Source organism: Blastococcus sp. SYSU DS0617 (genome assembly GCF_054051075.1).
Window position 1 is genome coordinate 171,114 of the sequence record NZ_JBJHAO010000005.1, and the last position, 55,320, is coordinate 226,433.

Genomic DNA, 55,320 nt, shown 5'->3' on the forward strand with positions numbered 1-55,320 from the left:
AGATGGTCTGCTCCGTCATGCCGTAGAGCAGCTGCAGCGTCGCCGACATGGCGCTCTGCTCGTCGACCTGCGCCCCGGTCAGCGGGCGCTTGATGCCCTTGGGCCGGCCGGTGGTGCCCGACGAGTAGAGCATCGTGTCGCCACGCGGCTGGTCGCCCAGCGGCTCGTCCGACGCCGCGTCCCGCACCGCCTCGTAGCTCTCGTAGCCGGGCACCGGCCCGCCGAAGGCCAGCCGGTGCTGCACCGACGGCGCCTGCAGCTTCGTCGCGAGATCGGCCAGGTTCGCCGACACGAAGAGCACCCGGGCGCCGGAGTTCTCGATGATGTAGTCGGCCTCCGGCGCAGCCAGGTGGCTGTTGGCGAAGGTCACGTACAGCCCGATGCGCACGCCGGCCCAGTACAGCTCCAGCGTCTCGGGCACGTTGTCGCTGAGCACCACGACGGAGTCGCCGGGCACCAGCCCTACGGTGTCCCGCAGGAAGTGGGCAGTCCGGCGACTGTTGTCGTCGAGCTGCCGGTAGGTGAGCGACCGGCCGGAGCCGGCCATCACGATCGCGGTCTTGTCCGGCGCCGTCTGCGCCCAGGTCCCGGGATACATGGCGGTCAGACCCCGAGCTTCGTGGCGACGCGGTCCTGCTGGGCCGCCGGACCGCCCAGGAGCACGTTGCCGGTGATGGCGTTGCGGTAGTACAGGTGCGCGTCGTGCTCCCAGGTGAAGCCGATGCCGCCGTGCAGCAGCATCGTCATCTTCGCGGCCTCGACGTACCCGCTGGAGGCCAGGAGCCGGGCCGACGCGGCGTCCAGCGAGGCCGTGGGGCTGCCGAGGGCCAGCGACTCCGACGCCTTGCGGACGGCGGCGTCGGTCAGCGCCCAGTCGGTGTAGATGTCGGCGAGCGGGTGCTTGACGCCCTGGTAGATGCCGATCGGCTGGCCGAAGCTGTAGCGGATCTTGGCGTACTCGGTCGTCATGTCCAGGCACGCCTTGGTCGCCGCAGCCTGCTCGCTGGCCAGGGCCAGGTCCGCCAGGACGGCCACCGTGTCGATGGCGGCGGCCGCGTCCCCGGCGAGCAGGCGCCCGGGGGTCTTGTCGAGGGTGACCGTCGCGATGCCGCGGGTCAGGTCCAGCGAGTCGACGGGGGTGACGGTGAGACCGGGTGCGTCCTTCTCCACGAGGAAGATGCCCTCGGCGGTGGGAACCAGCAGGACGTCGGCCTCCGCGGCGTTGAGCACCGAGGTCTTCGTGCCGCTGATCGTGCCGTCGGCCACGGTGCAGGCGGAGTCGCTCACCGCCCACTCGCGACGCGGGCCCTCGCTGACCGCCAGCGTGCCGACGGCGGTGCCGTCGGCGAAGCGCGGCAGCCACTCGCGCCGGGCGTCCTCGTCGTCCAGGGCGAGCAGCGTGCCGGTCGCCAGGACGCTGGTCGCCAGCACCGGCGTCGGCACCAGGCCGGCGCCGAGCTCGCGCAGGGCGACGACGAGGTCGGACCACGAGGCGCCGGCGCCGCCGTACTCCTCGGGGATCGCCAGGCCCGCGACGCCGAGCTCCTGGCTCAGCCGCCGCCAGACCTCCGGGTCGAAGGCCTGCTTCGCGTCGATGGTCTTCCGGACGGCGGACATCGGCGCCTGACCGGAGACGAAACGCCGGACACTGCTCGCCAGATCGCGCTGGTCGTCGGTGTCGATGAGGGTCACGAGGTCGCTCCTTGGGCGGACGCGGCGGTCACTTGGACAGCTTGAGCTGGTTGAAGGGCACGTTCTTGTCCACGCCGGCGTCCTTGGGCAGGCCCAGCACGCGCTCGGCGATGATGTTGCGCTGGATCTCGTTGGAGCCACCGGCGGTCGCACCACCGGGGGCGGCCAGGATCGACCGGGCAAGGGGCAGCGTGTCCGGGGTCTGCAGCGCGATCTCCTCGCCGAAGATCTCCTGGACGACGTCGGAGACCCACAGCGGGAAGGTGGCGCCGGCGAGCTTGGCCGCCGATCCCCGTGCGCCGATGGGAAGGCCGGCGCGGGCCTCCTGGTGCAGGACCGCGCTGTAGGACCGCATGGCGCTCTCCCGGGCGGCGACCTGCGCGAGCTTGCGGCGCACGGACGCGTCGCCGTCGAGACCCCGCGCGCGGACCAGCTCGACCAGCGCGTCGTAGCCCAGGGGGTTGGAGCGGGCCCGCACACCGGTGCCGATGGTCACCCGCTCGTACCGCAGCATCGCCACGGCCACGGTCCAGCCGTTGTTCACCTCGCCGATCACCGCGTCCTCGGGGACGTGGACGTCGTCGAAGAACACCTCGTTGAACGGCGCGTCGCCGGTGGCGACCACCAGGGGCCGGACCGTGACGCCCGGGTGGTGCAGGTCGACGATGAACATCGTGATGCCCTGGTGCTTGGGCCGCGACGGGTCGGTGCGGGCCAGCACGGCGCCGAAGTCGCTGAACTGCGCGCCGGAGGTCCACACCTTCTGGCCGTTGATCAGCCAGCCGGTCTCGGTGCGCACCGCGGAGGTCTGCAGGCTGGCGACGTCGGAGCCGCCGCTGGGCTCGGAGAACAGCTGGCTCCAGATCTCGTCGCCGCGGAGCATCGGCGGGATGTAGCGCTTCTTCTGCTCCTCGGTGCCGAACTCCAGGAGCGTCGGCGCGGGCATGCCCAGGCCGATGACGAAGGGGCCGACCGGCATCCGGAAGTCGGCCGCCACCTCGTTGAAGGCGAGCTGCTCGGCGGTGCCCAGGCCCTGGCCGCCGTACTCCTTGGGCCAGGTGATGCCGGCGAGACCCGCCTCCCACAGCCCCTTCTGGAACGCCTTGGACTCCTCGAGCGTCGCGGAGGCGCCCTGGGACTCCTGGTCGAAGGGCTTGGCGTTCTGCTGGAGCCAGGCCAGGGCCTTGGCCCTGAACTCGTCGGTCGACATGGTGGTGAGCCCTTCCTGCGGGGGACGGCGGAGCGGTGGTCGAGCGCCTCGGAATCAGGCAGAACACGCTCTACTTACGCGGCGCGATCATCGTAGCCGGAGGAACGGGGATGAGGCGAGGGTCACGTCCGCAGGTTCTGCGGGGGCGGCACGAGGGCGCTCAGCCCAGCAGCTTCTCGGCCGCCAGGCGGATGCGCTGCTCGGCCGCGCCGGCGGTCAGCCGGCCGTTGAGCCAGTCCACGGTGCAGCCGATCCACAGCGACTCGACCATGTGCAGCGCCAGGTACTCCGCCGCCGTCACCTCGTGGTCGGCGCCCCACGCCGCCGCGGCGGCGATGTCGACGAACGTGTTGTCGTGCCCGACCGGTGGCGTGCGCTTCTCGTGGGCCCCGAAGGGCACCGGTGACTGGCGCACCGACAGCGCGGCGTGGGCGAACCCGGGGTCCTTGACCATCGCGTGGAACGCGCGGGCGAAGACCTCGCCCGCCCGTGCCTCGGGCGTCCGCCCGCGGGGTCGGCGCGCGTCCACGTCGTGGCTGAGCTTGGCCATCTCAGACTGGACGGCGGCGAGCAGCAGCTGCTTCTTGGACGGGTAGTAGCGGTAGAACGTCGCCAGCGCGACCTTGGCCCTGGCCGCCACCTCGCGCACCTGGACGGCCTCGTAACCGCCCTGCCCGGCGAGCTCGATGGCCGCGCGGATCATCCGCTGGGTGCGGGCGGCCCGCGCCTCCGAGGAACGCCCGGACAGGCGCTCCTCGGCCAGGTCGTCGTCCGTCGCCTCGACCGCGTCCGGCGTCGTCATGATCGGTGGTTCGACAGGACGAGGCTGCCGGCCGCGGCGAAGAACATGCCGACGCCCTGGACGAAGCTCGTGCGGACGTCGGGCACCTGCGCGAAGGCCTCGCCCCGCAGCTGGCGCACCGCCTCCTGGATGGCGAACATGCCGTACATGCCGGTGTGCGTGTAGGACAGGCCGCCGCCGTTGGTGTTCATCGGCAGGCGGCCGCCCCTGCCCGTGTGCCCCTCGGCGATGAAGTCGCGCGACTCGCCCCGCCCGACGAAGCCGAGGTCCTCCAGCATGTAGAGCGGGAGGTGCGCGAAGGCGTCGTAGGCCATGAGGTGGTCGACGTCGGCGTGCGAGATCCCGGCCGTCGCCATGGCCTCCGCACTCGCCCGGCGGAAGGCCTGGAAGGACCCCGGGTCGGCCATCTGCGAGACCATCGGGGCCTCGGCGGACTCGCCCGAGCCCAGCAGGTAGACCGCCCGGTCGCCCGCGGGCAGGTCGGCGGCCCGCTCCGACGAGGTGAGCACGAGCGCCCCGCCGCCGTCGGTGACGACACAGCACATGTCCTTGGTGAACGGCCAGGCGACCGGCGGCTGGTCGAGCACCGCCTCCACGGTCGTCGGCTTCTGGCGGGAGGCGCGCGGGTTGCCGACCGCCCACTCCCGCTGGGCGACGACGACCTGCGCCAGGGCCTCGCGCTCCATGCCCCGCTCCTGCAGGAAGTGCAGGGCCGGCACCGTGAAGGTCGAGTACGGGGTCTGCGCGCCGTAGACGGCCTCGAACTGGCCCTGAGCGGAGGCCGGGTTGGGGCCCCGGCCGCCCATGCCCACGCGCGACCGGCCCGACTCGCCATGGGTCACCAGGACGACGTCGGCGGCTCCGGCGGCGATGGCCGCCGCTGCGTGACGGACGTGCAGCATGAAGCTGCAGCCACCCACCATCGTGCCGTCCAGCCAGCGCGGGGTGATGCCGAGGTGGTGGGAGACCTCGTGCGCCAGCGGGCCGGCGGTCGCGATCCCGTCCACGTCCTTCGCCGTGAGGCCGGCGTCGGCCAGCGCGTTGCGCGCCGCGTCCGCGTGCAGGTTGATCATGGAGATGCCCGGCAGGCTGCCGATCTCCGTGGTCTCCGCGGCCCCGACGATCGCGATGTCGCCGCCGTGCATGGATGTCGTGGTCATCGGGCCGCCTCCGCCGGGGTGAACACCGGGATCGCGTACTCGCCGCGCTCCTCGAACGTCACGCGGAGCGGCATCCCGAGCGGCAGCTGCTCCGGCGTCGGCTCGACCCCGACGACGTTGGACATCATCCGGGGGCCCTCCTCGAGCTGGACCAGGGCGATGACCAGCGGACCGTCCGACGGCGGCAGGGGGCGGTGGTTGATGACGTAGGAGACGAGGGTGGCGCGCCCGCTCGTGACCGTCCACGCGACGTCGCCCGACCCGCACCGGGGGCAGAAGGGCCGCGGGTAGAAGTAGTGCTCGGTGCAGCTGGTGCACTGCTGGACGCGCAGCTCGCCGGCCGCCGCCCCCTCCCAGTACGGGGCTGTCTCCGGTGTGGGGAGCGGGGTCGGTCCGGGCATCGGCCGTCCTTTCGACGTGGGCTGCTGCTGACCAGCGGGGCGCCCTTGCGGGTCGGCTCAGCAGCGTAGTAGAACGTGCTCTCACAACGAGTAGAACGCGCTCTCGCACGTCAGGCCCAGGTCCGGCGGGGAGGCGGCCCCATCTCCCGAGAGGCATTCCATGAGCGGCACGCTCGACGGCCGGGTCGTCATCGTCACCGGCGCCGGCCGGGGGATCGGGGCCTCGGTCAGCCGGCTCTTCGCCGAGCAGGGCGCCAAGCTCGTGGTCAACGACCTCGGCGCCGGGCCGGACGGCACCGGCGGCGACGAGGGCCCGGCCCGGGACATCGCCGAGGAGATCGTCGGGGCCGGGGGAGAGGCGGTCAGCGACGGCGGCGACATCGCCGACACGGCCACGGGCAGGCGGCTGGTCGACCTGGCCGTGGACACGTTCGGCAAGCTCGACGTCGTCGTGAACGTCGCCGGCATCCTCCGCGACAAGATGATCTTCAACCTCGACGACGAGGACTGGGACGCGGTCATCCGCGTCCACCTGCGCGGGCACTTCAGCACCATCAAGCCGGCCGCCGCCTACTGGCGCGAGCAGCGTAACCCCGACGGCCACTTCCGGATCATCAACTTCACCTCGGACTCGGCACTCCAGGGCTCCCCGGGGCAGCCGAACTACGCCGCGGCCAAGATGGGCATCATCGGCCTGACCGCGTCGCTGGCCAACGCGCTGGGCCGCTACGGAGTGACCGCCAACGCCATCGCGCCGGGAGCCGCGACGCGGCTGACCGCCACGATCCCGCAGGACAAGCAGCTGGGCAGCGGGGAGCGGCCGGCCGGGGACGACTCGAGGTCGCCGGACAACATCGCGCCGCTCGTGACCTACCTGGCCTCCGAGGCCTCGGACTGGATCTCCGGGCGCACCCTCGGCGCGGCCGGTTACGGCGTGACGCTCTGGAACAACCCCGAGGTGCGGGCCTCGATCTCCTCGGACGGTCCCTGGGACCTCGACGACCTGGCGCGTCGGATGGAGGAGGAGTTCCGACCCCTGGCCGACGGGCTCCACCCGTCGATCTTCATGCGTCAGATCCCGAAGTAAGCCGGAGGAGGAACCGATGCGCATTGGGTACGGGCTGCGGGGCGCGGCCGCCGAGATCCCGGCCGAGGCGAGCCGGGCGAGAGACCTGGGGTTCGACGCGCTCTCCACGTCGGAGGTCGCCCACGACCCCTTCCTGCCGCTCGCCGTCGCGGCCGGCTCCTCGGGGGAGATGCGGCTGGAGACGCACATCGCCGTCGCCTTCGCCCGCAGTCCGATGGTGACCGCGAACGCCGCGCACTACCTCCACCAGCTCTCCGGCGGCCGCGCCGTCCTCGGGCTGGGCACCCAGATCAAGCCGCACATCACCCGCCGGTTCGACATGCCCTGGAGCAGCCGTCCGGCGGCGCAGATGCGCGACTACATCGGTGCCCTGCGCGCCATCTGGCGCGACTGGAATGCCGGGGAGCAGCTCGCCTTCCGCAGCGAGCACTACAACCACACGCTGATGACCGACATGTTCCGGCCGGAGCGGTTGCCGACCGCCCCGGAGGTCCACCTCGCCGCGGTGGGACCGGTCATGACGCGGCTGGCCGGCGAGCTCGCCGACGGGCTCATCCCGCACGCCTTCAGCACCCCGGAGTTCTTCTCCGAGGTCACGCTGCCCGCGCTGCACGAGGGGCTGGAGCGTTCCGGCCGGGAGCGCTCGGACGTCGTCGTGCACTGCCCGGGCTTCGTCGTCGTCACGGGGGAGGCCGGGGCGAGCGAGGCCGAGAAGCTCGCCGTGCGCCGGCAGATCGCGTTCTACGGGTCCACTCCGGCCTACGGCGATGTCCTCCGCCGGGCCGGGCGGGGCGAGCTGCACGACCGGCTGCACGCGCTGTCGGTCGGCAGCGACCCGGAGCGCTGGGCCCGGATGGGCGACCTCGTGGACGACGAGCTGCTGGCCGCGTTCTCGGTCATCGGGCCGATCGCGCAGGTGGCCGACGAGCTCGCCCGGCGCTATGGGGGAGAGATCGACCAGGTGCACGTCGTCCCCCCGGCCGGGACCGGCCCGGAGGACCTCGCCGACTTCCGGCGCTGCCTGGCCTGACCTGCGCCGGCACGCCGCAGGTCGCCCGGCCGGTGAGCGATGAGAACCCGGCGGCCGGACGGTCTGATGGGCATGGAGAGCAGCAGCGAGGCAGTCACATCCGGACCGGAGCTGGTGCCCGTGGTGGCGGCGCAGACCGCCGTCGTGCGCGGCGAGGTGCCGACGGCGCAGCTGCCGGCCTTCTTCGACGACGCGTTCTCCCGGCTGCCCCGGGCGCTGGGCGAGCAGGGGCTGGCACCGCTGGGTGCGGCGTTCGCGCGCTACTCCCGGCCGCCGGCGCAGACCGCCGACCTGGAGGTCGGGTTCGTCGTCGACGGCAGGGTGCGTCCGGACGGCGGCGTGCAGCCCGGCGAGCTGCCCGGCGGCCGGGTCGCCCGGCTGGTGCACGCCGGCAGCTTCGACGGGCTCGGCGACTCGTGGGAACGGCTCTTCGCCTGGGTGCAGCAGCAGGGACTGACACCGGGGGAGGGCTTCTGGGAGGTCTACCTCACCGAACCCGCACCGGACATGGACCCGGTGGAGCTGCGCTCGGAGCTGAACGTGCCCATCCGGGACTGACCCCGCCCGGCTCGCACCTACGGCGGCAACGGCACGGTCGGCCTGCGGCACGGCGTCCTCCCTGGCGCGCCCCGTGTGCGGACCGGACCAGATCTCGGGGCGATCAGCCCCAGGCGCTGGGGTCGCCCGGGGCCGGCGGTGCGATGCGGGGCTTCATCCGGACGGTCGGCAACGGCGGCGCGGGCAACCGCTGAACATCTCCCCGGTAACCCTCGACCCGCCCGAACCGCGGCGAGCCGGCCTCCCACTCCTCGCGGTAGCCGGCGGTCTCCTCGTGGGTGCGCCCGATGAAGTTCCACCACATCACGACGGGGTCCGGGAACGGCTCCCCGCCGAGCAGCATGACCCGGGCAGGGTCGTCCCCCGGGTTGGCCAGCGTCAGCTGCCGTCGGCCGGGGGACGTGTAGCCCAGCTCGGCCCGGCCCAGTTCCACGCCGTCGAGGACGACCGGTCCCTGGTCCACCAGCACGCCGTGCTCGAACGCCGGTGCCACGTCGAGGGTCAGCTCCGGTCCCGGGTCGAGCACGACCTCGGCGCCCAGCAGGGGGGTATGGGTGGGGACCGGGGACGTCGAGCCGGCCAGCGTCCCGAGCAGCACGCGGGCCGTGGCGCCGTCCAGGTGCAGCACCTCGGGGACGTGGTGCACGAAGGACCGGGGGAGGTGCCGGGCGGCGTCCGGGAGCGCCGTCCACAGCTGGACGCCGTGCAGCGCGCCGGAGTCCGGCGTGGACACCTCCGAGTGCGCGACGCCGGACCCGCCGGTCATCAGGTTCAGCTCGCCGGGCCGGACGATCGCGTGCGCACCCGTGGTGTCCCGGTGCTCGATCTCGCCGCTGAACAGCCAGCTGACCGTCTGCAGGCCGGTGTGCGGATGGGGCGGGACGTCCATGCCGCCGGTGCGCGCGACGTCGTCGGGCCCGTAGTGGTCGGCGAAGCACCAGGCTCCGACGAGGGACCGGGCGCGCTGGGGCAGGGTGCGGCGCACCGTCATCGCGCGCGGCCCGCCCAGCGGGACCTCCCGACTGGTGACCACCTGGACGTCGCTCACCCGCACCAGCCTGGCACAGCGCCGGCCGTGGTCAGCCGGCGAACTCGCGCACCGGCAGGCCGCGCACGCCGACGTCGGCCCGGAACAGGGAGCCGGCCAGGGGGTCGGCGCCCGGTGGCAGGTTCTCTCGCGAGGTGGTGATGAACAGCTGGTCGAGCCCGGCTCCGCCGAACGTGCAGGCGGTGACCATGCCGACGGGCACCTCCACCACCCCGTCGTGCACGCCGTCGGCGGTGAAGTGCCACACCTCGCCCCGGTCGGCGAGCGCCACCCAGATCCCGCCGTGCTCGTCGACCGTGAGCCCGTCGGGCAGGCCGCCGTCCGGGATCTCGGCGAACGGACGCCGTCCGTGCAGGCCGCGCTCGTCGTCGTAGTCGAAGATGTCGACCCGGTGGGTGGCGGTGTCGTCGTAGTACGCGCGCGCGCCGTCGGGGCTCCACGCCAGCCCGTTGGAGACGGTGACGCCCTCGAGGACGACGGTGGTGCCGCCGTCGGGGTCCAGCCGGTGGAGCGCCGCGGCACCCGGGCGCTGGTCGTAGGCCATGGAGCCGCAGTAGAAGCGCCCGTGCGGGTCGCAGCCGCCCTCGTTCATCCGCAGCCCCTCGTCCTCCCACAGCGGCGGGAGGCGGGTGAGGGTGCCGTCGGCGTCCTCCAGGGCGAAGCCGCGCTCGATGCCGAGAACAGCGCCTCCGCTCCTGCGAGGGCGCACCGCCGCGACGATCTCGCTGACGTGGCGGCGGCCCACCGAGCCGTCCTCGGCCAGGGACAGCACGTCGCCGGCCAGCATGTCCACCCAGCGCAGCCCACCCCAGGAGGGGGACCACACCGGCCCCTCCCCGTGGTAGGCCACCGGGTCGGTCACCTGTTCCGCATGCACCCCGGCTCCTTGCCCCCGCCGGGGACCCGGTGAAACCGCGCGGCAGACTCGTGGCGTGCTCCGCCGCCGACCCCGTCGTGTGCTCGTGCTCGGTGGAGCACGTTCGGGCAAGTCCTCGTACGCCGAACGGCTGCTGGCCCGCGAGCGGGCCGTCGACTACGTCGCCTGCGGCGCGATCCCCGGCTCCGACGACACCGAGTGGGCCGATCGCATCGCGCTGCACCGCGAGCGCCGGCCGGCGTCCTGGCGGACGGTCGAGACCCTGGACCTCGCCGGCGTGCTGAGCCGCCCCGGTCCGCCGGTGCTCGTCGACTGCCTGACCACCTGGCTCGCCGGGACGATGGACGAGTGCGGCGTCTGGACCGACCGGCCGGGTGCCGACGGACGCCTGACCGCCGCCGTCGACGACCTGTTGTCGGCGTGGACGACCACCCGCCGGCGGGTGATCGCGGTCAGCAACGAGGTGGGCAGCGGCATCGTCCCCGCCACCGCGTCGGGACGGCGGTTCCGCGACGAGACCGGGATCCTCAACGCCCGGGTGGCGGCCTCCTCGCACCGCGTGTGGCTGGTGACCGCGGGACTGCCTCAGCGCTTGCGGTGACCACCCGTTTCGGGCGGCGGGCGCACGGGCAGATGCGGACCGGTAGCGCCCGTCCGGTTCCCGGAGGGCTCGGAGTCGCCCGCTGCGCGGGCGCCGAGGCAAGGGGTCCTCAGTGCGAGCGATGGTCTATCGCGGTCCGTACAAGATCCGGGTCGAGGACAAGCCGATGCCGGCCCTCGAGCATCCGAACGACGCGATCATCCGGGTGACCCTGGCGGCGATCTGCGGATCGGACCTGCACCTCTACCACGGGCTCATGCCGGACACCCGGATCGGGCACACCTTCGGCCACGAGTTCATCGGCGTCGTCGAGCAGGTCGGCTCCTCGGTCGAGAACCTGCAGGTCGGCGACCGGGTGATGGTGCCGTTCAACATCTTCTGCGGCTCCTGCTGGTACTGCGCCCGGGGGCTGTACAGCAACTGCCACAACGTCAACCCGAACGCGACGGCCGTCGGGGGGATCTACGGCTACTCGCACACCACCGGCGGATACGACGGTGGGCAGGCGGAGTTCGTCCGGGTGCCGTTCGCCGACGTCGGCCCGGTGCGGATCCCGGACTGGATGAGCGACGAGGACGCCGTGCTGCTCACCGACGCCGCCGCCACCGGCTACTTCGGCGCCCAGCTCGGTGAGATCGCCGAGGGGGACACCGTCGTGGTCCTGGGAGCCGGGCCCGTGGGGCTGGTCGCCGCGCAGTCCTCCTGGCTCATGGGGGCCGGCCGCGTCATCGTCGTGGACCACCTCGCCGAGCGGCTGGAGAAGGCCCGCACGATGGCCCACGCCGAGACGCTGGACTACGACGAGTACGACGACGTCGTGGTCGAGCTGAAGAAGCAGACCGACTACCTGGGCGCCGACGTGGTGATCGAGGCGGTGGGCGCCGAGGCCGACGGGAACCTCACCCAGCAGCTCACCGGCCCGAAGCTCAAGCTGCAGGGCGGCTCGGCCACCGCGCTGAACTGGGCGATCGACGGCGCCCGCAAGGGCGGCACCATCTCGGTCGTCGGCGCCTACGGGCCGATCCCCAACGCGGTCAAGTTCGGCGACGCGCTGAACAAGGGGCTGACCCTGCGGATGAACCAGACCCCCGTGAAGCGGCAGTGGCCGCGGATGTTCGAGCACGTGCGCAACGGCTTCCTCACGCCGCGGGACATGATCACCCACCGGTTCCCGCTCGAGGAGATCCCCGAGGCCTACCACGTGTTCTCCAGCAAGCTCGACGGCTGCATCAAGCCGCTGATCGTGCCCGGCGCAGCCTGAGCGAGGAGCCGAGATGACCGACAGCACCGGGGCACGGGGAGACATCCCCAGCGCCTACGTCCGGGACAAGCGGATCCCGACGCCCAGCCGCGAGGAGCTGCGGGCCAGGATCCCCGGCTGGGGCGTCGACCTGAACCCGGCCGACCGGCCCGCGTACCCGAAGCTCCAGTACCCGGCCGACACCGGTGCGCACTGGGACTTCCCGGAGCGCCAGCCGGAGACGTGGCCCCGTGAGCGGTCGATCGAGCACGCCTTCGTCACCCCCGTCTTCGGCACCGCGCAGCCGCCGAAGGGCCTGTCGGGCGTCGTCCGGAAGTACGCCTACGCCCGGTTCAGCGAGGGCCGCCTGGCGCACTGGATGCTGCTGGTCGTCGGCGACCGGATCGACGCCGCGGAGCACCGGCTGCGCTCGTTCGCCTCCACCCGGCCCGACGTGCCGGCCACCGGCCTGCGCAGCGAACTCACCCGGGGCGGGCTGCGCTCCCGCCGCGGCCGCTCCGACGCCCGGCACCACGTGCTCGATCCGGTGGTCGTCGCCGGGCCCTGGCTGGCCGGCGCCGGCGCGGCCGTCCTCGGGGCGAGGAAGGTGGCGCGCGCCCTGCGCCGCTGACCCCGCTCAGTCCTCCGCCGGGAACAGGGCGCCCAGGCCGAAGCGGGTGGGCCGCTGGAAGGGCTGCCAGTCGTGCCGGGGCTGGGCGAGCCGGTCGGCGATGACCCAGAGCACGGCCGGGTCGTGCCCCATGCCCAGGTGGCTGGCGTGCACGGCGACGTTCTCGCTGCGCGGGCCGGGCTGCTGGCGGCAGGCACGCCAGTCGACGACGCCGTCCCACCGGGAGTACACCGCGGTGCTCGGCACCGGGAGGGGTGCGGCCAGCGAGCCGCGGGCCGGGGAGGGGCGCCGGGTGCTGTGCTGGGAGGAGTAGCGCCGGTACAGCCTGGCTGCGGGGCTGTCGTCGACGTCGCCGTGGCCGAACGGGGAGCCGAGCGAGATCACCTGGCGGACCTGGCGCGGCGCCCGGCGCGCCATGGTGCGGGCGAAGATCCCGCCCAGGCTCTGCCCGACGATGCTCACCGCCGTCCCGTGCTCGGCCGCCAGCCGGTCGAGCAGGCGGGGGAGCGCATCGACGATCTCCTGCGTCGGCCCTCGGTTGCGACCCAGCGCCCAGCCCACGACGGGGTAGCCCAGCCGGCGCAGCCACACCCGCAGCGCCCGGGTGGAGACGTCCGACGCCATCAGGCCGGGCAGCACCAGCACCGGGTGGGATTCGCCGCGCGGAGCGAGCTGCAGGAGGGGCAGTCCGGCGGCGAAGGCGCCCGCGCTGGCCAGCGCGCGGACGGGCTCGGTGACGCCGAGCAGCCCGGTGCGCCGGCGCCCGGGTGGCTGGGCGGGGTGTCCGGCCACGGCGTCAGTCGGCCGTCGGGGGCAGCAGCCGGGGCGCGAAGACCTCGTCGATGGGACGGGGGCCCACGTACTGCCGGCAGGTGCAGGGCACCCAGCTGTGCCCCGACCACCGGCCGCGCTTGTCGTAGGTGTCGCGCCTGAGCTCGGCGTAGCAGGTGGAGGTGTCCCGGTCGTGCTGGCTCAGCGCGTGCCCGCAGCCGCACACCGGGGTGACCGGCGGGGGAGGGGCGGGCCGACGCCGGCCGAGCCGGCCGGCGAGGAAACCCGACGCGAGCAGGGCGCCGCCCACGAGCAGACTCACCGGATCCATGCGCGCACTCCCCACACTCGGCGGCGATCCGACGGTAGCGCGGCTGCGCCACTGCGCGCGTGCGGTCCCAGCCCGGCCCCTGGGGGGGCGCTCCGGGCGCATTCGCCCGAACGGGCGTGGTTGACCGACTGTGGAACCGGGCACACAAGGTTTCGTGGACACGTACGCCGTAGGGTTCGCCCGGCCGGACCGCTGGTCCAGCGGCGAGCCGGCCGAGCAGACACACCCCTGGCACGCGGTCGAGGTGCACCGCCCGCCGGCGGAGCTGGACGGCGAGATCGAACTGGCCGTGTGCGGCGCGATCGTCCAGATCTGGGGCTCGCAGAAGTGGACGCGGGTCGGTGCCGGGCGCACCGCTTGCCCCCAGTGCGCGAAGGTGACCGCCGTCGGGAAGACGCTCACCTCCGCCCGCTGACGACCGGCAGCGCCGGCCCCGGCGATCAGCCCCGGGTCGGCTTGCGCCCGCTGATCGCCGACATGCCGGTGATCTCCCGGCCCACGATGAGCGCCTGCACCGAGTCGGTGCCCTCGAACGTGAAGATCGCCTCCATGTCGGCGTGATGCCGGGCCACGTGGTGCTCGAGCAGGATGCCGTCGCCGCCGAGGATGTCCCGCGCGTCGGCGACGATGGCCCGGGCCTTGGCCGCGTGGTTCATCTTGGCCAGTGACGCCATCGCCGCCGTCATCCGGCCGGCGTCGGCGAGCTTGGACAGCCGCCAGCACATCAGCTGCATCGAGGTGATCTCGGCCAGCATCCGCGCCAGCTTGTCCTGCACCAGCTGGAACCCGGCGATCGGCTGCCCGAACTGCTCCCGCCGCAGGGCGTGGGCCAGGGCCAGCTCGTAGGAGGCCATCGCCAGCCCGAGGGCCCGCCAGGCGACGGTGTACCGGGTGCGGTCGAGCATCCGGGAGACGTCCTTGAACGAGTGGCACTCGGCGAGCTTGTTCTCCGCGGGGACCCGGACGTCGGTCAGCGTGATCTCGGCCTGCCACACCGCCCGGAGCGCGGTCTTGCCGGTCATGACCGTCGCCTCGTAGCCGGGGGTCCCCTTCTCCACGACGTAACCGCCGACGGCGCCGTCCTCGCCGCGGGCCCAGATGATCACGTAGTCGGCGATCGAGCCGTTGCCGATCCACTTCTTCTGGCCGTTGAGCACGAAGGAGTCGCCGTCCCGGCGGGCGGAGGTCTCCAGGCCGACGGCGTCGGAGCCGTGTGCGGGCTCGGTGAGGCCGAAGGCGCCGATCTTCTCCAGCCGTGCCATCTCGGGCAGCCAGCGCTCCCGCTGCTCCTCCGAGCCGAGCACCGCGATCGACTGCATGGCCAGGAAGCTGTGCACCCCGTTGAACGTCCCGATGCTGCCGTCGGAGCGGGCGAGCTCGGCGGCCACCAGGCCGGCGGAGACGTTGCTCATCCCCGGACAGCCGTAGCCCTCGATGGTGCCGCCGACGACGCCGAGACCCGCGAGCTTCGGCACGATTTCGAAGGGGAACTCGGCGCGGTCCCAGTACTCGTTGATCGTGGGGTCGATCTCCTTCGCGCAGAAGGCGCGGACCCGGTCGCGGATGGCGATGTCCTCGGGCTCGAGGAGTTCGTCCATGACGTAGAAGTCGGGGCTGGGAGCAGTCACCTGCCGGACGCTACGACTCCTGGGGCCATGCTGCTCGTCGTCGCCCCTACGAGGGGTGCGCGCCGCCGACGGCCTCGTCGGTCGTGCCCTCGGGCTCGCTCTGCGCCTCGAGGTCGGCGGCCTGCTCGGGGGTCTCCTGCTCGAGGGCGATGTCGCGGGGCTGCGGCTCGGGTGTCGTCATGACCACAGCCTGGCCCAGGACGCCGCGCTCAGCACGGCGAACCTGCTCCGGGGCGTCAGCTCCGCCGGCTGATGACCGCGAACGCCACCGCGCCGACCCCGATCTCGGCGAACAGCAGCAGCGCCAGGCACATGTCCACCGAGGCGCCGAAGGCGATGGCGATCGCGGCGGTCGCGGTCAGCGGGAAGGCGGCCAGGCCGAGGACGGCCAGGGCCCGGGTGAGGACGGCGTCGTCCCGTTCGTCGCCGGTCTGCGTCCAGGCGCGCTCGAAGGTGGTGAGCCGCTCGGGCCGCCGGAGCACGCGCCACCCCACCACCGCGGTGGCCAGCAGACCGACCGCGGCTCCCTGGAGCATCCCGGTGCCCACGTTGCCCGGACCGTGCTCGCGCAGCAGCAGGCCGACGGTCAGCAGCACCGCGAGGGCGACGCCGAAGGTGACGAGGAACTGGGCGATCTGCTTTCCGGTGAAGCGGTCAGTCGACATGGAAGATCTCCTCGACGGTGCGGGCGAAGTGCCGGGCGATGGCGATGGCCAGGGGCAGCGAGGGGTCGTAGCGGCCAGTCTCGATGGAGTTCACGGTCTGCCGGGAGACGTCGAGCGCCTCCGCGAGCTCGCGTTGCGACAGGCCGGCGGCCACGCGCAGTTCCTTGACGTCGTTCCTCATGGCTCCTCGTCTGGTCAAGCGACCTTGACATGACAAGCGTGCTTGACGCCACGGTGGATGTCAAGGGAGCTTGACCAGAGGCGGGCGGGGATGGTGGCCACCTCCGCCTCTGGGCGCTAACATCGCCGAATGACGATGAACGACGTGTCGCTGGGCCGGCCGGCGGTGGACGAGGCGGCGGCGTTGTCGGCGGCGGCCTGTCTGTTCCGGAGCCTGGGCGACCCGACCCGGCTGGCGATCCTGCAGCACCTCGCCTCGGGCGAGCACAAGGTCGTCGACCTCACCGCGCACCTGGGCCTGGCCCAGTCCACCGTCTCGGCCCACCTGGCCTGTCTGCGCGACTGCGGCCTCGTGTCGTCGCGACCCGAGGGGCGGGCGTCGATGTGGTCGCTCGAGCACCCGGCCGCGCTGATGGACGTCCTCGCCTCGACCGAGCGGCTGCTGGCCGCGACCGGTGACGCGGTGGCCCTGTGCTCGGCGTACGGCGAGCAGGCCGCACGATGACCGCGACGCCGTCGCCCGGCGAGCGCGCCCGGCTCGGTCGGCGCGCCCAGCTGCTGGCCGGCGCCTCGGTCACCTACAACGTGATCGAGGCGGTCATCGCCATCGCCGCCGGTCTCGCCGCCGGGTCGGTCGCCCTCGTCGGCTTCGGGCTCGACTCGGTCGTCGAGGTGTCCAGCGGCCTCATCATCCTGTGGCAGTTCCGCCACCGGCTGCCCGAGTCGCGCGAGCGGCAGGCGCTGCGGCTGATGGCGCTGTCCTTCTTCGCCCTCGCCGCCTACGTCGGTGTCGAATCGGTCCGGGCGCTGTTCTCGGGCGCGGATCCGGACGCGTCGCCGGTCGGCATCGGGCTGGCGATCGCCTCCCTGCTCGTCATGCCCTTCCTCTCCTGGGCGCAGCGCCGCACGGGTCGCGCGCTCGGCTCGCGCGCCGTCGTCGCCGACTCGACCCAGACGCTGTTGTGCACCTACCTGTCCGCGGTGCTGCTCCTCGGCCTGGTCCTCAACGCCACCCTCGGCTGGGCTTGGGCCGACCCGGTCGCCGGGCTGGTCATCGCCGCCGTCGCCGTCCGGGAGGGCTTCGAGGCGTGGCGGGGCGAGGGGTGCGCCTGCGGTCCGGTCCTCCCCGGCGCTGCCGGTGAGGACTGCGCCTGCGACGACGGCTGCACGGACGCCTGCTGCGCGCCGTCGGCAACGGAGCCGCTCCAGATCTCGATGCGCGAGCCGGGCCGGTGACCGTCGTCGCGCTGGTCCTGTACGTGGTGGCGCTGGTCGTCCTCTTCGGCGTCCGGTCCTGGGTGCAGCGGCGACGCACCGGCTCGGCCGGGTTCCACGGCATCTCGGGCACACCGGCCGATGCGGGCTGGTGGGGCGGGGTGCTGTTCGTCGTCGCGATCGTCCTCGGCCTCGGCGGGCCGTTGCTCGCCGTCGCCGGTGTGGTGCCGGCGGATCCGCCGGTCGCTCTCCAGGCGGCCGGCCTCGCCGTGGCGCTCGCCGGGTTCGCCGCCACCCTGGCCGCCCAGACCGGCATGGGCACGTCCTGGCGGATCGGCGTCGATCCCGGCGAGCGCACCGCGCTGGTCACGGCCGGCGTCTTCGCGCACGTCCGCAACCCGGTCTTCGCCGCGATGGTGGCCGCCCAGCTCGGGATCGTGCTGATGGTGCCGACGTGGGTCGGCATCCTCGCGTTGGCCGCACTCGTCGTCGCCGTCCAGCTGCAGGTGCGCGCCGTGGAGGAGCCCTACCTGCGGGCCGTGCACGGCGCCGCGTACGACGCCTACGCGGCGACGGCCGGGAGGTTCGTCCCGGGCGTGGGGCGTCTCCCGGAGGCCGCCGGGCGGCCGGTCGGGGTCAGCTGACCGGAACCACCGTCTTGGTGACCTGCCCCGCGGCCACCAGCTGCCCGTCGACCCAGGCCTCCGTGCGCAGGAAGGCGACCGCACGGCCGCGGCGCAGCACCGAGGCGGTGACGTCCACGCGGGCACCGGCCGGAACCGGTCGCAGCAGCGAGGCCGTGAGGTCGTGGGTCACCGCGTGCTCGCCGTCGGCCAGGTGGGGGAGCAGTGCCAGGAAGGCGGCCACGTCCAGGACGGTGTAGATGACGCCGCCGTGCAGCATCTCCGCCGGGTTCAGCGCGGGGGAGTCGACGGGGAACCAGATCCCCGAGGACGGGTCGTCCCGCCGGCGCAGGTCGATGCCGAGGAAGCGGTGCAGCGGGATGTCCAGCACCGCCTGCACGCGGCCGGCGAGCGCGTCGTCCGACGGCACGGTGACGTCCTCTCCTCGGGTCGTGGGCGCCCGAGCCTCGCACGGGGTGGGTGTGACGGGTGCGGCGACCGTCTCGCGACGTGCCGACGCGGTCGTGGTGCCGCCTCCTGCCGACCCCCATGATCCGGTCGATCGGCGGCCGCCAGGGCCGTCCGCGCGCGAGAGAGCGGTGCCATGCGCCTTCGTTCCCTCGTCCTCCCGGCCGTGCTGGCCGTCGGCGCGGCGGTCGTCGCCCCGACGCCGGCGCACGCGGCCGCCCAGTGCGGGCTGATCGTGCCGTCCAAGGTCGTCGTGGACGCCGAAGAGGTCGAGGCCGACATGCGGCTCACCCTCGGCTGCTACCGCAACGAGGCGTCGTACGCCTATTGGGACTACCGGCACAAGAGCAGCGGCACGTCCGCCGCCGTCCAGTTCACGCCGGAGGAACTGGCGGAGGGTGAGGATGTCGTCTTCGTCGGGACCTGGCCCGACGACGCCCCGATGGGCAGGTGGCAGCTCAAGGCGACGGGTGCGGCGCGGGCCGACCTGACTCGGCTGGTCCAGAACGACGCGTACACCACGGTCAAGTACGGCTCGAAGCTGGCGACCTCGGTGAGCCGCACCCGGACGAAGCTGACCTGGGTGGCCACCGCGACGCAGTGGTCGGGCCGCTCGCACAAGGACGTCGCGCGCGCCGGCGTGCGCGTGGGTGTGTTCCACCAGCCGACGAGCAGGTCCGCCTGGACCTTCGTCAAGTCGGTCAGGACGTCGAGGGCGGGCACGGCGACGGTCTCCGTCGCGTCGCCGAAGGCCGGCAACTACCGGCTGGTCGTCGCCGAGACGCCCACCGTCTGGGCCGCCTACTCCCGGACCATCAAGGGCCGCCTCTGACCGACCGGCCGCACCCGTGGCGGCGGAAGGGGACCCGCTGCCGCCGCGGAGCAGTCAGCTCCTCCGGTGCGGGTCCACGTCGCCGATCACGTCACGGGATGCGACGGTGGGTGTCACGCGGAGTGGGGCGGGTGGGGCTCGAACCCACGACCCAGGGATTATGAGTCCCATGCTCTGACCGGCTGAGCTACCGCCCCGGCGGTCACAGCCTGCCAGAGAGGGATGCCTCACACCCGCAGAACCCGCTGACCAGCGGCCACGCGGCTCGCGTCGGCGAGTCCCGCCGAATGTTGCCAATGTTCTCGTTATCCGCCTGTGACATACCCAGGTTTCGCTTGTACCGTCCCCTGCGGTCCACCGAGCACCGCCTTCGAACCCGAGGGCCTCGGCCGGACCCCGCCGAACTCGCCGGCCTGATGGCCGGGGGGACCGGGGACCCATCGCAGTTCTGGGGTGAATCGTGTCCGTGCACGTCGCGCGGCCAGGTAGGGCACCTAACGGCCCGAACCCGTCAGCTAACTCGGTAGGCGGTCGTGAGGAATGGAGAACCGTCGCCTTGGCGACCCTGCACCGCCGAACCAGTACCCACTCGCCCCGACGTCGACACCTCCGGATGTCCCTCACCGGCACCACGCTCCTCGTCGCCGCGCTGATCGGGGCGCCGGCGGCGACGGCCGCTCCCGCCGACGACGCCCGGGTCGAAGCCGCCCAGTCGGAGCACGACGCCGTCGCGGCGGAGGTCGCCGCCATCGCGGCCCGGGTCGCCGAGGCCGAGCAGAAGCTCCACCGCATGACCCTCGAGGCCGAGGCCGCCAGTGGCGAGGCGCTCGCCGCCCAGGCAGCCCTCGACGCCGCCACGCGGGAGGCGTGGTTCGCGGCGGCGGCCCTCCAGGACGCGGAGCAGGCCGTCGAGCAGGCCGAGGACGAGGTCGCCGAGATCAGCCGCTCGGCCTACATGGGTGGTGGCCAGGAGTCCTTCGGGGACATGCACCTGCTCCTCGACGCCGAGGGCCCCACTGAGCTGCTCCAGCAGGCCGCCACGCTCGACGTCCTCAGTGGCGAGCGCGCCGAGACGCTGAGCGCGATGGAGGCCGTCAAGGTCCAGCAGGCCCGGGCCGAGCGGGCGGCCCAGGCGGCGGTCACCGAGCGCGACCGCGCGGCGCACATCGCCGCGGAGGCCCACGCCGCCGCCGAGAAGCAGGTGGCCGGCGCGCAGGCCGAGTTCGACGCCGTCGCCGCCGACAAGGCGGCCCTCGACCAGCAGCTGCGCGCGGCCGAGATCCGGCTGCTCGAGATGGAGGGCGCTCGCGACGCCGCGGAGGCGTGGGAGGCCCAGCAGCTGGCCCGGATGGCGGCCGCCGCCCAGGCTGCCGCGGTCACCACGACGCCCAGCGCTCCGGGCGCCCCGACGAGGAGCCTCAGCTCGGCGGGCGGTGGTGGTGTCGGTGGTGGCGCGGCCCTGACCAACGGCCGGGTCACCTCCTGCTACGGCTCGCGCTGGGGCACCCTGCACGCCGGCGTCGACATCGCCGCCCCGATCGGCACGCCGGTGCACGCCCCCGACGGCGGCGTGGTGCTCCAGGCCGGCCCGGCCAGCGGATTCGGCCTGGCGGTCGCCGTGCAGCACGGCGACGGCGTGATCACGGTGTACGGCCACGTCAACCGGTTCTTCGTCAGCCCCGGTCAGGTCGTCTCGGCGGGCCAGCAGATCGCCGAGGTCGGCAACCGCGGTCAGTCCACCGGGCCCCACCTGCACTTCGAGGTGCACACCGGGGGCCTCTACGTGAACCGCACCAACCCGGTGCCGTGGCTGGCCCGGCACGGGATCTCCCTCGGCGGCTGCTGAGCCGCGGCGCGCCCGTGCCCGATCATGGGGCGGTGCGGACGTGGGGGAGGGCTGACACCACCTGGCTGCGCGCATCCCTGCTCGCGCTGCTGCTGATCGCCGGCCTGGTGCTCGCCCTCACCGTGGAGCTCCCCGACGTCGACGTCGTCCGGCGCTGGCTGGACGACGTCGGCGGAGCGGGGTGGGCGGCGCTGGTCGCGGGCGTCGGCGTGGTGCTGATGGCGCCGGTGCCGCGCACGGCCGTCTCGGTGCTGCTCGGCCTGGTCGCGGGGTTCGGCCCCGGGCTGCTCGTGGCCCTGGCCGGGGCGATGCTCGGCGCCGTCGGCAGCTTCGCGCTCGCCCGCTGGCTGGGCCGGGCAGCGGTCACCCGGCTGGCCGGACCGCGGCTGGCCCGGTTGGACCGCCTGCTGGTCGACCGCGGCTTCGTCGCGCTGCTCGTCGGCCGGCTGGTCCCGGTGGTGCCCTTCGTCGTCCTCAGCTACGGCGCCGGGCTGACCGCGATGCGGCTGCTGCCCTACCTCGCCGCGACCGCCCTGGGGATCCTGCCGAGCACCGTCGTCCAGGTGGGGTTCGGCGCCTCGGCTCCTGCGCTGGTCTCCAGTGCCACGGCGGCGACGGCGCTCCCGCTGATCGCGCTCGCGGTGGTGGGCACGCTCTGGTTCCGACGACGTCGCGCGGGCGTCAGCCCCTCCTGAGCAGCCGGCCGAGCACACCGCCGGCGCCCCCCACGGTGCGTGCCGCGAGCTGCAGGATCGGACCGCCCGGGATGCCCGGCACCTTCTGCACGATCGGCGCCAGCACCAGCAGGCCTCCGACGTCGTGCACCTTGAGCTGGCGGCGCGCGACGGCCGGCACCGGGTTGGTGCGCCCCGACGCCGCGTCGAGCAGCAGCTCCGCCGGCGCCTCGATCGCGGGCCCCTCGTGGGTGCCGCCGGGCACCGACCGCACGATCCAGCCCTGGGGATCGGCAATGAACGACCAGCCGCCGTCCGGAGTGGCCAGGGTGACCTCGCCGGTGATGCCGCAGGACGTGGCCAGCGCCCCGGTGACGTCGGTGAGGGCCGCCAGCCCCGACTGGAGCACCTCCGGCGGCGGTGGCTCCGCGCCGCACGAGACCAGGTCCAGGCCGTGCACGGCCAGTTCGTAGGCCTGCCCGAGGACGACGCTCAGCAGCGGCACCCGCCCGACCACCGACACCGCGGGGGCGGTGTCGAGCTCGACCGGCTCCTCGGTCAGGTACCGCGCGGTGGCCTCCCGGTTGCGGCGGAGTGCGTCGAGCACGTCGGCCCGCGTGGCCCCGGCGTGCGCGGCGGTGACGCGGGCGTTCACCGCGTCGGGATCGGGCTGGGCTCCCGTGGCACCGGTGCGGGCGGACGCGATCAGGTCGGCCATCGCCGTGTGGTCGTCCCAGCACCCCAGGTGCACGCAGATCTCGTGCGCCCGCCATCCCGGCAGCCGTGAGGGGCGGCTGAGCTCGACCCGCTCGGCTGCGGCGATGAACGCGTCCCACGCGCTCAGCACCCGCGCGGCGACCTCCTCGCGCCCGGCGTCGGCCATGCCCTGGTGTCGTCCCATGCTCCGGGCCTACCCAGGCGGCCGCCCGGCAGGCATGGGACGCGGTCCTCGCGTCCGCAACCGGTCCTCACCCCCGGGGGTGAGGACCGGTCAAGCGCACGCCCGGCGACGCCGATCGCCGGGGTGTGACCAGCGCACTCACGGGGGACCGCCGTAGCGGCGGTGCGCCGGCGGGCGCCCGCGCAGCGGGAGTCCGCCGGCTCCTCGCCGTGGTCCGCGACGGCCTCTACCGGCCGCTGGCCACCGACGACGACCGCGCCGCCTACTGGGTGCGGCACGTGCGCTACGGCGTGCTGCTCACCGAGGTCAGCGCCCTCGCCGTCCTGGTGTACGTGCTCTTCACCGACACTCCCGGCAGGCACCACCCGCTCCTCGTGGCTCTGGCCCTGCTGGTCATGGGGAGCGCCCCGGCGCTGCTGCTCCTACCGCTGCCGGCGATGATGCGCGACCGGCGCGGCCCCACGATGTTCTACCTCTGGACCCTCGCCACCACCGTGGTGATCCTGTCCGCGACCTGGATCGACGGCGGGGCGGAGAGCCCGCTGGACGCGCTGCTCTTCCTCACCCTGACCTACATGGCCGTGGCCTACCCGCCCTACGGGGTCGTGGCCATGGGCACGCTCATGACGGGCGGGTACGTCGCGTTCCTCGGGACATCGGGCATCAGTACGAACGCTGCCTTCTTCGTCTCGGTCATGGTCGCCTTCACGCTGATCTGCACGATGGCCTCGGCCAACTCGTGGGCGGCGCACGACCGCCAGGTCGAGCTGATCGGCACGCAGCGGACGCTGGCCGCCACGGATCCGCTCACCGGCATCCCGAACCGGCGGACCCTGATCGAGCGCCTCCCGCTCGCCGTGGCGGCGGCCCGGGAACACCGGACGGTGGTCTGCGTCGTCGACCTGGACGGGTTCAAGGCGGTCAACGACCGCGACGGGCACGCCGCCGGCGACGCGCTGCTCCAGGCCGTCGCCTCGGTCCTCGCTGCCGCCGTCCGGGAGACCGACACGGTGGCCCGGCTGGGCGGTGACGAGTTCGCCGTCCTCGCCGAGGTGTCCGAGTCCTTCTCCGGGGAGATGCTGGCCGAGCGGCTGCGGCAGGCGGTCGCCCTGGTGGGTGCCCGCGGTGGCGTCACCGCCAGCATCGGCGTCGCCGAGGTGCTGCCGGACGAGGACGTCGCCGAGCTCCTGCACCGCGCCGACGCCGCCATGTACCGGGCCAAGGCAGCTGGTGGCGACCGGACCGCCCTGCCGGCGGCCTGAGCCCGCCCGTCCGGCTCGGCGACACGCGCGCTGTGCGGGCGGTACCACTGTCCGTCACACACTCCAGTTACTGTCCGTGACGGGATGAGGTCGTCCGCCGGACTGGGCACGCCGGGCGCCCACCGGCCCACGCTCAGCGTCTCCGATTCCCCGCCGGACCGCTCCGGACCCGCTAGACGGGGCCCACGGGTCGTGCTATGGCTGCTGACCAGCGGGAAAGCGGACGATCCGGTCTCTCCCGTCACATGGAGCACAAGAGCCCCACTCGGGCTGGCGCGATCGGGCTTCCATCATGCAGACTGTTCCCGGTAGCCCTGCTCCGCCACTGCCGAACACAGCGCGTCACCGAATCGATGGGTCCGTAGGGGAAGACGAGACCGATCGAGTCGATGGAGGTGCCCCGTGCAGCGACGGTCAACCCAGGGTGTCGTTTTCGTGCACGCGTGCCCGAAAGCGCTCTGCCAGCATGTCGAGTGGGCGCTCGAGCGCGTCGTCGGCGCGCCGGTCTCCCTGACGTGGGACGAGCAGCCCGCGGCGCACGGTGCCTACCGTGCCGAGGTCGCCTGGACCGGTTCACCCGGAACAGGTGCCCGGCTGGTGGCTGCCCTGCGGCAGTGGCCGATGCTGCGCTTCGAGGTCACCGAGGAAGCCAGCCACGGCAACGACGGCGAGCGCATGTCCTACGTGCCCGGCCACGGTGTCTTCCGTGCGCCGACGAGCGCCAACGGCGACATCATGATCAGCGAGCAGCAGCTGCGGCACCTCGCGGCGACGGCGTCGTCCAGCGAGGCCTTCCGGCACGGCGTCGACCAGCTGCTCGGGGCGGCCTGGGATGCCGACCTCGAGGTCTACCGGCACGCCGGCGACGGCAGCCCGGTCACCTGGCTGCACCAGGTCGTCTAGTCGGGCTCAGGTCTCGGAACGAACACGACCGCTCGGCTCCCGAGCCGGTCGCGTCGTAGCCTGGAACCGATCGTTCGGGCGCCGTCGGGGAAGCGGCGCCCGGACGATCATCTCCGTGCTCCCGGGGCCGGCGCGCCGACCTCGGGCCTCAGAGCGGGATGTTGCCGTGTGCCCCGCGTCCGTGCGGAGCGGCGGCCAGCGCCGTGATCAGCCGGCGCCGGGTGTGGGCGGGGTCCACGACCTCGTCCACGACGCCGATCTGCACGGCCCGGTTCACGCCGCCGGCGATCCGCTCGTGCTCCTCGGCCAGCTGGGCGTGCAGGGCCTCGCGCTCGCCGGGCTGGGCCGCGGCCAGCTTCTTGCGGTGCAGGATGCCGACCGCCGCCTTGGCCCCCATGACGGCGACCTCGGCCCCGGGCCAGGCGAACACCGCGGTCGCACCGAGCGAGCGGGAGTTCATCGCGATGTAGGCGCCGCCGTAGGACTTGCGGGTCACCAGGGTCACCCGCGGCACCACGGCCTCGGCGAAGGCGTGCAGCAGCTTCGCGCCCCGCCGCACGACGCCGTCCCACTCCTGGCCCACGCCGGGCAGGTATCCGGGCACGTCGACGAGCACGACGAGCGGCACCCCGAAGGCGTCGCACATGCGCACGAAGCGGGCGGCCTTCTCCGCCGACGCCGAGTCCAGGCAGCCACCCAACCGGATCGGGTTGTTGGCGATGACCCCGACCGTGCGCCCGGCGAGCCGGCCGAGCGTGGTGACGACGTTCGGGGCGAACCGCGGGTGCAGCTCCAGGCCCGGCTCGTCCAGCAGCGCCGTGATCGACGGCTTGACGTCGTAGGCGCGCTGCGGCTGCTCCGGCAGCAGGGCCTTGAGGTCGACGTCGGGCTCGTCGGCGGCGGGGGCGAACGACCCCTGCGCGGCCAGCAGGTCCACCGCCTGCCGCGCCGTCTCCAGCGCCGCGGGCTCGGAGTCGGTGACCACGTGCACGACGCCGGAGCGGCGTCCGTGGGTGTCGGGTCCGCCGAGCGTCTCCTGGTCGACGTTCTCCCCGGTGACCGACCGGACGACGTCGGGCCCGGTGACGAACACCCGGCCGGCCGGACCCATGATCACCACGTCGGTGAGCGCCGGTCCGTAGGCCGCACCTCCGGCGGCTGCCCCGAGGACGACCGAGATCTGCGGGATGCGGCCGGAGGACCGCACCATCGCGGCGAACACCTCGCCCACCGCGTGCAGGGCGGTGACGCCCTCGGCCAGCCGGGCGCCGCCGGAGTGCCAGATACCGACGACCGGCACCCGCTCGCGCAGCGCGGTGTCGATCGCGTCGACGATGTGCCGGCAGCCGTCGACCCCCATCGCGCCGCCCATGACCGTGGCGTCGGTGCAGAAGGCGATCGCGGGGCTCCCGGACACCCGACCGCGCGCGGCCAGGACGCCGGAGGTGTCGCGCGCGGCCAGCAGCTCCATGGACCCCGGATCGAAGAACCGCGACAGGCGGTCCTCGGGGTCGCGCGGGTCCGGTGCGGTGAGGAGCGGGGCGGCGGACGTTGTCGTCACGGGACCTCCACGGAAGGGGTGCTGGAACGCGGTCGCCCTCAGGCGGTCGTGAAGACCAGCGCGATGTTGTGGCCGCCGAAGCCGAACGAATCGTTGACCGCGGCGGTGAGGGTGGTGCGTCGAGGCTCCGAACGCACGATGTCGAGGGCCTGCACGTTGGCGTCGTCGTCCGGGTCGTCGAGGTTCGCCGTCGCCGGCACGACCTGCTCGCGCAGCGCGAGGACCGTGAACACCGACTCCAGCGCCCCGGCGGCACCCAGCAGGTGGCCGGTCTGGCTCTTGGTGGCACTGACCAGCACGTGGTCGCCGATGGCGGAGCGGATGGCGGCGGCCTCGGCGGTGTCGCCGACCGGGGTCGAGGTGGCGTGGGCGTTCACGTGCCCGACGTCGGCCGGGGTGAGGCCGGCGTCGCGGAGGGCGGCGGAGATGGCCCGGGACGCACCCTCGCCCTCCGGGTGCGGGGCGACCAGGTCGTAGCCGTCGGCGGTGCCGGCGGCGCCGGCCAGGCGGGCGTGGATGCGTGCCCCCCGGGCCGTGGCCGAGTCGGCGCGCTCCAGCACCAGCGCGGCCGCGCCCTCCCCGAGCACGAAGCCGTCCCGGCCCTTGTCGAACGGGCGGGAGGCGCGCTCGGGCTCGTCGTTGCGGGTGGACATCGCCCGCATCGCGGCGAAGCCCGCCATGGGCAGCGGGTGCACGCACGCCTCGGTCCCGCCGACGAGGACGACGTCGGCGCGGTCGAAGCGCAGCAGGTCCAGGCCCCAGCGGATGGCCTCCGCCCCCGACGCGCAGGCGCTGACCGGCGCGTGCACGCCGCCCTTCGCCCCGATCGAGAGCCCCACCGCGGCAGCCGGCCCGTTGGGCATGAGCATCGGAATGGTGAAGGGGGAGACCCGCTTCGGGCCCTTCTCCTCCAGGACGTCGTCCTGGCCGAGCAGGGTCAGCGCCCCACCGATGCCGGTGCCCATGACGACGGCGATCCGCAGCGGATCGACCCCGGCCTCGCCCGCGCCGGAGTCGCGCCACGCCTCCTCGGCGGCGACGACGGCGACCTGCTGGCTGCGGTCGAGCCGGCGGGCGCGCACCCGGTCCAGCTGCTCGGAGGGCTCGGTGGACAGGCGGGCGACGAGCTGGGCCGGGTACTCCTTGATCCAGTCGTCGGTGATGCGGCTGACCCCCGACCGCCCGGCGAGCAGCGCGTCCCAGGTGCTGGACACGTCGCCGCCCAGGGGCGTGGTGGCCCCGAGGCCGGTGACGACGACGTCGGACGTGCTCATGGCTGTTCCTCCTGGAGCGGGGTCGGGCGACCGGGGGTCGGCTGGGTCAGCCCTGGTTCTTCTCGATGTAGCTGATGGCGTCGCCGACGGTCTTGATGTTGCCGAGCTCGTCGTCGGGGATCGCGACGCCGAACTTGTCCTCGACCGCCGTGGCGATCTCGACCATCGACAGGGAGTCGACGTCGAGGTCCTCGGTGAACGACTTCTCGGGGGTGGCGTCGGCAGGGGTCACGCCGGCGACCTCCTCCAGGATCTCGGCCAGGCCGGACTGGATCTCCTGGGTGCTGCTCACGCGGGGTGGTCCTCTCTCTCGGATGGGACGGCGCCCCGGTGCGGGGCGGTCGTCGACGTCCGGGACCAGGTGTCCCGGCAACTGTGGGGAGCGGGAGCGCTCCGGGGTGGCCTCACGGCAGCCGCAGGACCTGACCGGCGTAGGTCAGGCCGGCGCCGTAGCCGAGGACCAGGGCGAGGTCGCCCGACTTCGCCTCGCCGGACTCCATCAGCGCGCCGAGGGCCAGCGGGATGGAGGCGGCCGAGGTGTTGCCCGAGCGCACGATGTCGCGGGCGATGACGGTCTTCTCGCCGAAGCCCAGCCGCTTGCTCATCGACTCGATGATCCGCAGGTTGGCCTGGTGCGGCGCGAACACGTCGATGTCCGCGGCGGTGACCCCGGCGCGGTCCATCGCCTGGGTCAGCGCCTCGGTGAGCCTGGTCGTGGCCCAGCGGTACACCGCCTGCCCGGCCATGGTCATGAACTGGCTGCCGGCGGCGATCTCGATCGCGGAGTGCTGGTCGCCGTCGCTGCCCCAGGCGACCGGGCCGATGCCCGGCTCGTCGGACGGGCCGACGACCGCCGCCCCGGCCCCGTCGGCGAAGATCACCGCGGTCGACCGGTCGGTCATGTCGGTGACGTCGCTGAGCCGCTCGACCCCGACGACGATGGCGTTGCGCGCCGAGCCCGACCGGATGGCGTCGGAGACCAGGCCGAGGGAGTAGCAGAAGCCCGCGCACCCGGCGTTGAGGTCCAGCGCGCCCGGGCGGGGGATGCCCAGGCGGTGTGCCACCTGCGGGCCGATGCCGGGGATGGGCTGCCGCAGGCTGGCGCTGGCCAGGACGACCAGGTCGATCTCGTCCGGCGCCAGACCGCTGGCGGCGATGGCCTTGCCGCCGGCGGCCGTGGCCATCTCGACGAGGGTCTCGTCGTCGTCGGCCCAGCGGCGCTCGGCGATCCCGACCCGGCTCTGGATCCACTCGTCGTTGGTCTCCATGACCTGCGCGAGCTCGTCGTTGGTCACGCGGCGGCGCGGGCGGTAGCTCCCGAGGCCGAGGATGCGGGCGCCCGGAGCGCCCGGAACCGTCCTGAGACTCGTCACGCGGACACCTCCGGGTAGAGACGGGCGATCGGGTCGCCGGCGTCGACGAGGTCGCCCTCGTGCACCAGCCACTCGGCCAGCACCCCGTCGTAGGCCGCGGACACGTTGACCTCCTCGCGCCGGCCGCGGATGCAGCCCAGCGGGGTCCCGGCCGGCAGGTGCGAGCCCTCGGCGACCTCCGCGGGGCTCACCGTGCCGCGAGCAGGTGCGACCACCACGCGCCAGTCGGGGAAGTGCTCCGCCTCCGCGCGGCCGCGCTCGGCGGCGATCAGCTGCCGGGCGCGGTCGAGATCGGCGGGGCTGCTCACCGCCAGGATCTCGATGCCGGCGCCCTTCCACTCGCGCTTGGCCAGCCCGGCCAGCGCGCCGGCCGGCGGCAGCTCGAGGACCGCGGTGACGCCGAGGTCCCGCAGCGTGGCCAGGCAGGCGTCGAACCGGACCGGGCTGGTCACCTGGGTGACCAGGCGCCGCAGGGCCTCGGCGCCCGAGCTCACCGCCGCGCCGTCGGCGTTGGAGAGCAGCAGGCGGCTGGGGTCCATCGGCGTCAGCCCGTCGACCAGGCCCTCAAGCTGCTCGCGGGCCGAGGCCATGAAGGGGGTGTGGAACGCGCCGGCGACCGACAGCGGCATGACCCGCGCCTTCGCGGGCGGGTCGGCCTTGAGGGCGGCCAGGCCCTCGAGGGGACCGGCGGCCACGACCTGCCCGGCGCCGTTGAGGTTGGCCGGCGCAAGGCCGTGCCGCTCGAGCGAGGCGAGGACCTCGGCGGGATCGCCCCCGAGGACGGCGGACATCCCGGTCGGCGTCTGGGCACAGGCGGCGGCCATGGCGCGGCCGCGGACGGCGGTCAGCGCGATCGCGGCCTCGACGCTGAGCACACCGGCGAGCGCCGCGGCGGTCAGCTCGCCGACGCTGTGCCCGGCGATGACGACGTCCCGCCCCGCGTAGGGGGTGTGCGCGACCGGCCCGGGGAGCCCGCCCAGCTCGCGGGCGACGAACAGGCTCATGGCGACCACCAGCGGCTGGGTGACCGCGGTGTCGGCGATGGCCTCGGCGTCGCCCTCGGTGCCCAGCGTCAGCAGATCGGCGTCGGCGACGGCGCCGGCCCAGCGGAAGAACGACTCGGCTCCGGGGAGCTCCAGCCAGTCGGTGAGCATTCCGGGCTTCTGGGCACCCTGACCGGGGGCGAGGACGGCGAGCACCTCCTCACCGTGCCAAAGTCCGCCGTCCGCCGCGGTGGTGCGCGGCACGAAAGCACACAGGTGATCTTTGGAGGGTTCCTCCAAAACAGGCGGCGGTACGGGCCGGAATGGCCTGGTTACGTGGTGGGAACCACACGGGTCTCAGTCCCAGAGGGAGCGGTCCCTGTCGAGGTGGGCCAAGGCCAGCGCCACCTGGAGGGTCCAGCCGCCCCGCGGGTCGGTGGCCGACAGCCCGGTGAGCTCGGCGGCCCGCTTGAGCCGGTACCGCACGGTGTTGGGGTGGACGAAGATCGCCCGGGCAGTGGCCTCCAGGTTGCCGCCGCTGCCGAGCACCGCGCGCACCGTCTCCAGCACCCCGCTGCCGGCGGCGTGCAGCGGCCCGGCGACCTCGTCGCGGAGCGCCGCCCGCGCCAGGGGATCGCCGTCGAGCGCCCGCTCGGGAAGCAGGGCGTCGGCGGTCACCGGACGCGGCGCCTCCGGCCACGCCCGGGCCGCGCGCAGGCCGGCCAGCGCCGCGGTCGCCGACTCGCCGGCGCGGCCGAGGCCCTCCACGACCGGACCGGAGACGACGGGGCCGGGACCGAACTCCTCGGCCACGCGGGCCACGACCGAGGGCAGGTCGTCGTGCCCGCCCAGGACGACGACCAGCTGGTCGGCGTGCACGCCGACCAGCACCTCGCTGCGCAGTGCGCGGGCGGCCCGGCGGACGGCGGCGTGCGGGTCGGCCGCCCCGTCGGGGGTGGGGCCGACGACCACCGTCACCGGGCTCATCGCCGACCAGCCCAGGGCCGCGGCGCGGCCGGCGAGCTCCTCCGAGCGCTCGCTCCGCACGAGGGCGTCGACGAGCAGCGCCTCGAGCCGGGCGTCCCACGCGCCGCGGCTCTCCGCGAAGCTGGCGTACACGTGCGCGGTGGCGAAGGCGACCTCCCGGCTGAACTGCAGCACGGCCAGCCGGAGCATCTCCTCGTCCCCGGGCTCGGCGACGGAGGCCACGTGGTCCTCGAGGGTCTCCACGGTCACCTTGATGAGGTCGACGGTCTGCTTGAGCGCGACGACCCGGACCAGCTCGCGGGGTGCGGCGCCGAAGACCTCGCCGGTCAGCCGCGGCGGCCGGCCGGGGTCGCGGCACCACTCGACCAGGGAGGCCAGGCCCGCCTGCGCGACCAGCGTGACCCACGAGCGCTGGTCGGCCGGCATCGCGCGGAACCAGGACAGCTCGTCGTCCATGCGGGCCACGGCCTGGGTGGCCAGCGCACCCGACGAGCGCTCGAGCCGCCGGAGGGTGGCCGCGCTCGGGCGGTCGATCACCCGGCTCCTCACCGCGTCAGCGTGTCACGTGCGGGGCGTGTCGGGGAGAGTAGGACCGTGAGCGTTCCCCCGGACGGTGGCACGACCGTCACCCGCAGCCGTGCCCCGTCCAGGGCCGTCGGGGCCCTCGCCGTCTGCGCCGCGGTGCTGGCGGTGCTCGGCGTCGGGGTGCGCACCGGATTCGGGCCCCAGCAGGCGGTCGACGCCGGGGCGAGCGAGGCGGTCTACGCCGGGGACGACCGGAGCCGCGGGCTGGACCTGCTGCTCGAGGTCCTCACCGCACCCGGGCTGTCCTGGTTCCGGTTCGTCGTGGCGGTGCCGGTGCTGATCTGGCTGGTCCGCCGGCGGGCCTGGCGGACGGTGCTGTGGGTGCTCGCCGCGGCGGTGCTGGTCGCCCCCGTGACGGCAGCGCTCAAGGACTTCTTCGGCCGGGTGCGCCCGGCCTTCGACGACGGCGGCGCGCGGTACGACTCGCTCAGCTTCCCGAGCGGTCACTCCTCGGGCATCGCGACCCTGGTCGCGGTCGGCCTGCTGCTGGCCTGGCCCGCGCTGGCACCGGGTGCACGGCAGGTCTGGACGGCGCTCGGCGTGCTGCTGGTCGCGCTGGTCGGTCTCACCCGGATGTGGCTCGGCGTCCACTACCTCTCCGACGTGCTGGCCGGCTGGGCGCTCGGGGTGGGCTGGACGCTGCTCACCGCGCTGGCCCTCGGGGTGCTGCCGGCCGGACGGGAGGAACCGGCGTGACCGGACCGGAGCAGCGCACCGTGCTCGCCCCCGACGACGGCTCGCTGGGCCCGCTGCTGCGGGTGTCCGACGACCGGCTGGCGCCCGGGCAGAGCTACGGCACCCACGAGCACGCGCGCGTCGACGTCGTCGCCGTGGTGCTGGCCGGCGCGCTGCGCCACCGGTGGGGCGCCGGCGCCCGCATGGCGACCGGCGACGTGGCGGTGCTGCGGGCGGGCACCGGTCTGGTCCACGACGAGGCGGCCGGCGACGAGGGCGCCCGGGTCCTGCAGTGCTACCTGCGGCCCGCCCGGCCGACCGCCGAGCCCTCCCACGAGGTACGCCGCGGCGTCACCGGCCGGGTCGGGCTGGACCGTCCCGACGCCGAGCTGTGGGTGGCGCGGGCGGCGCCCGGCGTCCCGGTCGACGTGCCCGCGGGGCTGCTGCTCCGGGCCGGTACCGCGACGACCGTCGTCGGCCACGGCGGCGGTCCCGTCGTGCCGGCGGAGAGGGAGACCCTGCTGGTGTGGCAGCTGGAGACCGGCCGCCCGGCCTGGGCCGACGACCGGCCCTAGGGGTGTGCACCGGCCCCGGCCGTGGGTGAGAGTGGGAGCCATGTCGACCGCCGCCTCCGACCTGCTCACCGCCGCGCACGACGACGCCGACCGCACCATCGACCTGCGTCGTCGTCTGCACCGGCGGCCGGAGATCGGCCTGAAGCTGCCGCAGACGCAGGCGACCGTCCTGGAGGCGCTGGCCGAGCTGCCGGTCGAGGTGACGACCGGGACGGCGGTGAGCTCCGTCGTCGGCGTCCTCCGCGGGGCGCGGCCCGGTCCCACCTACCTGCTGCGCGCCGACATGGACGCCCTCCAGGTGCACGAGGACACCGGTCTGCCGTTCGCCTCGGAGATCCCCGGCGCGATGCACGCCTGCGGGCACGACACCCACGTGGCCATGCTGGTCGGCGCCGCCCGGCTGCTCGCGGAGCGCCGCGACGAGATCGCCGGCCAGGTCGTGCTCATGTTCCAGCCGGGGGAGGAGGGCCTGCACGGCGCCCGGTACATGCTCGACGAGGGCCTGCTCGGCGTCGTCCCGGAGGCGCCGGTGAGCGGCGCGTTCGCCATGCACATCATCTCGAACCTGCCCAGCGGCACCGTCCACGTGCGGCCGGGGCCGATGATGGCCGCGGCCGACCAGTGGCGCATGACCGTGCGCGGCCGCGGCGGCCACGCCTCGATGCCGCACAGCGCCGCCGACCCGGTCCCGGTGGCGGCCGAGATCGTGCTCGCCCTGCAGTCGATGGTCACCCGCCGCGTCGACGTCTTCGACCCCGCGGTGGTCACGGTCGCCCACATCGCGGCGGGCTCCCGGGACAACGTCATCCCGGAGATCGCCTTCCTTGAGGGCACGATCCGCACGCTGTCGGCGGAGCGCCGGCGGGACGTCGTCGCCGCCGTGCAGCGGGTCGCCACGCATGTCGCTGCGGCGCACGAGATGACGCTGGTGTTCGAGCACACCGCGGGCTACCCGGTGACGGTGAACGACGCCGGCGTCGCCGCCCGGGTGCTGCAGACCGCGGGGCAGCTGCTCGGGACGCCGGCCGCGGTGGCGGCCCCGGCGCCGGTCATGGGCGCCGAGGACTTCTCCTACGTGCTGGAGCAGGTGCCCGGCGCGATGGCCTTCCTCGGCGCCTGCCCGCCGGGCGTCGATCTGGGGGACGCCCCCGCCAACCACTCGAACCTGGTGGTGTTCGACGAGGAGGCGCTGCCCGCCGGCGTCGCCCTCTACGCGCGGATGGCCCTGGACGCGCTGCGCGGCTGAGCGCGTCCAGGGCCCTCGCTCAGGTCGCGGGGCTCGGGTCGCTCCGGTCGTCGGCCGGAGCGGCGTCGACGTCGCGGATCCGGTACTTCTCCACGGCCTCCTTCACCCGCGCGCGGTCGACCTGCCCCTCGTCGGCCAGCGAGGCCAGCGTGCGGACGACGATCGACTCGGCGTCCACGTGGAAGTGCCGGCGCAGTGCCGGACGGGTGTCGGACAGGCCGAACCCGTCGGTGCCGAGCGAGCTCAGCCCACCGGGCACGTACGGCGCGATCAGGTCGGGCACGGCGCGCATCCAGTCCGACACCGCGATCACCGGCCCGGTCGTCTGCGACAGCCGCTGGGTGACGTACGGCGTCTGCGGGTCCTCCTCCGGGTGGAGCAAGTTGTGCTCGGTGACCGCGTCGGCCTGCCGGCGCAGCTCGCCCCACGAGGTCACCGACCAGACGTCGGCCGACACCCCCCAGTCCTGCGCCAGCAGCTCCTGCGCGCGCAGTGCCCAGGGCACCGCCACCCCCGAGGCCAGCAGCTGCGCCTTGACCTCGCCGGGCTCGCCGTCGTCGGCCCGCGGGCCCTCCGCGTAGCGGTACATGCCGGCCAGCACGCCCTGGACGTCGAGGTCCTCGGGCTCGGCCGGCTGGACGAAGGGCTCGTTGTAGACGGTCAGGTAGTACATGACGTCGGGGGAGCGGGAGCCGCCCAGCGGTGCGCCCGGGTCGTCGCCGTACATCCGGACCAGGGCGTCGCGGGTGATGTGGGCGAGCTCGAAGGAGAACGCCGGGTCGTAGGACACCACCGCCGGGTTGGTGTGCGCCAGCAGCAGCGAGTGCCCGTCCTCGTGCTGCAGCCCCTCGCCGTTGAGCGTCGTCCGCCCCGCGGTGGCGCCCAGGACGAAGCCGCGGGTCATCTGGTCGGCGGCGGCCCAGAAGCTGTCACCGGTCCGCTGGAACCCGAACATCGAGTAGAAGATGTAGATCGGGATCATCGGCTCGCCGTGCGTGGCGTACGACGTGCCGACGGCGGTCAACGACGCGGTCGAGCCCGCCTCGTTGATGCCCTCGTGCAGGATCACGCCCTGCTCGGACTCCTTGTAGGCCAGCATCAGTTCGCGGTCGACCGAGGTGTACCGCTGGCCCCCCGGGTTGTAGATCTTGTGGCTGGAGAAGAGCGAATCCAGCCCGAAGGTGCGGGCCTCGTCGGGGATGATCGGCACCAGGCGCGGGCCGATCTCGTCGTCCTTGAGCAGCTCCTTGAGCAGGCGGACGAACGCCATCGTCGTCGCCACCTCCTGCTTGCCCGAGCCCTTGCGGAGGATGTCGAGCGCCTTGTCCTCGGGCGCCTTGAGGGTCTTGAACTCCGCGCGCCGGCGCGGCACCGCGCCGCCCAGGGCCCGCCGCCGCTCGAGCATGTACTGCATCTCGTCGGAGTCGGGATCGGGCCGGTAGTAGGGCGGCAGGGTCTTGTCCAGCGCGGAGTCGGGGATGTCCAGGTAGAGCCGGTCGCGGAAGAGGGCGAGGTCCTCGGCGGTCAGCTTCTTCATCTGGTGGGTGGAGTTGCGGCCCTCGAAGTGGCTGCCCAGCGTCCAGCCCTTGATCGTCTTGGCCAGGATGACCGTCGGCTGGCCCTTGTGCTCCTGCGCGGCCTTGAACGCCGCGTAGACCTTGCGGTAGTCGTGCCCGCCGCGGGACAGACCCCAGATCTCCTTGTCGCTCATGCTCTCGACGAGCTTGCGGGTGCGCGGGTCGCGGCCGAAGAAGTGCTCGCGCACGAAGGCGCCGTCCTCGGCCTTGTAGGTCTGGTAGTCGCCGTCCGGCGTCTGGTTCATCAGGTTGACCAGGGCGCCGTCGCGGTCAGCGGCCAGCAGCGGGTCCCACTCCCGGCCCCAGATCACCTTGATCACGTTCCACCCGGCGCCGCGAAAGAAGGACTCCAGCTCCTGGATGACCTTGCCGTTGCCGCGCACCGGGCCGTCCAGGCGCTGCAGGTTGCAGTTGACGACGAAGGTGAGGTTGTCCAGCTCCTCGCGGGCGGCCAGCCCGATCGTGCCGAGCGACTCCGGCTCGTCCATCTCGCCGTCGCCGAGGAACGCCCAGACGTGCTGGTCGGAGGTGTCCTTGATGCCGCGGTCGTGCAGGTAGCGGTTGAACCGCGCCTGGTAGATCGCGTTCATCCCGCCCAGGCCCATGGAGACGGTGGGGAACTCCCAGAAGTCCGGCATCAGCCGCGGGTGCGGGTAGCTCGACAGCCCGCCGCCGGGGTGGCTGACCTCCTGCCGGAAGCCGTCCAGCTGCTCCTCGGTCAGCCGGCCCTCGAGGAAGGCCCGGGCGTAGATGCCGGGGGAGGCGTGCCCCTGGAACCAGATCTGGTCGCCGCCGCCGGGGTGGTCCTTGCCGCGGAAGAAGTGGTTGAAGCCGACCTCGTAGAGCGAGGCCGAGCTCGCGTAGGAGGAGATGTGCCCGCCGACGCCGATCCCGGGCCGCTGCGCGCGGTGCACCATGATCGCGGCGTTCCAACGGATGTAGGCGCGGATGCGGCGCTCGGCGTCCTCGTCACCGGGGAACCAGGGCTCGCGTGCCGGCGGGATGGTGTTGAGGTAGTCGGTGCTGCGCAGCGCTGGGACGCCGACCTGCTGCTCGCGGCTGCGCTCGAGCAGCCGCAGCATGAGGTAGCGGGCGCGCTCGCGGCCCGCGTGGCCGACGACCGCGTCGAGGGAGTCCATCCACTCCTGCGTCTCCTCCGGATCGATGTCCGGAAGCTGGCTGGGCAGCCCGTCGGTGATGACCGCGCGGGGTGCGCCTGTGTCGCGGGCGGGGTCGCCGTCCGACTGCTGTGCGCTCATGCCCCCATGGTCTCCCCTGGGCGAGCCGCCCGTCACGTTCCGGACCTCCTCCGCGGTGCGCGTCGACGGGGGAGCGGGGTGTCCCTGGGTCGGCGAGTCTTGCTTCGTGGCGGTCATGCCCTACGCTTCCGCCCACGTGGCCCGGTGGAACGGGCCCGCACGGGAGCCCCGCACTGCGGGGGGACGAGAGGGGTGACATGGCCAGGCAGCGGGGAGCTCTCCCGCCGGTCGTGTCCGTGCCCGTCCGCCCTCGCGTCGCCGGGGACGAACGTCCGCGCCGGCACCGGTGCGCACGCCCGTGACGCGTCCCCGAGCGGACGGCCCGCAGGCAGGGCACCATCCATCCCACGAGCGATCAGCAGCAGGTCCACCCATGGAGGAGCAGTACGGATGAGCGTCGACAGCGCCGGCATGGCGGCCCGGCTGGGCATCAAGCCGGGCATGGTCGTGCAGGAGCTCGGCTGGGACGAGGACGCCGACGAGGACCTGCGCGACGCCATCATCGAGCTCTCGGGCAGCGAGATGGTGGACGAGGACACCGACGAGGTGGCCGACGTCGTCGTGCTGTGGTGGCGTGAGGACGACGGCGACCTGTTCGACGCGCTGACCGACGCCATCACCTCCCTCGGCGAGGACGGCGTCGTCTGGCTGCTCGTGCCCAAGTCCGGCCGCCCCGGCCACGTGGAGCCCGGCGACGTCACCGAGGTCGCCCCCACGGCGGGTCTGCAGCAGACCAGCAGCGTCTCCGCGGCCAAGGACTGGTCGGGCATCCGCCTGGTCAGCCCGAAGACCGCGCGCAGCCGCCGGTAGCGCGTACGGCACGATCGGGGGCATGACGCTCTCCGTCGGCGACGCCGCTCCCGAGTTCAGCCTTCCCGACCAGGACAAGCAGGTCGTGGGCCTCGCCGATCTGCGGGGCACGCCCGTGCTGCTGGTCTTCTACCCGTTCGCCTTCTCCGGCATCTGCACCGGCGAGCTGTGCCAGCTGCGCGACGAGCTGGCCAACTACACCGACGCCGGCGTGCGGGTGCTCGCCGTGAGCACCGACCCGGTGTTCAGCCTCAAGGCGTTCAAGGCCCAGGAGGGCTTCGACTTCCCGCTGCTGTCGGACTTCTGGCCGCACGGGGCCACGGCCCAGGCCTACGGCGTCTTCAACGACAAGGCCGGCATGGCGGTGCGCGGCACCTTCCTGGTCGACGCCGGGGGGACCGTCGCCTTCGCCGAGGTGAACGGGCCCGGCGACGCCCGCCAGCAGTCCGGCTGGAAGGACGCGGTCGCGCAGCTGGCGGCCTGACCCGCCGGGCGCCCGGGTCTCTACCCTGGGCGCGCCGGGCGCGTAGCTCAGCGGTAGAGCTCTCGCCTTACAAGCGAGCGGTCGCAGGTTCGAACCCTGCCGCGCCCACCGGAGACCGGCACGCAGGTGTTACCGGGCCGACCCGCCTCCGTCGTGCGCCGGGGGAGCCGGTGCCGCGTCCTGCCCCGGGTCGCGGTCGGCCGACAGCTGGGCGCGGAGCGCGGCGACCTCGGCGGTCAGCGCGGCGATGTCGCGGCGGGTGACCGCCTCGGACGCCTCGTCGGCCTGCTGGACCTTCTCCACCAGCCAGGAGGCGACCGCCGCGGTGACCGTGCCGAGCAGGGCGATGCCGACCAGCATCAGCCCGGCGGCGATGGCGCGGCCCGTGCCCGTCACCGGGAAACGGTCCCCGTAGCCGACCGTGGTCACGGTGGCGAACGCCCACCACAGGGCGTCGGGGAAGTCGGTCACGTTCGCCTCGGGGTGGTTGCGCTCGGCGTCCAGCAGGGCCAGGGCGGCGAGGAACATCACCAGCGCCGTCGCCGACCCCACGTAGGTGAGCACGCGCCCGCGCAGCGCCCCACCGGCGTAGCGGTCGAGGACGCGCAGCACCGTCACCAGCCGGAGCAGGCGCAGGGGACGCAGCAGCGGCAGGACGACGACCGCCAGGTCGATCAGGTTGGTCCGCACGAACCTCGGGCGGTCGGCGGCCAGCGCCAGCCGGACCACGTAGTCGACGGCGAAGGCGGTCCAGGTGATCCAGGTCAGGACCTCGCAGAGGAGCCGCCACGAGCGGTCGAGGTCGGGATCGAGGATCGGCCAGGCGTAGGCGGTCAGGAACACCACCGAGGCCACGGTGAGCGGCCAGTCGAGGAGCTCCTCCCAGCGTCGGCCGCGAGGGGTGGTCACCCGCCGAGGATGGCACCCCCGGTCCGGCGGCCTGCGGGGAGGCGGACCCTCAGGCGGCGGAGTCCGCCACGGCGTCGGCCGGCGAGCAGGGCTGCGGCTCCGCGGGCTTCGGGAAGGCCGGACGGAGGAACCGGGGTGCCTGGAAGGGCGCCCACGTGCCCTCGGGCTGCGCCAGACGGTCGGCGACGGCCCAGATGGCGGCCGGGTGGTGCCCGAGCCCGAGGTGACTGGCGGTCACCGCGATGTTCTCGCAGCGCTCGCCCGGGGTGTCCAGGCAGGTCTGCCAGTGCACGATGCCGTCGTAGTGGGAGTAGATCGAGGTGGCCGGGACCGGCAACGGCACGCCGTCCGGCTCCAGCGGCAGCGCCCGCTGCTCCACGTGCAGGTGCGAGTACCGGTCGAAGACCTTCGCGGCGCGCGTCTGGTCGTAGCTGGTCAGCCGGAACGGGCTGCCCAGGGTGACCACCTGGCGGACCTTCGCGGGGGAGGTCCGGGCGAGGTCGCGGGCGAAGATGCCGCCCAGGCTCCAGCCGATGATCGTGACGGGACGCCGGTACCGGCCGTGCAGGTAGTCGAGCTTGTCCCGGAGTCCGTTCACGCACTGCGCGGTCGGGCCGATGTTGCGACCCAGCCCCCACCCGTGGACGCGGTAGTCCAGCCGGCGCAGCGTGCGGCGCAGGGCCGCGGTCGACACGTCGTCGGCCAGGAGGCCGGGCAGGACGAGCACGGGGTGACCGTCGCCCTTGGGCAGTCGCGGGGTGAGCGGCCGGGTGGCGAGATAGAGGCCGTAGTCGGCCACTGCGCGGCCGGGCTCGCTCAGGTAGAGCGGGAGCGCCGGTCCGGCGTGCGTCTGTCGTGCCACGTCGACCTCCTGTTACGTCGTTGCACAGGCAAGTACCAGCGTGAGTCCCAGCTCACACCCCGGTCATCGGATGGCAATGCGAGCGTTGCCGAACTGTGTCCTGGGTCATATCGGCACGGCGGACCCCAGCTGCAGCGCAACCGGCGCCCGGCCGTCGCGCAGGCGGTCGTGCGACCGTTGCTGGTGGCGGGATCGGCGGAGAGGACGGACGGGCGTGACAGCGGAGCAGGAGATGCCGGGGGAGAGCCGGACGGTGGACCTCGACGGGCCGGTGCACTACGTCGACTTCGGCGGCCCGGACGACGCACCGCGGGTGGTGCTCGTCCACGGTCTCGGCGGCTCGCACCTGAACTGGGACACGTTCGCGCCGCTGCTCCGGCCGCACGCCCGGGTCCTGGCCATCGACCTGCCGGGGTTCGGTCGCAGCGAGCCCGGCGGCCGCCGGGCGACGGTGCACGCCAACGTCGAGGTGCTGCACCGCTTCCTGCTGGAGGTGGCCGGGGAGCCGGCCGTGCTGGTCGGCAACTCGATGGGCGGGATGATCTCCATCCTCGAGAAGGCCCAGCACCCCGAGGCGGTGAGCGGGCTGGTCCTGCTCGACCCCGCCGTGCCGGGCCCGCGGCGCTCGCTGGACCCGCTGGTCGCCGCCATGTTCGCGCTCTACGCGATGCCCGTGCTCGGGGAGCGCTTCCTGTGGCTGCGCCGGGCGCGGCAGACGCCGCTGCAGCGGGTCCGGGAGGTGCTGCGCCTCGTCGGTGTGGACCCCGACACGCTCCCTCCCTCGGTCATCGACCGCTCCGTGACGCTGCTCGAGGAGCGCGAGGACCACGCGGGCATGGACAAGGCCTACCTCGCCGCCGCCCGCTCGCTCCTCGCGCAGCTCGCCGACCCGCGGCGCTACCGGACGGCGATGGAGCGGATCACCGGGCCGGTGCTGCTGGTGCACGGCGACCGGGACCGGCTGATCCCCGTGCAGGCCGCCCGGGACGTCGCCCGTCGCCACCCCGGCTGGCGGTACGTCGAGCTCGACGGGATCGGGCACGTGCCGCAGCTGCAGTGCCCGGAACGGCTGGCCGATGAGGTGCTGCCCTGGCTGGCCGAGGTCGGCGCCGTTCCCGCCGGGAGCTGAGCCCGGGGGTCAGGACCGGTCGCGGAGGGTGTCCCGCAGCGCTTCCAGGCCGCTGTAGCGCGGTCGCCAGCCCAGCTGCTCCCGGGCGCGGGTGGTGTCCATGATGGCCGGTCTGCTCGCGGCCTCCACCCATTCGGCCACCGGGGGCAGGAACGGCAGCCGCGACACCGCACGCGCGGCGGCCTGGCCCGGACCGGCCGGCAGCCGGATGGGCAGCGCGCCGAACTCGCGGGCGACGTCGGCGGCGGTGACGACCCCCTCGCCGGCGATGTTGTAGGCCCCGGGAGGCCCCGCGCCGACCACGCAGAGCTGCAGCGCGCGGCCGACGTCCTCCTCGTGCACGAGCTGCAGCGGGTGCTCCGGCACGAGCAGCGGGAGCGGCACGGGCAGCCGGCGCGGCCGGCCGAGCAGCAGCCTGCCCAGTGGCGCGAGCGGGCCGGGGAGCACGTCCTTGGCCCCGACGGCGTTCGGGCCCAGCACCACGGGCGGGCGCAGCAGGTAGAGCGCGAGCTCCGGTGCGGTCTCAGCCTCGCGGTGCAGGAGGTCCTCGAGCTCGGCCTTCTCCTGCGCGTAGAACAGCCGGGCGGCCGGGCGCACCGGCCAGTCCTCGTCGATCAGCTCGGGGTTGTCGGCGTGGAACCCGTAGGCGGCCACCGAGGAGGCGTAGACGAACCGGCGCGCGCCGGCCGCCGCCGCGGCGCGGAAGACGTTGAGCGTGCCGTCGACGTTGATCGCCCGGATGGTCTCGCGCGAGGCGTTGCCCGAGATCAGGAACGCCAGGTGGACGACGACGTCCGCGTCGGCGAACGCCTCGCGCAGTGCGTCGGGGTCGCGGACATCGCCCTGGCGGTACTCCATCTTCGTCCAGCCGCGCTCGGCCGGATCGAAGGGGCGGCGGGCCATGCCGATGACCCGGGCGATCCGGTCGTCGTCCTGGAGCAGCGGCATCAGCCCGGCGCCGAACGTCCCGGTGGGCCCGGTGACGGCGACGGTGAGGTCGCGGTCCCCGCTGCGGCGCCGTCCCCCGGAGCGCTGCTTCGACGGGCTCACCGGGCCGCCGCGGAGGCCGGCCGCGTGCGCGGCGTGTGGCCGGGCCCGGCCGGCGCCGGCTGCTCCACCTCGGGCGTCGCCTGCTCGGCACGGGCGAGCTCCAGCAGCTCCTCGATGCCGCGGCGGATGCCGCCGGAGAGGACGTCGACGTCGGCGAAGGCGTCGAAGTCGGCGTTGATCCCGAAGGTCATCGTGTTCTGGTAGCTGAAGATGCCGATCGAGCAGCGGGTGCCGCCGGCGATGGGCACGTAGGCGTAGGCCGAGCGCATCCGCCGGCCGAGCACGTACAGCGGGATCGGCGGGCCCGGCACGTTCGTCGTCACCGCCTGGCACCAGACCTGGCCGGCCGTCAGCGCGGCGCGCACGCCCAGGGAGAGCAGGGTCGGCGCCACGTAGTCGCCCATGCCGATGATCGACGGCACGTCGACGGCCTGCATCGCCTTCTTGTACTCGTCCATCTGGCCGCGGATGGAGGTCAGCCGGGAGAGTGAGTCCGGGTCGCCGACCGGCAGGTCGACGAAGACGCAGGAGACCTGGTTGTTCAGGTTCCCGCGCTGGCTGTCCGACCGCACCGAGACCGGCACCATCGTCCGCACCACCAGCTTCTCCGACGACAGCTCGCCACGGCCCTTGAGCAGGTGGCGGAAGCCGGTGGAGATCGCGGCGAGCACGACGTCGTTGACGGTGCCCCCCAGCGCGGTGCGCACCTCCTTGAGCTCGGCGAAGTCACCGGAGGTCCACGCCCAGCGGCGGTGCGGCCCGATGGGCCCGTTGAGCGAGCGGGCGGTGGGCGTGAGCGCCTGCTTGGCCAGCGAGGGGAGGGTGGCGGCGACGGACCTGCCCGAGTCGATGACCTGCCTGGCGATGCGTCCGGCGCCGCCGGTCGCCGGCAGGGAGGTGGCCTGGCGCAGGGGGTGGGTCACGGCCTCGGCGAGCGCGCCGGCGACCATGCCGGCGCCCGAGGGGGACCGCTGCGGCGTCCAGTCGCGCGGTGCCTCGTGGGTGGCGTCGGGGGAGAGGTCGAACATCAGCTGCATCAGGTCGCTGCCGGCGACGCCGTCGACCATGCAGTGGTGGACCTTGGAGATGATCGCCCAGCGGTCGTCCTGCAGGCCCTCGATCAGGTAGAGCTCCCACAGCGGCTTGGACATGTCCAGCCGCTGGCCCAGCACCCGGCCGGCCAGGTTGCGCAGCTGCTCGTCGCTGCCCGGACGGGGCACCGCGGTGTGCCGGACGTGGTACAGGATCTGGAAGTGCGCGTCGTCGACCCACATCGGCCGGCCGAGCTGCATCGGCACCTCGCGCACGCGCTGCCGGTAGCGGGGGACCATCGGGAGCTTGCTGAGCAGCAACCGCACCACGTCGCCGTAGGTCGGTGCCGGGCCGTCGAAGACGGCCACCGACCCGACGTGCATGGGCGTGTTCTCGCTCTCGGCGAAGTAGAAGCCGCTGTCGAGCGCACTCATCCGGTCCACGTTCTGCTCCTCGCCGCCCCTCGGTGCCGGTGCTCCGGAGAGGGGCCGTTCCACGTCGTCCGTGGCCGCTGAAATTAGGGGTGTCGCCGGGTTACTGCAAGATGGGGATCGTGACGGGGGCCACAATCGCATGCCCCGCGTGCGGCGCGTTCAACCGGCCCTCCTCGGGGCCTGGGCCACCCGGTCGAGCAGCTCCAGGAAGGCGCGGTCGACGACGGCGGCGCGGGTCAGGTTCACGCTGTGGCCGGCGCCGGGGACGACCACCAGCTCCGCGCCCACGGCCTCGGCGATCCGCCGGGCGTGCCCGACCGGGGTGAGCCGGTCGTGCGTCGCCGCCACGACGGTCACCGGCACCCGCCGCAGCACCTCCAGCGCGGCGGTCTCGTCGTGGTCGAGGAAGGTCGCGTAGAACGCCGCGACCACCGGGTACGGCGTCTCCTCCAGCAGTCGCTGGACGAGGGCCACCCGGGCCGGGTCGGCGTCGTCGCGCCCGAACAGCTGCCGGCGGGTGAACCAGCGGCCCACGGGGCTGCCGCGCCAGCGGAAGCGCTCGAGCACCGGGGCGACGAGCTGCACGCCGCGGAGGTAGAGCGGGAGCAGGCCGGTCCTCCGGATCAGCGCGACCAGCCGGCCGAGCACGCCGGTCTCGACCAGCCCGCCGGCCGACGTCGCCAGCAGGAAGACCCCCACGACGCGGTCGCCGAACAGCTCGGGCCGCCGGCGGGCCAGTGCCAGCACGCTCATCCCGCCCATCGAGTGCCCGGCGAGCACCACCGGGCCGGTCGGCGCGACGGCGTCGAGCACCTGCCCCAGGTCGCGGCCGGTGCGGTCGATCGTCGCCCGCGTCAACGGCGTCCAGCCGGAGCGGCCGTGCCCCCGCTGGTCCCAGAGCACCAGCCGGGCCCGGTCCGCCAGCGCCGCCCGCTGCAGCTGCCACTCCGCGAGCCGGGCGGTGAAGCCGTGCGACAGCACGACGGTCAGCGGTGCGTCCGGGTCCCCGTCCAGCTCGACGTGCAGGTCGACGCCGTCGTCGGTCCGGACGGTGAGCGAGCCCGGGGGAGGAGGGCCGGACAGCGGCGGGAGGGTGGGCACGGGCGGTGGGGTGGGCAGGGAGTGTCTCGGCACCCGGCACATCCCAGGGCCTTCCGGCGCAGGAGGCAACCGGAGCGCTCAGCGCCGGCCGCGGAACGAGCGCCGGCCCGGGGCGCTGTCGCGGAGCAGCCGGCGGGCCGTGTCCACCTCGCGGGCCACCGGTGCCAGCACGCCCTCGGCGTGGAGCTCCGCGTCGTCCGTGGTCCCGGTCGCCCGGACGTCGTCCTCCAGCCGGCGGATCGCGCGGCGCAGCACCGCCACCTGCGCGAGGTCGGGCACCGGCTCGCCCTCCCGGGTGGCGATGACGGCCTCGGTCACCGCGTCCGACGTGCGTTCCAGCGCGACGATCACCGGCCACCACGCCGCCGCGCGCGTGCTGACGGGCGGCGGCTCGGCCAGCCGTCGCTGCAGCTGGGTCTGCAGCTCGGTGAGGGCTCGGTAGTTGCGCCGGCGGGCGCGGCGACGGTCGGCCGGACTCCCGGTGAAGGCGGCCTCCACGAACTGGTCCAGTGCCACCGTGGCGTCGTGCAGGGCCCGGCCGAGCTGCGCCCGGAAGGTCTGCGGCCAGAGCAGGTAGCCGAACACCAGCACGATCGCGCAGCCGATCAGGGTGTCGACGAGGCGCTCGGCGACCAGCCCGGCGTCGTCGGTCAGCGTCAGGTCGAGCATCAGCAGGATCACCGGGGTCTGGAACACCGAGAAGAGGCCGAAGTTCGCCGCACGCGCCCACGGCAGGACGGCCGCGGACAGCGACATCGGCACCAGCAGCCAGGCGCTGCCGCCGAGGAGCGCCAGCAGGGCCGACCCCAGCAGCACGCCGAACAGGGTGCCGGCGCCGCGCTGCACGGCCCGGCCGAAGACCGACCCGAAATCGGGCTTGAGCACGATGGCCACGGTGAGCAGCACCCAGTAGGGGCGCTCGGTGGACAGGAGCTGGCGGGCGACCTCGGCGGCGGACATGCACAGCGCCAGGCGGACGGCGAAGGCCCGGCTGTCGGCGCTGGCCACCGTGCGGTCGGCCAGGTCCCGCAGCCGCGAGCCGAGGTCGGTCACCGGCCGCTCGGCGGCGGCGCCGGCGCGTTCCTCGGGATCCCCGACGACGTTCCAGACCAGCCGGACGCCGTGGCGGACGGCGCGCCGCGCCCGGTGCCCGTCCTCCAGCGGGGGCGGCCGGTCGGCCGGCAGTTCCCGGGCTCCGGTCAGCGCGGCGGCCAGATCGCGCACGGCGGCGACGTCGTCGTCGGCCGGGACGCGCGCGCGGGCGGCCGCCACCGCGGCCTCGACCAGCGGCGCGGCCGAGTTGAGCACGCCGGCCAGCTCCGACAGCTCCCGCACCCGGCCGGCGTGGTGGCTGCGGCTGCGGATCACGCGGTCGTAGGCGTCGTTGAGCGCGGTGGTGAGCTCGCGGCGTGCGGCCTCCGCGTGCGGTGCGTCCCCGGCCTCGAGCAGGTCGGCGATGCGGGTGAACACCGCCGCCACACCCGCGCGGTCGGGGTCGCCGCCCTCCGTGCGGTGCTGGACCAGCGTCGTCAGCGTCGCCCACGCCGCCCCGAGCAGGAAGAGCCCCACCTCCGTGTGCCACGACAGCGAGGTGAGGAAGCCCGAGGAGAGCGCGGTGTAGATCAGCAGCTGCAGCGAGCCGAACGACATCGTGGCGTCGATCCGGCTGATCCCGGCGGCGAACACGGAGATCAGCGCGATGACCACCACGGGCACCCAGCCGCTGCCGGTGGCCAGGCCCCCGGCGAGCAACCCCAGGGCGCCGAACGCGCCGGCCGCGGCGATCCGCCGCAACTTGTCCCGCTGGGGCCCGGCCTGCGGCGCCAGGGTCGCCGCCAGCGCGCCCATGGTGCCGAAGGTGCCGGCGCTGAGCGTCGTCCCGGGTTCGACGCCGCCCTCGACGGCGACGGCCACGGCGAGCGGGGCGGGGATCGTCACGGCGAAGCGGACGACGTCCCGCCACGGCACCGCGGGACGACCGGTGCGGACCAGCTCCTCGAGCCACGCGGGGGCGTGCAGGCCCCTGCTCCGCCCCCCGTCGCCGCCCACGTCCAGAGCTTGTCACCGCGGTGCCCTTCCGGCGGCGGTGCGCCCCCTACCCTCCGAGGCGTGACGGTGCTGCTCGGAGACGTGATCACCGCGCTCGAGGCGCGCTACGACCCCGCACTGGCCGAGCCGTGGGACGCCGTCGGGCTCGTGTGCGGCGACCGCTCGGAGCCCGTCGGGCGGGTGCTCTTCGCCGTCGATCCGACCGCGGCCGTCGTGGACGAGGTGATCGCGGCCGGGGCGGGCCTCCTGGTCACCCACCACCCGCTGTTCCTGACCCCGGTGCACGGCGTGCCGGCCGACGATCCGAAGGGCCGGCTCGTGCACCGGCTCGTCCGCGCCGGCGCCGGCCTGTTCGTGGCGCACACCAACGCCGACCGTGCTCCGGGCACCGGGGTCAACGCCGCGCTGGCCGACGTGCTCGGGCTCACCGGCGCGGTGCCCCTGGAGCCGGCGGCCGGGGTGCCCGGCGCCGGCCTCGGCCGCGTCGGGGAGCTGCCTTCGCCGATGAGCCTGGGCGACTTCGCTGCGCTGGCCGCCCGGGTGCTGCCGGCCACCGCCGGGGGAGTGCGCGTGGCCGGGGACCCGGCGCGCACGGTCCGGCGGGTGGCGGTCTGCGGTGGGAGCGGTGGATCGCTGCTCCCGGCTGCGGCGGCCGCCGGCGCCGACGTCCTGCTGACCAGCGACCTCAAGCACCATCCGGTGTCCGACGCGCTCGAGGTCGACGGGCCGGCGCTCTGCGACGTCGCCCACGCCGCCAGCGAGTGGCCCTGGCTGCCCGTGGCCGCCGAGGCGCTGCGCCGCGACCTGGACGACCGGGTGGCCGTCCAGGTCGCCGCCGGAACGACCGACCCCTGGGTCTTCCGGGCCGGCCAGGCGGGCTAGCAGGAGGGCCGGGGAGCCCTCACGCGTGGCCGGCGGCCCGCAGCGCCCGGACGCAGGCCCGCTCCAGGCCGCGCTGCCGGCGTATCCGCGCGAGCAGTCCCGGCACCGGCTCCAGGTCCCGGGTGGCGGCCGGCCGGACACCGGTGAGCCGGCCGTCGGCATAGCGCCCCGTGGTCGTGTGCACCGTCCAGCGCTCGACGTCGGGCACGGACAGCTCCTGACCGACGAGCACCGCCGGGCCGCTCACCCCGCCGGGGCCGTTCCGCAGCTCGAGGGGATCGGCGTCCCAGTCGGGCACGCGCACGGTGGCTACCCGCAGCCCGCGGTCGTCGACGCCGAGGACGACGTCGGCCGGCCCGTCGCGCCGCACGCCCGGGACGAACTCGGCGGCGTCCAGCACCAGGACCAGCCGCGGCAGGTACCACCAGTGCTCCCGCCGGAGCATGGGTGAGTCCGCGAGCGCGCGGGCCGGCGGGTGCTTGCGCAGCTCCTGGTCGAGCAGGGCCTCGGTGAACAGCTCGCCGGTGGCGTCCTCGACGAGATCGAACCGGCCGGTGGCCACCACGGGCGCCCACGCGGAGCCGGTCAGCCGCGGATCGGAGAGCACCAGCGCCGCGGCGTCGCTCGCGGCTGCCTGGTGCGCGGCCTCGACCTGCGCCCAGGGGAGGGCCACGGCCGGCCGCTCCCCGAGGACGAGCGGGACGACGCCGAGCGCACCCGGCGGCCCGTCGGGCGCGCGCCACAACAGTTCGGCCACGCCCGCAGCGCGGACGGCAGCCATGGCGCTTGTGACGTCGATCACAACGGTGTCTACTCCCTGGGCGGGCGGTAACGGTGCCGCCCCGGACCTGGGAGCCGCCGTGCCCGCGTTCGTCGTAGCCGCGGTCGTCGGGGTGCTGTTCTTCCTCGGCTACCGGTACTACTCCAGCTACCTGGCCAGGAAGGTGTACGCCCTCGATCCGGCGTTCGTCACCCCTGCGCACGAGTTCAACGACGGCAACGACTTCGTGCCGACCAACAAGCACGTGCTGTTCGGCCACCACTTCACCTCGGTGGCCGGCGCCGCGCCCATCGTCGGCCCCGCGATCGCGGTGTTCTGGGGCTGGGGGCCGGCGCTGACCTGGATCGTGCTCGGCACGATCTTCGCCGCCGGCGTGCACGACTTCGGCGCACTGGCGGTCTCCGTCCGGCACAAGGCGAAGAGCATCGGCACGCTCGCCGGCGACGTCATCAACGGCCGCGCGCGCATGCTCTTCATGATCATCATCTTCTTCCTGCTCACCCTGGTGAACGCGGTGTTCGCCGTGGTCATCGCCAACCTGTTCGTCGCCAACCCCGAGGCCGTCATCCCGATCGTGGCCGAGATCCCGCTGGCCATCGCGATCGGCGTGTACATCTACCGCAGCCGGTCGTCGGCGCTGCTGCCGTCCATCGTCGGCGTGCTGGTCCTCTACGCGCTGATCCTGGTCGGCAACGAGTTCCCGGTCTCCCTGGACGGGCTGGCCGAGGCGCTGGGCATGGGCCCGCGCACGCTGTGGATCGTCCTGCTGTTCGCCTACACCTGGATCGCCTCCCGTATCCCGGTCTGGGTGCTCCTTCAGCCGCGCGACTACATCAACAGCCACCAGTTGTTCATCGCCCTCGGCGTGATCGCCCTGGGGGTCATCGTCGGCATGACCACCATCCAGGCGCCGGTGATCAACGACGTCCCGGAGGGGTCGCCGAACTTCTTCCCGTTCCTCTTCATCACCGTCGCCTGCGGAGCGGTGTCCGGCTTCCACTCCCTGGTGGCGTCGGGCACGACGTCCAAGCAGCTGGACCGGGAGACCGACGCCCGCTACGTCGGCTACATGGGCGCGGTGGGCGAGGGCTCGCTGGCCACCGGTGCGGTGCTCGCCACCACGGCGGGCGTGGCCGCGTCGCAGGCGGACTGGGAGGCGCTGTACCCGGACTTCGCGACCGCGTCGGGCGGGGCGGCCGGCAACTTCGTCGCCGGCGTCGCGCAGTTCGCCAACAACCTCGCCGTCCCCCTGGAGTACGCCACGGTCTTCGCGGTGGTCGTGGTGGTCAGCTTCGCGGCGACCACCATGGACACCGGGATCCGGCTGCAGCGCTACCTGGTGCAGGAGATCGGGGAGCAGCTGAAGATCCGTGCCCTCTCCCGGAACCTCACGGTGGCCACCACCGTGGCCGTGCTCATCCCGCTCGCCATGGCGCTGCTGCCCGGCGGTGGCGATCAGGGCTACACGTTCGGGGTCCTCTGGCAGCTGTTCGGCACGACCAACCAGCTCACGGCCGGCCTGGCCCTGGCGGTGATCGCGGTCTGGGTGATGCGGCGCGGCCGCAACCCGCTGGCGCAGCTGGTGCCGCTGGTGTTCCTGCTGGCCATGACCACGTGGGCGCTGGTCGTCAACCTGCGGAACTTCATCGAGGACGAGCAGTGGGTGCTGGCGCCGCTGGACGCGCTCATCTTCGTGCTCGCCCTGTGGCTGATGGTCGAGGCGGCGATCGCGCTGCGCGCCGCCCACCGGGAGCGGCCGCCGGTACCGCTGGACGGGGTCGGCGCCGGGGAGCCGGACGCGGTCGCGCAGGCCAACCCCGAGGTCGGGACGTCGACGGCCGGGCCCATCGACGGCCCGACCGGGACCCCGCGCCGGTGAGCTCACGCGTCATCCTCGTCCGCGGCTCCCGGGCCGCGGGCGGGGGTGGCGGCTGCTGCAGCGGGGACGTGCGGCCGTTCGACGAGGGCGGCTCGCACCGGCACGTGCCCCCGGACGACGCGGTCGGGGCCGTGTACCGGGCGCTGCGTGCGCGGCTGCCGGCCGGAGTCGTCATCGAGGTGGTGTCGCCGTCGAACTGGCTGTGGCTGGTCCCGGCCCTGGTCTCCGCCGGCCGGCGGCGTGGGCTGCGGGGCGCGGCGCTGCGTCGCTCGGTCCGGGCGGGGCTGGCCGTCGAGTCCCTCATCGTGGACGGGGCGGTCGTCGCCTCCGGGGAGCTTCCCGGCCCCGCTGCCGCCGTCGCGGCGGTGGAGGCCGAGCTCGCGCTGCGGTGAGCCGGGCGGCGTCCGCCTCACCGGCGTGGGGCCGGGTCGGAGCGCAGGTAGCAGAAGGACCCCCGTGCCCCCCACCGCTCGCAGGCTCGCGGCGGGTCCCTGCACGGGGGCCGAAGCCAGCAGGAACCACGGGTAGCAGAAGGACCCCCGTGCCCCCCACCGCTCGCAGGCTCGCGGCGGGTCCCTGCACGGGGGCCGAAGCCAGCAGGAACCACGGGTAGGTTTCTTCTTGTGAAGGTCGACCATTTCGAGCAGCAGAAGCTCCTGGATCTCGCGGCCGAGGACGTCGCGCTGAGCCAGCTGGCGCACCGCAGGCGGACGCTGCCGGAGGCCGCGGCGGTGGAAGCGGCCGAGCAGTCCGAGCGCGACCTCTCCGCCGACGTCGTCCGCGCCGAGACCGAGGTCCGCGACCTCACCCGCGAGGTCAAGCGGCTGGAGTCCGACGTCGACACCGTGCGCCAGCGCGCCGCCCGCGACCAGCAGCGGATGGACTCCGGCTCGGCGACGCCCAAGGAGATCACCGGGCTCCAGCACGAGCTCGAGTCGCTGGCCCGCCGGCAGGCCGACCTGGAGGACCAGCAGCTCGAGCTGATGGAGCGGCTCGAGGCCGCCGAGTCCACGCTGGCCACGGCGCAGCAGGGCCTGGTCGAGGCACGGGAGGCGCGGGAGCGCGCCGAGCAGCTCCGCGACGACGCCCTGGCCGACATCGCCGACGGCACGCAGCGCCACGAGTCGGCCCGCGCGGCGGTCGTCGGCGGCATCTCGGCTCCGCTGCTCACGCTCTACGACCGCATCCGCACCCAGACGGGTGGCACGGGCGCGGCGATGCTCCGGGCGCGCGCCTGCCAGGGCTGCCGCATCGAGCTCAACGGCCGCGAGCTGGCCGCCGTCCGCAACGCCGACCCGCACGAGGTCGTCCGCTGCGAGAACTGCGGCCGGATCCTGGTGCGCACCGCCGAGTCCGGGCTGTGACCGGAGTCGAGCAGTGACCCGGTTCGTCGTCGAGGCCGACGGCGGCTCCCGGGGCAACCCGGGGCCTGCCGGTTACGGCGCCCTCGTCCGCGACGCCGAGACGGGGAAGGTGCTGGCCGAGCGCGCCGCCTCCGTGGGGCGGGCCACCAACAACGTCGCAGAGTACGGCGGTCTGGTCGCTGGGCTGCAGGCGGCGCTGGACCTGGACGCCTCCGCCGAGGTGGAGGTCCGGATGGACTCCAAGCTCGTCGTCGAGCAGATGTCGGGTCGCTGGCAGATCAAGCACCCCGACATGCGCAAGCTCGCGCTCGAGGCGCGGGCCATCGCCGGCCGGCTGGGGGGCGTCCGCTACACGTGGGTGCCCCGGGCGCAGAACGGCGCGGCGGACGCGCTGGCCAACAGCGCGATGGACGGCAGGCCGGTGCACCGCGACATCGCGGCGGAGCCGTCGGTGACCGAGACCGACGTCCAGCCGGAGGAGCCCCGGCCCGTCGTCACGACGGTGACCCACCTGCTGCGGCACGGGCAGACCGAGCACACCCCCGAGCGCCGGTACAGCGGCCGCAACGACCTACCGCTGTCCCTGACCGGCCGCGCGGAGGCCGAGGCGGCAGCCCACCGCGTGGCGGAGCTCGGCGTCGAGATCGTGCTCGCCTCCCCGCTGCGCCGCACCCGGGAGACCGCGGAGATCGTCGCGGGCGTGCTCGGGCTGCCGGTCGAGTTCGACGAGGACCTCGTGGAGCTGGACTTCGGCGAGCTCGAGGGCCTCAGCGGCGCCGAGGCGCTGGAGAAGCATCCGCTCGCCGTCCGGCGGTTCATGTCCGACGTCACCGTCGCCGCTCCGGGCGGTGAGTCGATCGCCGACGTGAGCACCCGGGTGGCGCGCGCCCGTCGCCGGATCCTGGACCGGTGCGCCGGCAGGACGGTGCTCGTGGTCAGCCACGTGACGCCGATCAAGCTGATGCTGGCCGCCGGGCTCGGGGCCGGGGACGACGTCGTCCACCGGGTCTTCCTGGAGGCGGCATCGCTGTGCACCGTCGCGTGGTCGTCGGACGGCCGGACGTCGGTGCGGCTGGTCAACGACACCGCGCACCTGAGGTAGCTCAGCCGCGCGGGGTCGGCGCTCCTTCGCGGTCGAGCAGCCAGCGTTCCAGGACCGGCGCCGGGAGCGCGGGGGAGTGCAGGAAGCCCTGGCTGGTGTCGCAGCCGAGCGTCCGCAGGTGCGCCAGCGTCGCGTCGTCCTCCACCCCTTCGGCGACGACCCGGAGGCCGAGCCGGTGGGCCAGGTCTATCGTGCTGGCGATGATCGCCTCGGTGCGCCCGTCGGTCCGCAGGTCGGCGGTGAACGAGCGGTCCAGCTTCAGCTCGGTCACCGGCAGGTCGCGCAGGTAGGCCAGCGACGAGTAGCCGGTGCCGAAGTCGTCCATGCTGACCGTGACGCCCAGGGCGGCGAGGTCGGCGACGACGGCGAGGCTGCGCTCGGGATCGGTGAGCAGGACGCTCTCGGTCACCTCGAGCACGACCGACGACGCCGGTACCGCGTGCCGCTCCAGGAGCTCGGCCAGCCGGCCGGGGAGGCACGTGTCGAGCAGGTTGCTCGCGGAGAGGTTGACCGAGACGGTCAGGTGCAGCCCGCGGCCGTGCCAGTCGGCCGCCTGTGCCACCGCCGACTCCAGCACCCGCTCGGTGAGCCGGCCCATCAGCCCGTGCACCTCGGCCAGCGGCAGGAAGTCCGCCGGGCCGATCAGGCCGCGCTCGGGATGCTCCCAGCGAACCAGGCACTCGACGCCGACGACGCGGCCGTCGGCGATGTCCAGCTGCGGCTGGTGGTGCAGCACCAGCTGGTCGGAGGTCAGGGCCGTGCGCAGCTGCTCGACGAGGGCCAGGTGGCCGCTGCTGTCGGAGTGCCGGTCGGTGTCGTAGAGGGCGAGGCCCCGGCCGGACCGCTTGGCGTCGTACATGGCGACGTCCGCGCGGCGCAGCAGCTGCGCCGGTCGCTGCGCGTCCTCGGTGCTGGTGGTCACGCCGATGCTCGCGGAGCTGTGCAGGAACATGCCGGCGATCGGGAAGGGCTCCTCCAACCGGTCGCACAGCCGCTGCCCGAGAGCCTGCGCGGCCTCGTCCGCCGGCACGTCCGGATCGAGCACGGCGACGACGGCGAACTCGTCGCCGCCGAGCCGGCCGAGCAGGTCGCCGGCCCGTAGCGCGCTCTCCAGCCGTCGGGCCACCAGCCGCAGCAGGTCGTCGCCGGCGGCGTGGCCGAGGGCGTCGTTGACCTCCTTGAACTTGTCGACGTCGAGGAGCGCCAGCGCCACCGGCGTGCCCTCGGCCGTCAGCTCGGAGATGCGGCGGAGCACCGCCCGACGGTTGGCCAGGCCGGTGAGCTCGTCGGTGAGCGCCTCCCGCCGGGTCACGGCCAGCTGGGCGAGCTCGCTGACGTTGACCGCCATGCGGACCCCGGCGCCTACCGCGGCGATGGTCGCGCACCAGACGGCGGCCGCCGGTCCATCGGTGAGTGCCGCGATCGCCAGCGTGGCGATGGACGCCAGGATGACGACGAAGGCGCCGATCGTGGCGGCGCTGGGGTCGGTCGGCTGCGGTGCCGACCGGCGGGACCGCAGGGTCGCCCCCACTGCCAGGCAGAGGATCGCCAGCGGGGTGACGGCGGTCGTCCAGCCGGAGGCGTGTCCTCCGGTGGCCAGGGCCGCGACGGCACCGGCCAGCCAGAGGGCCTGGGAGGCGGACACCAGCCAGGTCCGCGGGTCGCGCCCCATGGCCCCCAGGAACGGCAGGGTCAGGGCCGTGCCGAGGAGGACGAAACCGACGGCGAACTGGGTGAAGACCGCTTGCAGCTCCCACCAGGGGAGCTGGGCCAGTGCAGTGCCGTCCCGGCCGAGGGTCAGGTTCAGCACGGCCACGACGGCGAGGACGGCGGAGGCGCCGTTCAGGGCGTCGTCGGGGTCGGCGATGCCGGTGCTGTGCCGGTTCCAGCGCACGAACGCGCTGTACCAGAAGGGGAAGACCGCGGCGCTGCTCCAGTACAGGGGGGCCAGGGCCACCGACGCCGTGGCCGGGACCGCCCCGAGGACCAGCGCGGCCAGGACGCATCCCGTGAGCACGGCCGCGCCGAGGGCGAGGCGCTTCCAGACCGCCCGTTCGCTGGCCACCCGCACGGCCCGCCAGACGAGCAGCGCGAGGAGCAGCACGTGCATCAGCAGCAGCAGGGGCAGGTCGGCGAGCGGGTGCAGCCCCCCGGCCGTACCGGGACGGGCCAGGTGGGCGGCCGCGGGAAGCCAGCAGAGCGTGGCGACGAGTGCGGCCGAGGCCAGCAGCCAGCGCGGCGTGCCGGGCAGCAGCCGGAAGCCCACTCGACCGAACATGCCGGGGACATCGGCCGGAACCGGCGCATGGTGTACCCCGGGCCCGGCAGATCACCCCTGGGGGGCAGGCAGGACCGTCGCTTCGGTCACACCCGGCTGAACAGGTACACCGAGACGGCGACGCCGAAGGTCACGATCACCACCCGCAGGGCGGTCGCGGGGATGCGCGTCGCGAGCCGCGCGCCGAGGAAGCCACCCAGCAGGCTCGTCGGTGCGGCCACGGCGACCACGCCCCAGTGCACGTCGCCGAAGAGGCCGAAGACGACCACGGTGACGGTCGCGGTGACCGCCGACAGCGCGGACTTCAGCGCGTTGGCCAGCTGGAGCCGGCTCAGCGCCAGCCCGAGCACCCCGACGAGGATGACCCCCAGCGCGCCGCCGAAGTAGCCGCCGTAGGTCGTGGCGAGGAACAGGGCCAGGTACAGCCAGCGGGGATCGCGCAC

General features: G+C 74.0%; 58 protein-coding genes, 2 tRNA genes and 1 riboswitch (2 of these 61 running past the window's edge). Of the genes, 27 read left to right on the plus strand and 33 right to left on the minus strand.

Annotated features, from left to right (window positions below):
* From ACI793_RS08395 to ACI793_RS08420, 6 genes are all read right to left on the minus strand, one after another.
* On the minus strand, positions 1-598 hold the start of the coding sequence (locus ACI793_RS08395) for an acyl-CoA synthetase (protein WP_456605919.1). Its footprint begins 947 nt before the window's first position; the window shows 598 of its 1,545 coding nt (coding positions 1-598); the start codon lies at positions 596-598; its stop codon lies beyond the left edge, outside the window.
* A 5-nt stretch (positions 599-603) separates the two neighbouring features.
* Complete coding sequence (locus tag ACI793_RS08400; RefSeq protein ID WP_456605920.1) at positions 604-1,692, minus strand: acyl-CoA dehydrogenase family protein; 1,089 nt, start codon at positions 1,690-1,692, stop codon at positions 604-606.
* Positions 1,693-1,720: 28 nt separating this feature from the next.
* Positions 1,721-2,902: an acyl-CoA dehydrogenase family protein gene (locus ACI793_RS08405; protein ID WP_456605921.1), complete on the minus strand. Its 1,182-nt coding sequence runs from the start codon at positions 2,900-2,902 to the stop codon at positions 1,721-1,723.
* A gap of 160 nt (positions 2,903-3,062) precedes the next feature.
* The gene (locus tag ACI793_RS08410) at positions 3,063-3,704 is read right to left on the minus strand and encodes a TetR family transcriptional regulator (RefSeq protein ID WP_456605922.1); all 642 of its coding nucleotides are present in this window, start codon (positions 3,702-3,704) and stop codon (positions 3,063-3,065) included.
* Positions 3,701-4,864, minus strand: a complete 1,164-nt coding sequence (locus tag ACI793_RS08415; protein ID WP_456605923.1) for a thiolase C-terminal domain-containing protein — start codon at positions 4,862-4,864, stop codon at positions 3,701-3,703. Before ACI793_RS08415 ends, ACI793_RS08410 begins: the two co-directional genes overlap by 4 nt.
* The gene (locus ACI793_RS08420; protein WP_456605924.1) at positions 4,861-5,265 is read right to left on the minus strand and encodes a Zn-ribbon domain-containing OB-fold protein; all 405 of its coding nucleotides are present in this window, start codon (positions 5,263-5,265) and stop codon (positions 4,861-4,863) included. The genes ACI793_RS08415 and ACI793_RS08420 overlap by 4 nt, the downstream gene beginning before the upstream one ends.
* Before the next feature lie 160 nt (positions 5,266-5,425).
* Here ACI793_RS08420 and ACI793_RS08425 point away from each other — a divergent pair, with 160 nt between their 5' ends.
* The 3 genes from ACI793_RS08425 (at position 5,426) to ACI793_RS08435 (ending at position 7,940) form a co-directional block, all read left to right on the plus strand.
* The gene (locus ACI793_RS08425; protein ID WP_456605925.1) at positions 5,426-6,352 is read left to right on the plus strand and encodes an SDR family oxidoreductase; all 927 of its coding nucleotides are present in this window, start codon (positions 5,426-5,428) and stop codon (positions 6,350-6,352) included.
* Positions 6,353-6,368: 16 nt separating this feature from the next.
* Entirely contained in the window at positions 6,369-7,382 is a 1,014-nt protein-coding gene (locus ACI793_RS08430; RefSeq protein WP_456605926.1) for a TIGR03617 family F420-dependent LLM class oxidoreductase, read from the plus strand.
* 72 nt (positions 7,383-7,454) lie between these two features.
* Complete coding sequence (locus tag ACI793_RS08435) at positions 7,455-7,940, plus strand: GyrI-like domain-containing protein (RefSeq protein ID WP_456605927.1); 486 nt, start codon at positions 7,455-7,457, stop codon at positions 7,938-7,940.
* Between the two features lie 103 nt (positions 7,941-8,043).
* Here ACI793_RS08435 and ACI793_RS08440 read toward each other — a convergent pair whose 3' ends face one another.
* On the minus strand, positions 8,044-8,988 hold the full coding sequence (locus ACI793_RS08440) for a pirin family protein (protein ID WP_456605928.1): 945 nt from the start codon (positions 8,986-8,988) through the stop codon (positions 8,044-8,046).
* Positions 8,989-9,019: 31 nt separating this feature from the next.
* Positions 9,020-9,865 carry an SMP-30/gluconolactonase/LRE family protein gene (locus tag ACI793_RS08445; protein WP_456605929.1) on the minus strand — a complete coding sequence of 282 codons (846 nt, stop codon included), beginning with the start codon at positions 9,863-9,865 and terminating at the stop codon, positions 9,020-9,022.
* A gap of 55 nt (positions 9,866-9,920) precedes the next feature.
* Between ACI793_RS08445 and cobU the strand changes: the two genes are divergently transcribed.
* The 3 genes from cobU to ACI793_RS08460 all read left to right on the plus strand — a co-directional run bounded on the left by cobU (position 9,921) and on the right by ACI793_RS08460 (position 12,337).
* A complete protein-coding gene (gene cobU, locus ACI793_RS08450; RefSeq protein ID WP_456605930.1) occupies positions 9,921-10,466 on the plus strand; it encodes a bifunctional adenosylcobinamide kinase/adenosylcobinamide-phosphate guanylyltransferase in 546 nt (181 codons plus the stop codon).
* Positions 10,467-10,587: 121 nt separating this feature from the next.
* Positions 10,588-11,727 carry a zinc-dependent alcohol dehydrogenase gene (locus ACI793_RS08455; protein WP_456605931.1) on the plus strand — a complete coding sequence of 380 codons (1,140 nt, stop codon included), beginning with the start codon at positions 10,588-10,590 and terminating at the stop codon, positions 11,725-11,727.
* A gap of 13 nt (positions 11,728-11,740) precedes the next feature.
* Positions 11,741-12,337, plus strand: a complete 597-nt coding sequence (locus tag ACI793_RS08460; protein ID WP_456605932.1) for a hypothetical protein — start codon at positions 11,741-11,743, stop codon at positions 12,335-12,337.
* Between the two features lie 6 nt (positions 12,338-12,343).
* Here the strand turns inward: ACI793_RS08460 and ACI793_RS08465 are convergent, their stop codons facing one another.
* Both ACI793_RS08465 and ACI793_RS08470 read right to left on the minus strand, forming a co-directional pair.
* On the minus strand, positions 12,344-13,129 hold the full coding sequence (locus ACI793_RS08465; RefSeq protein WP_456605933.1) for an esterase/lipase family protein: 786 nt from the start codon (positions 13,127-13,129) through the stop codon (positions 12,344-12,346).
* 4 nt (positions 13,130-13,133) lie between these two features.
* Positions 13,134-13,439, minus strand: a complete 306-nt coding sequence (locus tag ACI793_RS08470) for a hypothetical protein (protein WP_311344975.1) — start codon at positions 13,437-13,439, stop codon at positions 13,134-13,136.
* Positions 13,440-13,593: 154 nt separating this feature from the next.
* Between ACI793_RS08470 and ACI793_RS08475 the strand changes: the two genes are divergently transcribed.
* On the plus strand, positions 13,594-13,854 hold the full coding sequence (locus tag ACI793_RS08475) for a hypothetical protein (RefSeq protein ID WP_456605934.1): 261 nt from the start codon (positions 13,594-13,596) through the stop codon (positions 13,852-13,854).
* 25 nt (positions 13,855-13,879) lie between these two features.
* Here the strand turns inward: ACI793_RS08475 and ACI793_RS08480 are convergent, their stop codons facing one another.
* Genes ACI793_RS08480 through ACI793_RS08495 form a run of 4 tightly spaced genes read right to left on the minus strand, consistent with a single transcriptional unit; the run spans position 13,880 to position 15,913 of the window.
* Positions 13,880-15,067 (minus strand): acyl-CoA dehydrogenase family protein, encoded by a 1,188-nt coding sequence (locus ACI793_RS08480; RefSeq protein ID WP_456605935.1) that lies wholly within the window; start codon positions 15,065-15,067, stop codon positions 13,880-13,882.
* Positions 15,068-15,113: 46 nt separating this feature from the next.
* The gene (locus tag ACI793_RS08485) at positions 15,114-15,248 is read right to left on the minus strand and encodes a hypothetical protein (protein ID WP_255411201.1); all 135 of its coding nucleotides are present in this window, start codon (positions 15,246-15,248) and stop codon (positions 15,114-15,116) included.
* A gap of 55 nt (positions 15,249-15,303) precedes the next feature.
* Positions 15,304-15,732, minus strand: a complete 429-nt coding sequence (locus ACI793_RS08490; protein ID WP_456605936.1) for a hypothetical protein — start codon at positions 15,730-15,732, stop codon at positions 15,304-15,306.
* Entirely contained in the window at positions 15,722-15,913 is a 192-nt protein-coding gene (locus ACI793_RS08495) for a helix-turn-helix transcriptional regulator (RefSeq protein WP_456605937.1), read from the minus strand. Before ACI793_RS08495 ends, ACI793_RS08490 begins: the two co-directional genes overlap by 11 nt.
* Before the next feature lie 129 nt (positions 15,914-16,042).
* On the opposite strand from ACI793_RS08495, the gene ACI793_RS08500 reads away from it, so the two are divergent.
* The 3 genes from ACI793_RS08500 to ACI793_RS08510 are packed head-to-tail and all read left to right on the plus strand — an operon-like array spanning position 16,043 to position 17,771.
* Positions 16,043-16,417 (plus strand): ArsR/SmtB family transcription factor, encoded by a 375-nt coding sequence (locus ACI793_RS08500; RefSeq protein ID WP_456605938.1) that lies wholly within the window; start codon positions 16,043-16,045, stop codon positions 16,415-16,417.
* Positions 16,414-17,148, plus strand: coding sequence for a cation diffusion facilitator family transporter (locus ACI793_RS08505; protein ID WP_456605939.1), 735 nt, complete (start codon positions 16,414-16,416; stop codon positions 17,146-17,148). The genes ACI793_RS08500 and ACI793_RS08505 overlap by 4 nt, the downstream gene beginning before the upstream one ends.
* On the plus strand, positions 17,145-17,771 hold the full coding sequence (locus ACI793_RS08510) for a methyltransferase family protein (protein ID WP_456605940.1): 627 nt from the start codon (positions 17,145-17,147) through the stop codon (positions 17,769-17,771). Before ACI793_RS08505 ends, ACI793_RS08510 begins: the two co-directional genes overlap by 4 nt.
* Here ACI793_RS08510 and ACI793_RS08515 read toward each other — a convergent pair.
* Complete coding sequence (locus ACI793_RS08515) at positions 17,764-18,180, minus strand: PaaI family thioesterase (protein WP_456605941.1); 417 nt, start codon at positions 18,178-18,180, stop codon at positions 17,764-17,766. The two genes, ACI793_RS08510 and ACI793_RS08515, sit on opposite strands and share 8 nt — an antisense overlap.
* A 174-nt stretch (positions 18,181-18,354) precedes the next feature.
* Between ACI793_RS08515 and ACI793_RS08520 the strand changes: the two genes are divergently transcribed.
* Positions 18,355-19,050 carry a hypothetical protein gene (locus ACI793_RS08520; RefSeq protein WP_456605942.1) on the plus strand — a complete coding sequence of 232 codons (696 nt, stop codon included), beginning with the start codon at positions 18,355-18,357 and terminating at the stop codon, positions 19,048-19,050.
* 123 nt (positions 19,051-19,173) lie between these two features.
* Here ACI793_RS08520 and ACI793_RS08525 read toward each other — a convergent pair.
* Positions 19,174-19,247 (minus strand) — tRNA-Ile (locus ACI793_RS08525).
* A 190-nt stretch (positions 19,248-19,437) separates the two neighbouring features.
* Positions 19,438-19,595, plus strand: a riboswitch (cyclic di-AMP (ydaO/yuaA leader).
* Positions 19,596-19,663: 68 nt separating this feature from the next.
* Here ACI793_RS08525 and ACI793_RS08530 point away from each other — a divergent pair.
* Together ACI793_RS08530 and ACI793_RS08535 are read left to right on the plus strand one after the other, a co-directional pair.
* Positions 19,664-20,896, plus strand: a complete 1,233-nt coding sequence (locus ACI793_RS08530; protein WP_456605943.1) for a M23 family metallopeptidase — start codon at positions 19,664-19,666, stop codon at positions 20,894-20,896.
* Between the two features lie 32 nt (positions 20,897-20,928).
* On the plus strand, positions 20,929-21,591 hold the full coding sequence (locus ACI793_RS08535) for a TVP38/TMEM64 family protein (protein WP_456605944.1): 663 nt from the start codon (positions 20,929-20,931) through the stop codon (positions 21,589-21,591).
* Here ACI793_RS08535 and ACI793_RS08540 read toward each other — a convergent pair.
* Complete coding sequence (locus tag ACI793_RS08540; protein WP_456605945.1) at positions 21,578-22,471, minus strand: maleylpyruvate isomerase N-terminal domain-containing protein; 894 nt, start codon at positions 22,469-22,471, stop codon at positions 21,578-21,580. The two genes, ACI793_RS08535 and ACI793_RS08540, sit on opposite strands and share 14 nt — an antisense overlap.
* A 125-nt stretch (positions 22,472-22,596) precedes the next feature.
* Between ACI793_RS08540 and ACI793_RS08545 the strand changes: the two genes are divergently transcribed.
* The gene (locus tag ACI793_RS08545; protein WP_456605946.1) at positions 22,597-23,733 is read left to right on the plus strand and encodes a diguanylate cyclase domain-containing protein; all 1,137 of its coding nucleotides are present in this window, start codon (positions 22,597-22,599) and stop codon (positions 23,731-23,733) included.
* A 435-nt stretch (positions 23,734-24,168) separates the two neighbouring features.
* The gene (locus ACI793_RS08550; protein ID WP_456605947.1) at positions 24,169-24,636 is read left to right on the plus strand and encodes a DUF3145 domain-containing protein; all 468 of its coding nucleotides are present in this window, start codon (positions 24,169-24,171) and stop codon (positions 24,634-24,636) included.
* 148 nt (positions 24,637-24,784) lie between these two features.
* On the opposite strand, the gene ACI793_RS08555 is transcribed toward ACI793_RS08550, so the two are convergent.
* From ACI793_RS08555 to ACI793_RS08580, 6 genes are all read right to left on the minus strand, one after another.
* Entirely contained in the window at positions 24,785-26,197 is a 1,413-nt protein-coding gene (locus tag ACI793_RS08555) for an acyl-CoA carboxylase subunit beta (protein ID WP_456605948.1), read from the minus strand.
* Positions 26,198-26,235: 38 nt separating this feature from the next.
* Positions 26,236-27,471 (minus strand): beta-ketoacyl-[acyl-carrier-protein] synthase family protein, encoded by a 1,236-nt coding sequence (locus ACI793_RS08560; protein WP_456605949.1) that lies wholly within the window; start codon positions 27,469-27,471, stop codon positions 26,236-26,238.
* A 46-nt stretch (positions 27,472-27,517) separates the two neighbouring features.
* Positions 27,518-27,763 carry an acyl carrier protein gene (locus ACI793_RS08565; RefSeq protein ID WP_040336827.1) on the minus strand — a complete coding sequence of 82 codons (246 nt, stop codon included), beginning with the start codon at positions 27,761-27,763 and terminating at the stop codon, positions 27,518-27,520.
* Between the two features lie 112 nt (positions 27,764-27,875).
* Positions 27,876-28,844, minus strand: coding sequence for a beta-ketoacyl-ACP synthase III (locus tag ACI793_RS08570; RefSeq protein WP_456605950.1), 969 nt, complete (start codon positions 28,842-28,844; stop codon positions 27,876-27,878).
* Positions 28,841-30,091 (minus strand): acyltransferase domain-containing protein, encoded by a 1,251-nt coding sequence (locus ACI793_RS08575; protein ID WP_456605951.1) that lies wholly within the window; start codon positions 30,089-30,091, stop codon positions 28,841-28,843. The genes ACI793_RS08570 and ACI793_RS08575 overlap by 4 nt, the downstream gene beginning before the upstream one ends.
* Before the next feature lie 93 nt (positions 30,092-30,184).
* Positions 30,185-31,351 carry a PucR family transcriptional regulator gene (locus ACI793_RS08580; protein WP_456605952.1) on the minus strand — a complete coding sequence of 389 codons (1,167 nt, stop codon included), beginning with the start codon at positions 31,349-31,351 and terminating at the stop codon, positions 30,185-30,187.
* A gap of 57 nt (positions 31,352-31,408) precedes the next feature.
* Between ACI793_RS08580 and ACI793_RS08585 the strand changes: the two genes are divergently transcribed.
* The 3 genes from ACI793_RS08585 to ACI793_RS08595 are packed head-to-tail and all read left to right on the plus strand — an operon-like array spanning position 31,409 to position 33,895.
* Positions 31,409-32,095, plus strand: coding sequence for a phosphatase PAP2 family protein (locus ACI793_RS08585; RefSeq protein WP_456605953.1), 687 nt, complete (start codon positions 31,409-31,411; stop codon positions 32,093-32,095).
* Positions 32,092-32,649 carry a pirin family protein gene (locus ACI793_RS08590; RefSeq protein ID WP_456605954.1) on the plus strand — a complete coding sequence of 186 codons (558 nt, stop codon included), beginning with the start codon at positions 32,092-32,094 and terminating at the stop codon, positions 32,647-32,649. The genes ACI793_RS08585 and ACI793_RS08590 overlap by 4 nt, the downstream gene beginning before the upstream one ends.
* Positions 32,650-32,689: 40 nt before the next feature.
* The gene (locus ACI793_RS08595; protein ID WP_456605955.1) at positions 32,690-33,895 is read left to right on the plus strand and encodes a M20 metallopeptidase family protein; all 1,206 of its coding nucleotides are present in this window, start codon (positions 32,690-32,692) and stop codon (positions 33,893-33,895) included.
* Between the two features lie 19 nt (positions 33,896-33,914).
* Here the strand turns inward: ACI793_RS08595 and aceE are convergent, their stop codons facing one another.
* Positions 33,915-36,731, minus strand: a complete 2,817-nt coding sequence (gene aceE / locus ACI793_RS08600; protein ID WP_456605956.1) for a pyruvate dehydrogenase (acetyl-transferring), homodimeric type — start codon at positions 36,729-36,731, stop codon at positions 33,915-33,917.
* Between the two features lie 390 nt (positions 36,732-37,121).
* Between aceE and ACI793_RS08605 the strand changes: the two genes are divergently transcribed.
* The 3 genes from ACI793_RS08605 to ACI793_RS08615 all read left to right on the plus strand — a co-directional run bounded on the left by ACI793_RS08605 (position 37,122) and on the right by ACI793_RS08615 (position 38,133).
* Positions 37,122-37,541 (plus strand): DUF3052 domain-containing protein, encoded by a 420-nt coding sequence (locus tag ACI793_RS08605; RefSeq protein WP_456605957.1) that lies wholly within the window; start codon positions 37,122-37,124, stop codon positions 37,539-37,541.
* Positions 37,542-37,563: 22 nt separating this feature from the next.
* The gene (locus tag ACI793_RS08610; RefSeq protein WP_456605958.1) at positions 37,564-38,025 is read left to right on the plus strand and encodes a peroxiredoxin; all 462 of its coding nucleotides are present in this window, start codon (positions 37,564-37,566) and stop codon (positions 38,023-38,025) included.
* A gap of 36 nt (positions 38,026-38,061) precedes the next feature.
* Positions 38,062-38,133 (plus strand) — tRNA-Val (locus tag ACI793_RS08615).
* Positions 38,134-38,154: 21 nt separating this feature from the next.
* Here ACI793_RS08615 and ACI793_RS08620 read toward each other — a convergent pair.
* Together ACI793_RS08620 and ACI793_RS08625 are read right to left on the minus strand one after the other, a co-directional pair.
* Positions 38,155-38,934, minus strand: coding sequence for a potassium channel family protein (locus tag ACI793_RS08620; RefSeq protein WP_456605959.1), 780 nt, complete (start codon positions 38,932-38,934; stop codon positions 38,155-38,157).
* 49 nt (positions 38,935-38,983) lie between these two features.
* Positions 38,984-39,796, minus strand: coding sequence for an esterase/lipase family protein (locus tag ACI793_RS08625; protein WP_456605960.1), 813 nt, complete (start codon positions 39,794-39,796; stop codon positions 38,984-38,986).
* Between the two features lie 214 nt (positions 39,797-40,010).
* Between ACI793_RS08625 and ACI793_RS08630 the strand changes: the two genes are divergently transcribed.
* A complete protein-coding gene (locus ACI793_RS08630; RefSeq protein ID WP_456605961.1) occupies positions 40,011-40,925 on the plus strand; it encodes an alpha/beta fold hydrolase in 915 nt (304 codons plus the stop codon).
* Positions 40,926-40,934: 9 nt separating this feature from the next.
* Here ACI793_RS08630 and ACI793_RS08635 read toward each other — a convergent pair whose 3' ends face one another.
* From ACI793_RS08635 to ACI793_RS08650, 4 genes are all read right to left on the minus strand, one after another.
* Entirely contained in the window at positions 40,935-41,975 is a 1,041-nt protein-coding gene (locus ACI793_RS08635) for an NAD-dependent epimerase/dehydratase family protein (RefSeq protein ID WP_456605962.1), read from the minus strand.
* Positions 41,972-43,441, minus strand: a complete 1,470-nt coding sequence (locus ACI793_RS08640) for a WS/DGAT/MGAT family O-acyltransferase (RefSeq protein WP_456605976.1) — start codon at positions 43,439-43,441, stop codon at positions 41,972-41,974. The genes ACI793_RS08635 and ACI793_RS08640 overlap by 4 nt, the downstream gene beginning before the upstream one ends.
* Before the next feature lie 159 nt (positions 43,442-43,600).
* Positions 43,601-44,542: an alpha/beta fold hydrolase gene (locus ACI793_RS08645; protein WP_456605963.1), complete on the minus strand. Its 942-nt coding sequence runs from the start codon at positions 44,540-44,542 to the stop codon at positions 43,601-43,603.
* Between the two features lie 78 nt (positions 44,543-44,620).
* Positions 44,621-46,591 (minus strand): FUSC family protein, encoded by a 1,971-nt coding sequence (locus ACI793_RS08650; protein WP_456605964.1) that lies wholly within the window; start codon positions 46,589-46,591, stop codon positions 44,621-44,623.
* Between the two features lie 60 nt (positions 46,592-46,651).
* On the opposite strand from ACI793_RS08650, the gene ACI793_RS08655 reads away from it, so the two are divergent.
* Positions 46,652-47,473 (plus strand): Nif3-like dinuclear metal center hexameric protein, encoded by an 822-nt coding sequence (locus ACI793_RS08655; RefSeq protein ID WP_456605965.1) that lies wholly within the window; start codon positions 46,652-46,654, stop codon positions 47,471-47,473.
* 19 nt (positions 47,474-47,492) lie between these two features.
* Here the strand turns inward: ACI793_RS08655 and ACI793_RS08660 are convergent, their stop codons facing one another.
* Positions 47,493-48,275: a hypothetical protein gene (locus tag ACI793_RS08660; RefSeq protein WP_456605966.1), complete on the minus strand. Its 783-nt coding sequence runs from the start codon at positions 48,273-48,275 to the stop codon at positions 47,493-47,495.
* Positions 48,276-48,333: 58 nt separating this feature from the next.
* On the opposite strand from ACI793_RS08660, the gene ACI793_RS08665 reads away from it, so the two are divergent.
* The 4 genes from ACI793_RS08665 (at position 48,334) to ACI793_RS08680 (ending at position 52,599) form a co-directional block, all read left to right on the plus strand.
* Positions 48,334-50,133 (plus strand): carbon starvation CstA family protein, encoded by a 1,800-nt coding sequence (locus tag ACI793_RS08665; protein ID WP_456605967.1) that lies wholly within the window; start codon positions 48,334-48,336, stop codon positions 50,131-50,133.
* Positions 50,130-50,525, plus strand: a complete 396-nt coding sequence (locus tag ACI793_RS08670; protein ID WP_456605968.1) for a hypothetical protein — start codon at positions 50,130-50,132, stop codon at positions 50,523-50,525. The genes ACI793_RS08665 and ACI793_RS08670 overlap by 4 nt, the downstream gene beginning before the upstream one ends.
* Before the next feature lie 231 nt (positions 50,526-50,756).
* Positions 50,757-51,497, plus strand: coding sequence for a zinc ribbon domain-containing protein (locus tag ACI793_RS08675; RefSeq protein ID WP_456605969.1), 741 nt, complete (start codon positions 50,757-50,759; stop codon positions 51,495-51,497).
* Between the two features lie 13 nt (positions 51,498-51,510).
* Positions 51,511-52,599 carry a bifunctional RNase H/acid phosphatase gene (locus tag ACI793_RS08680; RefSeq protein WP_456605970.1) on the plus strand — a complete coding sequence of 363 codons (1,089 nt, stop codon included), beginning with the start codon at positions 51,511-51,513 and terminating at the stop codon, positions 52,597-52,599.
* Position 52,600: 1 nt separating this feature from the next.
* Here the strand turns inward: ACI793_RS08680 and ACI793_RS08685 are convergent, their stop codons facing one another.
* Both ACI793_RS08685 and ACI793_RS08690 read right to left on the minus strand, forming a co-directional pair.
* Positions 52,601-54,877, minus strand: coding sequence for a putative bifunctional diguanylate cyclase/phosphodiesterase (locus ACI793_RS08685; RefSeq protein ID WP_456605971.1), 2,277 nt, complete (start codon positions 54,875-54,877; stop codon positions 52,601-52,603).
* An 86-nt stretch (positions 54,878-54,963) separates the two neighbouring features.
* On the minus strand, positions 54,964-55,320 hold the 3' portion of the coding sequence (locus ACI793_RS08690) for a sulfite exporter TauE/SafE family protein (RefSeq protein ID WP_456605972.1). It continues 402 nt past the right edge of the window; only the last 357 of its 759 coding nucleotides appear in the window; its start codon lies off the right edge, out of view; it ends in the stop codon at positions 54,964-54,966.

Excerpts from the sequence above, each read along its gene's own strand:
- ACI793_RS08685 (WP_456605971.1), bottom strand. The coding sequence starts at position 54,877 with ATGTTCGGTCGAGTGGGCTTCCGGCTGCTGCCCGGCACGCCGCGCTGG.
- ACI793_RS08410 (WP_456605922.1), bottom strand. The coding sequence starts at position 3,704 with ATGACGACGCCGGACGCGGTCGAGGCGACGGACGACGACCTGGCCGAG.
- ACI793_RS08485 (WP_255411201.1), bottom strand. The coding sequence starts at position 15,248 with ATGACGACACCCGAGCCGCAGCCCCGCGACATCGCCCTCGAGCAGGAG.
- ACI793_RS08520 (WP_456605942.1), top strand. The coding sequence starts at position 18,355 with ATGCGCCTTCGTTCCCTCGTCCTCCCGGCCGTGCTGGCCGTCGGCGCG.
- ACI793_RS08495 (WP_456605937.1), bottom strand. The coding sequence starts at position 15,913 with ATGAGGAACGACGTCAAGGAACTGCGCGTGGCCGCCGGCCTGTCGCAA.
- ACI793_RS08420 (WP_456605924.1), bottom strand. The coding sequence starts at position 5,265 with ATGCCCGGACCGACCCCGCTCCCCACACCGGAGACAGCCCCGTACTGG.
- ACI793_RS08405 (WP_456605921.1), bottom strand. The coding sequence starts at position 2,902 with ATGTCGACCGACGAGTTCAGGGCCAAGGCCCTGGCCTGGCTCCAGCAG.
- ACI793_RS08530 (WP_456605943.1), top strand. The coding sequence starts at position 19,664 with ATGTCCCTCACCGGCACCACGCTCCTCGTCGCCGCGCTGATCGGGGCG.
- ACI793_RS08415 (WP_456605923.1), bottom strand. The coding sequence starts at position 4,864 with ATGACCACGACATCCATGCACGGCGGCGACATCGCGATCGTCGGGGCC.
- ACI793_RS08460 (WP_456605932.1), top strand. The coding sequence starts at position 11,741 with ATGACCGACAGCACCGGGGCACGGGGAGACATCCCCAGCGCCTACGTC.
- ACI793_RS08500 (WP_456605938.1), top strand. The coding sequence starts at position 16,043 with ATGACGATGAACGACGTGTCGCTGGGCCGGCCGGCGGTGGACGAGGCG.
- ACI793_RS08435 (WP_456605927.1), top strand. The coding sequence starts at position 7,455 with ATGGAGAGCAGCAGCGAGGCAGTCACATCCGGACCGGAGCTGGTGCCC.
- ACI793_RS08425 (WP_456605925.1), top strand. The coding sequence starts at position 5,426 with ATGAGCGGCACGCTCGACGGCCGGGTCGTCATCGTCACCGGCGCCGGC.
- ACI793_RS08490 (WP_456605936.1), bottom strand. The coding sequence starts at position 15,732 with ATGTCGACTGACCGCTTCACCGGAAAGCAGATCGCCCAGTTCCTCGTC.
- ACI793_RS08540 (WP_456605945.1), bottom strand. The coding sequence starts at position 22,471 with ATGGGACGACACCAGGGCATGGCCGACGCCGGGCGCGAGGAGGTCGCC.
- ACI793_RS08430 (WP_456605926.1), top strand. The coding sequence starts at position 6,369 with ATGCGCATTGGGTACGGGCTGCGGGGCGCGGCCGCCGAGATCCCGGCC.
- ACI793_RS08640 (WP_456605976.1), bottom strand. The coding sequence starts at position 43,441 with ATGAGTGCGCTCGACAGCGGCTTCTACTTCGCCGAGAGCGAGAACACG.
- ACI793_RS08610 (WP_456605958.1), top strand. The coding sequence starts at position 37,564 with ATGACGCTCTCCGTCGGCGACGCCGCTCCCGAGTTCAGCCTTCCCGAC.
- ACI793_RS08470 (WP_311344975.1), bottom strand. The coding sequence starts at position 13,439 with ATGGATCCGGTGAGTCTGCTCGTGGGCGGCGCCCTGCTCGCGTCGGGT.
- ACI793_RS08595 (WP_456605955.1), top strand. The coding sequence starts at position 32,690 with ATGTCGACCGCCGCCTCCGACCTGCTCACCGCCGCGCACGACGACGCC.
- ACI793_RS08505 (WP_456605939.1), top strand. The coding sequence starts at position 16,414 with ATGACCGCGACGCCGTCGCCCGGCGAGCGCGCCCGGCTCGGTCGGCGC.
- ACI793_RS08455 (WP_456605931.1), top strand. The coding sequence starts at position 10,588 with ATGGTCTATCGCGGTCCGTACAAGATCCGGGTCGAGGACAAGCCGATG.
- aceE (WP_456605956.1), bottom strand. The coding sequence starts at position 36,731 with ATGAGCGCACAGCAGTCGGACGGCGACCCCGCCCGCGACACAGGCGCA.
- ACI793_RS08605 (WP_456605957.1), top strand. The coding sequence starts at position 37,122 with ATGAGCGTCGACAGCGCCGGCATGGCGGCCCGGCTGGGCATCAAGCCG.
- ACI793_RS08560 (WP_456605949.1), bottom strand. The coding sequence starts at position 27,471 with ATGAGCACGTCCGACGTCGTCGTCACCGGCCTCGGGGCCACCACGCCC.